The sequence below is a fragment of the Xenorhabdus sp. TS4 genome (assembly GCF_014467265.1).
GTDB lineage: Bacteria > Pseudomonadota > Gammaproteobacteria > Enterobacterales > Enterobacteriaceae > Xenorhabdus > Xenorhabdus ehlersii.
In genome coordinates this window covers 144,396-202,066 of the sequence record NZ_NKHQ01000011.1, presented here as the reverse complement: position 1 = coordinate 202,066, position 57,671 = coordinate 144,396, and the positions used below count along the sequence as shown (strand labels likewise).

52 protein-coding genes, 2 pseudogenes and 1 other annotated feature (1 of these 55 only partly in view) are annotated in these 57,671 nt (G+C 42.2%); of the genes and pseudogenes, 35 read left to right on the top strand and 19 right to left on the bottom strand.

What is annotated here, in order from left to right:
- The 5 genes from Xets_RS07615 to artM form a co-directional block, all read left to right on the top strand.
- Positions 1 to 297, top strand: partial view of a lysine exporter LysO family protein gene (locus tag Xets_RS07615; protein ID WP_187651389.1) — the 3' portion only. The gene continues 606 nt to the left of window position 1, outside the view; the window shows 297 of its 903 coding nt (coding positions 607-903); its start codon lies off the left edge, out of view; it ends in the stop codon at positions 295 to 297.
- Between the two features lie 239 nt (positions 298 to 536).
- Entirely contained in the window at positions 537 to 1,265 is a 729-nt protein-coding gene (gene artP, locus Xets_RS07610; RefSeq protein ID WP_187651388.1) for an arginine ABC transporter ATP-binding protein ArtP, read from the top strand.
- Positions 1,266 to 1,422: 157 nt separating this feature from the next.
- Positions 1,423 to 2,160 (top strand): arginine ABC transporter substrate-binding protein, encoded by a 738-nt coding sequence (gene artJ / locus Xets_RS07605; protein WP_187651387.1) that lies wholly within the window; start codon positions 1,423 to 1,425, stop codon positions 2,158 to 2,160.
- A gap of 15 nt (positions 2,161 to 2,175) precedes the next feature.
- Positions 2,176 to 2,892, top strand: a complete 717-nt coding sequence (gene artQ, locus Xets_RS07600) for an arginine ABC transporter permease ArtQ (RefSeq protein WP_187651386.1) — start codon at positions 2,176 to 2,178, stop codon at positions 2,890 to 2,892.
- A complete protein-coding gene (gene artM, locus Xets_RS07595; RefSeq protein WP_099131978.1) occupies positions 2,892 to 3,560 on the top strand; it encodes an arginine ABC transporter permease ArtM in 669 nt (222 codons plus the stop codon). The genes artQ and artM overlap by 1 nt, the downstream gene beginning before the upstream one ends.
- Before the next feature lie 86 nt (positions 3,561 to 3,646).
- On the opposite strand, the gene rlmC is transcribed toward artM, so the two are convergent.
- The 3 genes from rlmC to Xets_RS07580 form a co-directional block, all read right to left on the bottom strand.
- Complete coding sequence (rlmC, locus tag Xets_RS07590; RefSeq protein WP_099131959.1) at positions 3,647 to 4,780, bottom strand: 23S rRNA (uracil(747)-C(5))-methyltransferase RlmC; 1,134 nt, start codon at positions 4,778 to 4,780, stop codon at positions 3,647 to 3,649.
- A gap of 25 nt (positions 4,781 to 4,805) precedes the next feature.
- Positions 4,806 to 5,315 (bottom strand): YbjN domain-containing protein, encoded by a 510-nt coding sequence (locus Xets_RS07585; RefSeq protein WP_099131958.1) that lies wholly within the window; start codon positions 5,313 to 5,315, stop codon positions 4,806 to 4,808.
- 83 nt (positions 5,316 to 5,398) lie between these two features.
- Entirely contained in the window at positions 5,399 to 5,710 is a 312-nt protein-coding gene (locus Xets_RS07580) for a YbjC family protein (RefSeq protein WP_187651385.1), read from the bottom strand.
- A gap of 208 nt (positions 5,711 to 5,918) precedes the next feature.
- Between Xets_RS07580 and Xets_RS07575 the strand changes: the two genes are divergently transcribed.
- The 3 genes from Xets_RS07575 (at position 5,919) to Xets_RS07565 (ending at position 9,403) form a co-directional block, all read left to right on the top strand.
- Positions 5,919 to 6,182, top strand: coding sequence for a GrxA family glutaredoxin (locus Xets_RS07575; protein WP_047767481.1), 264 nt, complete (start codon positions 5,919 to 5,921; stop codon positions 6,180 to 6,182).
- Between the two features lie 475 nt (positions 6,183 to 6,657).
- Positions 6,658 to 7,266 (top strand): undecaprenyl-diphosphate phosphatase, encoded by a 609-nt coding sequence (gene ybjG, locus Xets_RS07570; protein ID WP_187651384.1) that lies wholly within the window; start codon positions 6,658 to 6,660, stop codon positions 7,264 to 7,266.
- Between the two features lie 829 nt (positions 7,267 to 8,095).
- Positions 8,096 to 9,403: an HAAAP family serine/threonine permease gene (locus Xets_RS07565; RefSeq protein ID WP_099131955.1), complete on the top strand. Its 1,308-nt coding sequence runs from the start codon at positions 8,096 to 8,098 to the stop codon at positions 9,401 to 9,403.
- Positions 9,404 to 9,492: 89 nt separating this feature from the next.
- Here Xets_RS07565 and Xets_RS07560 read toward each other — a convergent pair whose 3' ends face one another.
- Entirely contained in the window at positions 9,493 to 10,698 is a 1,206-nt protein-coding gene (locus Xets_RS07560) for a serine hydrolase (RefSeq protein WP_187651383.1), read from the bottom strand.
- A gap of 155 nt (positions 10,699 to 10,853) precedes the next feature.
- On the opposite strand from Xets_RS07560, the gene Xets_RS07555 reads away from it, so the two are divergent.
- Positions 10,854 to 11,474 carry a glutathione S-transferase family protein gene (locus tag Xets_RS07555; RefSeq protein WP_099131953.1) on the top strand — a complete coding sequence of 207 codons (621 nt, stop codon included), beginning with the start codon at positions 10,854 to 10,856 and terminating at the stop codon, positions 11,472 to 11,474.
- Between the two features lie 19 nt (positions 11,475 to 11,493).
- Here the strand turns inward: Xets_RS07555 and Xets_RS07550 are convergent, their stop codons facing one another.
- Positions 11,494 to 12,333 (bottom strand): SDR family oxidoreductase, encoded by an 840-nt coding sequence (locus Xets_RS07550; protein WP_167450605.1) that lies wholly within the window; start codon positions 12,331 to 12,333, stop codon positions 11,494 to 11,496.
- A 334-nt stretch (positions 12,334 to 12,667) separates the two neighbouring features.
- Positions 12,668 to 12,790 (top strand) — a sequence feature (His leader region).
- 56 nt (positions 12,791 to 12,846) lie between these two features.
- Between Xets_RS07550 and hisG the strand changes: the two genes are divergently transcribed.
- The 8 genes from hisG to hisIE are packed head-to-tail and all read left to right on the top strand — an operon-like array spanning position 12,847 to position 20,045.
- Positions 12,847 to 13,746 (top strand): ATP phosphoribosyltransferase, encoded by a 900-nt coding sequence (gene hisG, locus Xets_RS07545; RefSeq protein ID WP_099131951.1) that lies wholly within the window; start codon positions 12,847 to 12,849, stop codon positions 13,744 to 13,746.
- Between the two features lie 2 nt (positions 13,747 to 13,748).
- Positions 13,749 to 15,062: a histidinol dehydrogenase gene (gene hisD, locus Xets_RS07540; protein ID WP_167450589.1), complete on the top strand. Its 1,314-nt coding sequence runs from the start codon at positions 13,749 to 13,751 to the stop codon at positions 15,060 to 15,062.
- A gap of 41 nt (positions 15,063 to 15,103) precedes the next feature.
- A complete protein-coding gene (hisC, locus tag Xets_RS07535; RefSeq protein WP_099131949.1) occupies positions 15,104 to 16,222 on the top strand; it encodes a histidinol-phosphate transaminase in 1,119 nt (372 codons plus the stop codon).
- Positions 16,219 to 17,301, top strand: coding sequence for a bifunctional histidinol-phosphatase/imidazoleglycerol-phosphate dehydratase HisB (hisB, locus tag Xets_RS07530; protein WP_099131948.1), 1,083 nt, complete (start codon positions 16,219 to 16,221; stop codon positions 17,299 to 17,301). The genes hisC and hisB overlap by 4 nt, the downstream gene beginning before the upstream one ends.
- Positions 17,302 to 17,325: 24 nt before the next feature.
- Positions 17,326 to 17,916: an imidazole glycerol phosphate synthase subunit HisH gene (gene hisH / locus Xets_RS07525; protein WP_187651382.1), complete on the top strand. Its 591-nt coding sequence runs from the start codon at positions 17,326 to 17,328 to the stop codon at positions 17,914 to 17,916.
- A gap of 4 nt (positions 17,917 to 17,920) precedes the next feature.
- Positions 17,921 to 18,658 carry a 1-(5-phosphoribosyl)-5-[(5-phosphoribosylamino)methylideneamino]imidazole-4-carboxamide isomerase gene (gene hisA / locus Xets_RS07520; RefSeq protein WP_099131946.1) on the top strand — a complete coding sequence of 246 codons (738 nt, stop codon included), beginning with the start codon at positions 17,921 to 17,923 and terminating at the stop codon, positions 18,656 to 18,658.
- Positions 18,640 to 19,416 carry an imidazole glycerol phosphate synthase subunit HisF gene (gene hisF / locus Xets_RS07515; RefSeq protein WP_099131945.1) on the top strand — a complete coding sequence of 259 codons (777 nt, stop codon included), beginning with the start codon at positions 18,640 to 18,642 and terminating at the stop codon, positions 19,414 to 19,416. Before hisA ends, hisF begins: the two co-directional genes overlap by 19 nt.
- Positions 19,410 to 20,045, top strand: a complete 636-nt coding sequence (gene hisIE, locus Xets_RS07510; RefSeq protein WP_099131944.1) for a bifunctional phosphoribosyl-AMP cyclohydrolase/phosphoribosyl-ATP diphosphatase HisIE — start codon at positions 19,410 to 19,412, stop codon at positions 20,043 to 20,045. Before hisF ends, hisIE begins: the two co-directional genes overlap by 7 nt.
- Before the next feature lie 216 nt (positions 20,046 to 20,261).
- On the opposite strand, the gene Xets_RS07505 is transcribed toward hisIE, so the two are convergent.
- Together Xets_RS07505 and Xets_RS07500 are read right to left on the bottom strand one after the other, a co-directional pair.
- The gene (locus Xets_RS07505) at positions 20,262 to 21,347 is read right to left on the bottom strand and encodes a methyltransferase domain-containing protein (RefSeq protein ID WP_255430576.1); all 1,086 of its coding nucleotides are present in this window, start codon (positions 21,345 to 21,347) and stop codon (positions 20,262 to 20,264) included.
- An 88-nt stretch (positions 21,348 to 21,435) separates the two neighbouring features.
- Complete coding sequence (locus Xets_RS07500) at positions 21,436 to 22,440, bottom strand: permease (RefSeq protein ID WP_187651381.1); 1,005 nt, start codon at positions 22,438 to 22,440, stop codon at positions 21,436 to 21,438.
- Between the two features lie 121 nt (positions 22,441 to 22,561).
- Between Xets_RS07500 and Xets_RS07495 the strand changes: the two genes are divergently transcribed.
- A complete protein-coding gene (locus Xets_RS07495; protein ID WP_187651380.1) occupies positions 22,562 to 22,849 on the top strand; it encodes a helix-turn-helix transcriptional regulator in 288 nt (95 codons plus the stop codon).
- A 235-nt stretch (positions 22,850 to 23,084) separates the two neighbouring features.
- Here the strand turns inward: Xets_RS07495 and yiaY are convergent, their stop codons facing one another.
- Positions 23,085 to 24,236 carry an L-threonine dehydrogenase gene (gene yiaY / locus Xets_RS07490; protein WP_099131940.1) on the bottom strand — a complete coding sequence of 384 codons (1,152 nt, stop codon included), beginning with the start codon at positions 24,234 to 24,236 and terminating at the stop codon, positions 23,085 to 23,087.
- Between the two features lie 169 nt (positions 24,237 to 24,405).
- On the opposite strand from yiaY, the gene Xets_RS07485 reads away from it, so the two are divergent.
- Both Xets_RS07485 and Xets_RS07480 read left to right on the top strand, forming a co-directional pair.
- Positions 24,406 to 24,900: a YbaK/prolyl-tRNA synthetase associated domain-containing protein gene (locus Xets_RS07485; protein ID WP_255430575.1), complete on the top strand. Its 495-nt coding sequence runs from the start codon at positions 24,406 to 24,408 to the stop codon at positions 24,898 to 24,900.
- A gap of 86 nt (positions 24,901 to 24,986) precedes the next feature.
- Positions 24,987 to 25,127 carry a hypothetical protein gene (locus Xets_RS07480; protein ID WP_167450578.1) on the top strand — a complete coding sequence of 47 codons (141 nt, stop codon included), beginning with the start codon at positions 24,987 to 24,989 and terminating at the stop codon, positions 25,125 to 25,127.
- Positions 25,128 to 25,224: 97 nt separating this feature from the next.
- Here Xets_RS07480 and gndA read toward each other — a convergent pair whose 3' ends face one another.
- Positions 25,225 to 26,631, bottom strand: coding sequence for an NADP-dependent phosphogluconate dehydrogenase (gene gndA, locus Xets_RS07475; protein ID WP_187651379.1), 1,407 nt, complete (start codon positions 26,629 to 26,631; stop codon positions 25,225 to 25,227).
- Between the two features lie 290 nt (positions 26,632 to 26,921).
- On the opposite strand from gndA, the gene Xets_RS07470 reads away from it, so the two are divergent.
- Complete coding sequence (locus Xets_RS07470) at positions 26,922 to 28,502, top strand: TerC family protein (RefSeq protein WP_099131937.1); 1,581 nt, start codon at positions 26,922 to 26,924, stop codon at positions 28,500 to 28,502.
- A 255-nt stretch (positions 28,503 to 28,757) separates the two neighbouring features.
- Positions 28,758 to 32,669, top strand: a complete 3,912-nt coding sequence (locus tag Xets_RS07465) for a phage tail protein (RefSeq protein WP_167450588.1) — start codon at positions 28,758 to 28,760, stop codon at positions 32,667 to 32,669.
- Between the two features lie 89 nt (positions 32,670 to 32,758).
- Here Xets_RS07465 and asmA read toward each other — a convergent pair whose 3' ends face one another.
- From asmA to apbC, 4 genes are all read right to left on the bottom strand, one after another.
- Positions 32,759 to 34,630, bottom strand: coding sequence for an outer membrane assembly protein AsmA (asmA, locus tag Xets_RS07460; protein ID WP_187651378.1), 1,872 nt, complete (start codon positions 34,628 to 34,630; stop codon positions 32,759 to 32,761).
- 64 nt (positions 34,631 to 34,694) lie between these two features.
- Positions 34,695 to 35,276 carry a dCTP deaminase gene (dcd, locus tag Xets_RS07455; protein WP_099131934.1) on the bottom strand — a complete coding sequence of 194 codons (582 nt, stop codon included), beginning with the start codon at positions 35,274 to 35,276 and terminating at the stop codon, positions 34,695 to 34,697.
- Between the two features lie 47 nt (positions 35,277 to 35,323).
- Positions 35,324 to 35,965, bottom strand: coding sequence for a uridine kinase (udk, locus tag Xets_RS07450; RefSeq protein WP_099131933.1), 642 nt, complete (start codon positions 35,963 to 35,965; stop codon positions 35,324 to 35,326).
- Between the two features lie 357 nt (positions 35,966 to 36,322).
- Positions 36,323 to 37,435, bottom strand: a complete 1,113-nt coding sequence (gene apbC / locus Xets_RS07445) for an iron-sulfur cluster carrier protein ApbC (RefSeq protein WP_099131932.1) — start codon at positions 37,433 to 37,435, stop codon at positions 36,323 to 36,325.
- 183 nt (positions 37,436 to 37,618) lie between these two features.
- Here apbC and metG point away from each other — a divergent pair, with 183 nt between their 5' ends.
- From metG to sanA, 6 genes are all read left to right on the top strand, one after another.
- Entirely contained in the window at positions 37,619 to 39,646 is a 2,028-nt protein-coding gene (gene metG / locus Xets_RS07440; RefSeq protein ID WP_099131931.1) for a methionine--tRNA ligase, read from the top strand.
- Between the two features lie 148 nt (positions 39,647 to 39,794).
- Positions 39,795 to 40,292, top strand: a complete 498-nt coding sequence (locus tag Xets_RS07435) for a CidA/LrgA family protein (RefSeq protein WP_099131930.1) — start codon at positions 39,795 to 39,797, stop codon at positions 40,290 to 40,292.
- The gene (locus tag Xets_RS07430; RefSeq protein WP_099131929.1) at positions 40,286 to 40,981 is read left to right on the top strand and encodes a CidB/LrgB family autolysis modulator; all 696 of its coding nucleotides are present in this window, start codon (positions 40,286 to 40,288) and stop codon (positions 40,979 to 40,981) included. Before Xets_RS07435 ends, Xets_RS07430 begins: the two co-directional genes overlap by 7 nt.
- A gap of 203 nt (positions 40,982 to 41,184) precedes the next feature.
- Entirely contained in the window at positions 41,185 to 42,069 is an 885-nt protein-coding gene (gene cdd, locus Xets_RS07425) for a cytidine deaminase (RefSeq protein ID WP_099131928.1), read from the top strand.
- 162 nt (positions 42,070 to 42,231) lie between these two features.
- Positions 42,232 to 43,929 carry an NAD-dependent malic enzyme gene (locus Xets_RS07420; protein WP_099131927.1) on the top strand — a complete coding sequence of 566 codons (1,698 nt, stop codon included), beginning with the start codon at positions 42,232 to 42,234 and terminating at the stop codon, positions 43,927 to 43,929.
- A gap of 211 nt (positions 43,930 to 44,140) precedes the next feature.
- Entirely contained in the window at positions 44,141 to 44,863 is a 723-nt protein-coding gene (sanA, locus tag Xets_RS07415; protein WP_099131926.1) for an outer membrane permeability protein SanA, read from the top strand.
- Between the two features lie 104 nt (positions 44,864 to 44,967).
- On the opposite strand, the gene yeiB is transcribed toward sanA, so the two are convergent.
- The 3 genes from yeiB to Xets_RS07400 form a co-directional block, all read right to left on the bottom strand.
- The gene (yeiB, locus tag Xets_RS07410; protein ID WP_255430574.1) at positions 44,968 to 46,101 is read right to left on the bottom strand and encodes a DUF418 domain-containing protein YeiB; all 1,134 of its coding nucleotides are present in this window, start codon (positions 46,099 to 46,101) and stop codon (positions 44,968 to 44,970) included.
- Between the two features lie 39 nt (positions 46,102 to 46,140).
- Complete coding sequence (gene folE / locus Xets_RS07405) at positions 46,141 to 46,809, bottom strand: GTP cyclohydrolase I FolE (protein WP_099131924.1); 669 nt, start codon at positions 46,807 to 46,809, stop codon at positions 46,141 to 46,143.
- A gap of 178 nt (positions 46,810 to 46,987) precedes the next feature.
- On the bottom strand, positions 46,988 to 48,172 hold the full coding sequence (locus Xets_RS07400) for a YbfB/YjiJ family MFS transporter (RefSeq protein WP_099131923.1): 1,185 nt from the start codon (positions 48,170 to 48,172) through the stop codon (positions 46,988 to 46,990).
- Between the two features lie 206 nt (positions 48,173 to 48,378).
- Between Xets_RS07400 and moeA the strand changes: the two genes are divergently transcribed.
- Both moeA and moeB read left to right on the top strand, forming a co-directional pair.
- On the top strand, positions 48,379 to 49,635 hold the full coding sequence (moeA, locus tag Xets_RS07395; protein ID WP_187651377.1) for a molybdopterin molybdotransferase MoeA: 1,257 nt from the start codon (positions 48,379 to 48,381) through the stop codon (positions 49,633 to 49,635).
- Between the two features lie 32 nt (positions 49,636 to 49,667).
- On the top strand, positions 49,668 to 50,423 hold the full coding sequence (gene moeB / locus Xets_RS07390) for a molybdopterin-synthase adenylyltransferase MoeB (RefSeq protein ID WP_099131921.1): 756 nt from the start codon (positions 49,668 to 49,670) through the stop codon (positions 50,421 to 50,423).
- Between the two features lie 93 nt (positions 50,424 to 50,516).
- Here moeB and Xets_RS07385 read toward each other — a convergent pair whose 3' ends face one another.
- Positions 50,517 to 52,112 carry an ABC-F family ATPase gene (locus Xets_RS07385; protein WP_120211368.1) on the bottom strand — a complete coding sequence of 532 codons (1,596 nt, stop codon included), beginning with the start codon at positions 52,110 to 52,112 and terminating at the stop codon, positions 50,517 to 50,519.
- 265 nt (positions 52,113 to 52,377) lie between these two features.
- Here Xets_RS07385 and Xets_RS07380 point away from each other — a divergent pair.
- The 4 genes and pseudogenes from Xets_RS07380 to speD all read left to right on the top strand — a co-directional run bounded on the left by Xets_RS07380 (position 52,378) and on the right by speD (position 55,511).
- Positions 52,378 to 52,971 (top strand): annotated as a pseudogene (locus Xets_RS07380) (Gfo/Idh/MocA family protein).
- Between the two features lie 93 nt (positions 52,972 to 53,064).
- Positions 53,065 to 53,250 (top strand): winged helix-turn-helix domain-containing protein, encoded by a 186-nt coding sequence (locus tag Xets_RS28335; RefSeq protein ID WP_370588213.1) that lies wholly within the window; start codon positions 53,065 to 53,067, stop codon positions 53,248 to 53,250.
- A 32-nt stretch (positions 53,251 to 53,282) separates the two neighbouring features.
- Positions 53,283 to 53,504: a transposase gene (locus Xets_RS28330; protein ID WP_370588212.1), complete on the top strand. Its 222-nt coding sequence runs from the start codon at positions 53,283 to 53,285 to the stop codon at positions 53,502 to 53,504.
- Positions 53,505 to 53,987: 483 nt separating this feature from the next.
- On the top strand, positions 53,988 to 55,511 hold the full coding sequence (speD, locus tag Xets_RS07370; RefSeq protein WP_244589817.1) for an adenosylmethionine decarboxylase: 1,524 nt from the start codon (positions 53,988 to 53,990) through the stop codon (positions 55,509 to 55,511).
- Positions 55,512 to 55,654: 143 nt separating this feature from the next.
- On the opposite strand, the pseudogene Xets_RS07365 reads toward speD, so the two are convergent.
- Positions 55,655 to 55,885 (bottom strand): annotated as a pseudogene (locus tag Xets_RS07365) (ATP-binding cassette domain-containing protein); the annotation flags it as partial.
- A 265-nt stretch (positions 55,886 to 56,150) separates the two neighbouring features.
- On the opposite strand from Xets_RS07365, the gene Xets_RS07360 reads away from it, so the two are divergent.
- A complete protein-coding gene (locus tag Xets_RS07360) occupies positions 56,151 to 57,158 on the top strand; it encodes a Gfo/Idh/MocA family protein (protein ID WP_187651376.1) in 1,008 nt (335 codons plus the stop codon).
- A 157-nt stretch (positions 57,159 to 57,315) separates the two neighbouring features.
- Here Xets_RS07360 and Xets_RS07355 read toward each other — a convergent pair whose 3' ends face one another.
- A complete protein-coding gene (locus Xets_RS07355) occupies positions 57,316 to 57,558 on the bottom strand; it encodes a GNAT family N-acetyltransferase (RefSeq protein ID WP_187651420.1) in 243 nt (80 codons plus the stop codon).
- Positions 57,559 to 57,671: the final 113 nt, after the last annotated feature.

Sequence of the window (57,671 nt, the reverse complement as noted above, 5' to 3'; positions counted from 1 at the left end):
GGATACGGTTGGTATTCCCTCTCCGGTATTTTAATTTCCGACGCTTACGGGCCTGTGCTTGGTAGCACCGCATTTTTCAATGATTTAGCTCGTGAATTGGCATCCATCATACTTATTCCCATGCTAATAAATCGCTACCGTTCAACCGCATTGGGTTTAACAGGAGCAGCCTCAATTGACTTTACCTTACCGATCTTACAACGCTGTGGTGGTGTCAATATCGTACCGGTAGCCATCGTTCATGGTTTTATATTGAGCTTACTAACTCCTTTGTTCATCGCATTGTTTACCCAATAAATGGTTTACGCAATAAAAGCCATCCTGGTTTAGTGCGTAAACTGAATAAAAAAAATTTTCGATATAAAAATTAATCTACCCAACTAATATAAAAAGCAAAAAAAGATCTAAAAAATGCCGACAAATTGATTAGTTAACTAACCAATTCGATTAAAATAACAATTTTATGCAGATATCATTGCATAATTATGCTTATAGCATTAATATCGACCAGCCAATTAACTATTCATATTTTTCGTATGAGCATTCAATTAAAAAACATAAATTGTTTCTATGGTTCACATCAGGCTCTATTCGATATCAATTTTGAATGTACATCGGGAGAAACTGTCGTGTTGCTAGGGCCTAGTGGAGCTGGAAAGAGTTCTTTGCTGCGTGTTTTGAATTTACTGGAGCTGCCTCGTTCCGGGTTACTCAATGTGGCAACGCACCAATTTGATTTCAAACAGCAACCTAACCACAAAGAAATTCTCGCATTGCGCCAAAAAGTTGGCATGGTTTTCCAACAATACAATTTGTGGCCACACTTGACCGTGATGGATAATTTGATTGAAGCACCTTGCCGAGTATTGAAGCAATCTAAACAACAAGCACGGGAAAAAGCGGTCAAACTCCTTTCCCGACTTCGTTTGGGCGAATTCGCCAACCGTTTTCCATTGCACCTTTCCGGTGGGCAACAACAACGGGTTGCCATTGCACGTGCATTAATGATGGAACCTCAGATTCTATTGTTTGATGAACCCACTGCTGCACTCGATCCTGAAATCACTTCTCAAGTCATTGACATTATTAAAGAGCTGGCAGAAACCGGTATCACTCAGATTATAGTGACTCATGAAGTGGAATTTGCTCGCAAAACAGCAAGCCAAGTTGTATATATGGAACAAGGACACATTCTTGAAAAAGGTGATGCAACTCATTTTATGCATCCTCAGACAGAATCCTTTGCTCACTATTTATCACACTGAAATACCATACAGGATCTATAAACTCGACAGATTTCAAACTACTACATTCCTGTAAGGTAGCAGATTGAAAGATGAAGTAGATATATCGATAGTTGATTACAAAATAAACATCAAAGCAGTTATCAACCATAAAATTCATAAACAACAGGATATTGCTATGAAGAAATTATTGTTTGCAGCCCTATTGAGTGTAGTGACCTTGTCAGCAACCGCAGCAGAGAAAGCAACGCTCCGTTTTGCGACAGAAGCAACCTACCCTCCATTTGAATTTATTGATGCAAATAATCAGATTCAAGGATTCGACGTCGATTTGGCGAATGCCATATGTGCAAAGCTCAACGCAGGATGTACATTCACCAACCAGGCTTTCGATAGCCTCATTCCCAGCTTAAAATTCCGTCGTGTTGATGTTTTGATGGCGGGTATCGACATCACACCGGATCGGAAAAAACAAGTTGATTTCACCCAAACCTACTATGATAACTCTGCCATTTTCGTTGCTATCAAAGGGAAGTTTGCTCAAGTTGCCGATCTCAAAGGTAAACAAGTCGGTACCCAGAATGGTACTACACACCAGAAGTATTTGATGGAGCAACATAACGAGCTGAAAACCGTACCTTATGACAGCTACCAAAATGCAATCCTTGATTTAAAAAATGGTCGTATTGATGCGTTGTTTGGTGATACTGCTGTCGTCAATGAATGGCTAAAAAAGAATAAAGAGTTAAGCACAGTTGGCGATAAGGTAACAGACAAAAACTATTTTGGTATCGGTTTGGGTATTGCAGTTCGCAAAGGTAATACTGAGTTGCTGGATAAACTGAACAAAGCATTAACGGAAGTTAAACAAGATGGTACTTACGATACCATCTACAAAAAATGGTTTAAACAATAAACTCAATTCTTTCTAATGAATGAACTTCACACTTTAATCAATGCCGCCGGAGTCACCGTCGGCCTCGCCATTTCCTCGCTTGTTGTCGGTTTAGTTCTGGCAATGTTTTTTGCTGCGTGGGAATCCATTCGCTGGAAACCCATTGCTTTTTTAGGCTCCTGTTGGGTTACCTTGATCAGGGGATTGCCTGAAATTTTAGTTGTTCTCTTCATCTATTTTGGCAGTTCCCAACTCCTCATTACGCTGTCGGAAGGTTTTGATATCAATCTCATTGTTTGGCACTTTAGAATACAGATGGAAATTGACAACTTTGATGTCAGTCCTTTTCTGTGCGGTGTTATTGCCCTGTCTCTGCTCTATTCTGCTTATGCTTCACAAACACTGAGGGGAGCATTAAAAGCGGTTCCAATAGGGCAATGGGAAGCGGGCCAAGCGCTGGGGTTAAGCCAAAGTCATACCTTTTTTCGCTTGATTATGCCTCAAATGTGGCGCCATGCTCTACCAGGGCTTGGTAATCAATGGCTGGTTTTATTAAAAGACACTGCCCTGGTTTCGTTAATCAGCGTTAATGATCTGATGTTACAAACAAAAAGTATCGCTACCCGAACTCAGGAGCCGTTCACATGGTATATAATTGTTGCTGTGATCTATCTGATAATCACCCTGATCAGCCAATTTATTCTCAAACAGCTTGAAATACGCGCCACCCATTTTGAACGGAGTGCTTCATGATGTTTGAATATATCAAGGAAATTTTACCCGGCTTGCAAACCAGCCTCAGTTTGACTTTCTCAGCATTGCTGGCGGCATTCACACTATCCATTGTCTTGACCATGATTCTGACAATGAAACTGCCTGTACTTTCTCAATTGGTAAGAGGCTATATCACACTATTTACCGGAACCCCGCTCCTCGTTCAGTTCTTCTTAATTTACTATGGGCCGGGGCAATTTCCATCGCTCAAAGAATATCCGTGGTTCTGGCAACTTATGTCAGAGCCGTGGCTATGTGCAATGGTTACACTTACGTTGAATAGTGCAGCCTACTCAACCCTGCTATTTTACGGGGCTGTTAAAGCAATTCCTGCCGGACAATGGCAATCTTGCCAGGCCCTCGGTATGTCCAAAGTGCATTCTATGCGCATCTTGTTACCTTATGCTCTTAAGCGAGCACTCTCTTCCTATTCCAATGAAGTCGTGCTGATTTTCAAGAGCACTTCACTAGCCAGTACCATCACCTTATTAGACATCATGGGGTACAGCCAGCTTCAATTTGGGCGTAGTTATGATGCAACAATATTTATTGCCGCAGGTATTATTTACCTCTGTATAAATGGCCTTTTGACACTGCTGATGCGTATAATTGAACAGCGGGCCTTATCATTTGAACATCGCAATTAATCAGCATTCACACTTAATTATCTGATTTTACCTTTCCCACCCGTGATAACTTATCGTTATCACGGAGTAACCAAGATATAAAGTTGTTAGTTTACATTAAGAACTAACAGTGCCAATGTTTCATAATGTTCGGTATGAGGAAACATATCGAATAACTGTACTTTTTCTATTCGGTATTGTTTAAGCATAGTGATATCTTCCGCCATCGTCTGAGCATTACAGCTCGAATAGAGAACAAATTTAGGTGCCATCCGGCTAAGATATTCACATAGTTCTTTACCAATTCCTCTTCTAGGAGGGTTTACCAGTACTAACTCAGGTATTTGTGATTTATCAAGGGCAAAATGAGTAGAGTCCAATGCCTGAAAATCCACCTGCTCCAATCCCAGGCTTTTGGCAGAACTTTTAGCACAACTAATTGCTTCAGCACTGATCTCAATCCCTGTCAATCGGGTCTTTTTATCTGCACAATGCAGACCAAAACCGCCAGCACCGCAAAACAGATCCCACATATTGTTAATGTCTAATTCCCTAACCCAACGCCCTGCTGTTGCATACAGCTCTGAGGCGATATCTGGATTTGTCTGGAAAAAACTACGCGGGCGGATGTACAACGGAATGCCGTTAAAAGTTTCCTGTAACATCTTACGTTCGGTAAAAATGATTTCCTTCTCACCTTCCAGAATCGCCATATGGGTTGGCTGAATATTAGCGGAAATCACTGTTGCTTGAGGCAATTGTTCCTTCAGCCAAGGCAAAGCCTGCTCTAATTGGGCCCGTTTTGTTTCCGAACGCAAGACAAAGCGCAGCATTATTTCGCCATTAGCGCGACTTTCCGTCAGAAGAATATATTTTAATTCCCCTTTCCGACGTTCAACGTTGTACGGAACCAAACCAGCTTTGGCGATAAATGTTTTTATGACTGCAAATACCGTCTGAAAGTATTTTGGATACAGCGGACAGTCACAAAGATCTACCGTTCTGCCATCACGATGCAACATACCAAGCAATGGACGTTCAACACTGCCACTGACTACCATCTTGGCCTTATTACGGAACTCACTTGTTTTGCTGGTTACTGGTGACAACCAATGTACTACTGATCCTTTCTGTAAAAGTTGCTTTAAATGTTGTTGTTTATCAGATAATTGCTGTGAATAGGACTTATCGAGCCACTGGCAAGAGTGACAATGCCCCGCGGTATACTGCGCACATTGCATCGTAAAAAACCGTATCAAAAAAATATTAGTGCAAAGTAAATGTTGATGTTTTCGTTGAAGTTAAGGATTCTTCATCTTCAACTTCCATCTCACTTTCCATATCATTATTGACATAGAGAAGATTATTGCTGTGAATTTCAAAAATCACATTCGCAATTTGTTCTTCACCCTGCTGCATAAAATTGGAGAATTGTCTGAAAGTCATTCCAGCAGCAATGGAAAAAGCCTGGCAAACAATCAACTTAGGCAAGTTTTCATCCTGAACATCGATAAATGCCTTCACAGTAAGAGAACAAGCATTAATCTGACTCAAATTAGCAACCAATGGAATTATCGCAGTTGGCCTGACTTCGGCCAAAGCAGAAAGCAATACTACATCACCCAACAGATCGATCTTGGCATCAAACAAGCCATCAATATTCTGCATATGAGGCAAATGCAAAACTGTGCCTGAATCATTCTCAAAATAAGAGATCTTGAGCTGTTCAAGCCACGTGCACAAAATTGACAAATCGGGAATAACCATAGAATCCATCGAATTAACCTCATATGACCGAGAAGTTACACATGCTACCTAAGGGGACTTCCCAGCAAGCAGCCGCATGTACAATAATTAATCTATTTTGTTTTTTCATCATCAGTGACAATCTGATGGTTTTTATCTGCTTTCTTATGATCAATTCCCAAAAAGGAAAGATTATAGACTGCACGCCAGATAATATGGATAGCTGCAGGTATCAAGCAACCGATACCCAATAAAATCATAGCAATGTGTGCTTCTGTCGTCATTAGTAAAGGTGATAGAATTATGCTATCAGTTATTGACAAGTAAGCCAGAACCAGCAGCCCCACACCCAACATTTCCAATAAAATAATTAGTTTAGGCATATCAGCCAATGAGTGCATCTCTTTTGATGGGTTCATTTTCATTTTTTGACCTGTTCCAGCCTAAAAATAGAATTTCCATTACTTAACAGATTTCTGTTACTGGGTAAGTCTATCATACCTGAATCCCGCTTATTGGCAGGACTAATTACAACAAAAGGCAATTCCTGCTTTTTTTTGTTAATACTTACAGGCATAGTAACTCCAGATGACATTCTATGAAGTTCATGATCATTACCACTAAGGAGTTTGTATGTACACTGTCATTTTTGGCCGCCCTGGTTGTCCTTACTGCGTTCGCGCCAAAGAACTCGCTGAAAAACTAAAAAAAGTGCGCGACGACTTTGATTATCGCTATGTCGATATCTGGGCTGAAAACATCACCAAAAACGACTTATCAAAAACGGTGGGCAAACCTGTTGAGACTGTTCCCCAGATCTTCATTGACGAGAAACATATCGGTGGCTGTACAGATTTTGAAGCTTATGCTAAAGACAATCTGGAACTGTACCAATAATCGAACCCAATAATTAGTTATAAAAACAGTCGTCAAAAAAAGCCGCTATCCAGCCGGAAACCGTCCTTCTACTGGATAGCGGGTGCCTTAACCATATTGCCATTCGAAAAATTCCACCTTCTTGAAAAAATTTTGCGATTTTTTTCTCTAAGGATGAGAACTTTCACATCATAATGCAGTCTTAATTATTGCCACTGCTTTTCTTTGATGTCCCCATATTGAGGAGCCCGATAGTCATCCACTTTGGTTAAAGACTATCGGGTTTTTTGTTAGTTACGAGTGACTTGCAAGATAGCGATTATCTTTCATTATTATTGCAATCCCTATATTATTTACTCATGCAACATCAACAAACATTAAATAAAATCATGAATCAATGTAATTCGCTTTTTTATGTAAAATTATTATTGTTAACAATGAGTTGATAAAATAAAATCACCCTGTTTACGTAAATATCTCGCTTGTGAGGCTGACTTTGCTAGAACAACTTAACCACAATTTGTTTACTTTTATCAATGCAACCCCAGATTCACCACCAGCAATGATCTCGCTTGCCATCTTTATAGCGAAATATTGCGTATTTATTTATCCCATCACATTGGTCATTTACTGGCTTTGGGGGAAAGAAAGAGCCATCACATCTCAACGCATCGTTGTCAGTAAATCTTGCATTGCTTTTGCCTTTGGCATTGCGACCTCCTATATCATCGGGGTAACCGTTCCACATGCCCGGCCATTTGTCGAAGGTTTTGGCTATAATTTTCTCTACCATGCTCCTACAGAATCTTTTCCCAGCAACCACGGCACAGCCGTCTTTACTTTTGCTCTGGCATTTATATTTTGGCACCGCGTTTGGTCAGGCTTATCTCTGATGGTCATCGCCTGTGCCATTGCCTGGTCTCGTGTCTATGTGGGCGTTCACTGGCCAATCGACATGATTGGGGCATTTTTAGTCAGCCTGTTAGGATGTGCTTTTTCCCAAATATTTTGGAGCCAATACGGAGAGTATTTACAAAGCAAACTTACCCGACTCTATCAATTTTGCTGTGCATTTTTTATCAAAAAAGGGTGGGTAAAAAATTAATCAAATGTGAATATGCACTGGTCATATATCTCTATATGGCTGGTGTGACTGATATCCATAAAAAAAGCATGGTATTATTTTGTTCAAGAAATTTTTTAACATTTATTCTACTCTTCATAGTAGCTTTAAATATCAGAATAAAATCCTTCGTTATATTTAACAATATATAACTATAAAATGATTACTATTACTTCATAAACACAGAGTTAAAGAACAAATTTCACACACAACAATTGATTATCCTTAAAACGCTTATTAAAGCATAATCAATACTAAACACTTTTTCATTTAAAAAATGAATACCATATACAATGAAGGAAATTTTTTCTTATTTATCAGTATATTAATAGAAAAATATTACAAATAGAGATATATCAAGATAAGAATATTGGCATTTATAATTCAATTTCAGGTTATTCAAACATCAAACAAGAAAATATCATTAACATGTGAATATGGTTAAGCAATAAACCGGATAAATATTAGAATTTAAAATAAAAATAATGATACATTCTTTAACAAAATTTGCATTTTATTTTACTTAATATTTAATCAACATTTCCATGAATATTTTTAACAATTTTCCTTTTCTATATAAATCTTGCAATTGCGAGAGTGATCACGGTACATTTCACTGAAAATAACTATATTTCCCCTACCAAAAGTCTGGGGTTAAGTTTTTTGGATGTAGTAATAAAAACGTTTAGATAAACACCAACGCAATATCTGACAACTTATTATTCATATAAAATCCAACTCGCACATTTAATTAATGTGCGGGTTTAGTAGTTTTTAAATTTTACTTTACCGCGTTATTTCGGAGATACTTATGGACACATCTCAAGCAGGTTCGATAGCATCCTCTGCTTCCAGCAAAAGCAATCACACTACCTGGCGTAAATCAGACACAGTATGGATGCTGGGATTATATGGCACAGCGATTGGTGCCGGCGTTTTGTTTCTTCCCATCAATGCAGGTATTGGTGGTTTAATTCCACTCATTATCATGGCAATTCTTGCCCTTCCCATGACATTTTTTGCACATCGTGGAATGTGCCGTTTTGTTTTATCTGGTAAAAGCAGTGGTGATGATATCACCGGCGTGGTAGAAGAACATTTTGGTAAAGTGGCTGGCTTTCTGATCACCGTCCTCTATTTTTTTGCTATTTACCCTATTCTGCTCGTATACAGTGTTGCACTGACCAACACAGTAGAGAGCTTTCTTGTAAATCAGCTACAGATAGATGCTCCACCACGTGCATTGCTGGCATTGGTATTGCTTCTGGGTGTGATGAGCATCATCCGTTTCGGCGAGAAAGCCATCGTTAAGGCTATGAGTGTATTGGTATTCCCATTCGTCACCGTTTTGATGCTGTTGGCCTTGTACTTAATTCCTCACTGGAACACTACCATTTTCGATAGCCTGTCACAGGACAGTATCATGTCTGTCACAAGCAATAACGGCTTGCTATTTACCTTGTGGCTGGCAATCCCTGTTATGGTTTTCTCTTTTAACCATTCCCCCATCATCTCAGCATTCGCAGTTGCAAAACGTGAAGAATATGGTGAGCATGCAGAGAAAAAATGTTCACGCATTCTGGCCTATGCCCATATCATGATGGTACTGACAGTCATGTTCTTTGTTTTCAGTTGCGTACTGAGCTTGTCACCGGAAAATTTGGCAGAAGCAAAAGCACAGAACATCACTATTCTGTCCTACCTGGCTAACCACTTCCGTGTACCAACTATTGAGTATATTGCGCCATTTATCGCTTTTATTGCTATAACCAAGTCTTTCCTCGGTCACTATCTGGGCGCCCGCGAAGGCTTTAACGGCATTGTGAACAAAGCAATGATGAACACGCGCGGCAAGACTGTTCAGCACAAAACGCTGAATCGTATCACTAGCCTCTTTATGCTGGTCAGTGCCTGGCTCGTCGCGACACTTAACCCAAGCATCCTGAACATCATCGAATCATTAGGTGGGCCAATTATTGCGATGATCCTGTTTATCATGCCAATGTATGCAATCAAAAAAGTTCCAGCTATGCGCAAATATGCAGGTAAACCAAGCAATATTTTTGTCATTGTGACCGGTTCAATTGCTATTTCAGCAGCAATTTACTCAGTCATGTAATCAAAATCCATGAGCTGCTTTCTTCGTTGGTAGCATTTCAAAGAATGCCAGTCATCAAAAGATCGACTGGCGTTTTTTTCATCTAGATGTTAACCGAAGATCGAATTAAACCAACCACTGACCGTTTTTACAACGAAATCCCACATACGTCCAAAGAAACCGCTTTCTTCCACCGCTTCTTTAACAACCAGTGGACGCTGGTCAATAATCTTATCATTCAGCAGAAAGTTCACCGTACCTACCACTTGGTTATGAGCTAATGGTGCCTCAAGCGAGGTATTATCCAGAGTAAAGCTCGCTTTCAAATTCCCTACTTGCCCACGGGGAACTACCACGGAAGCATCTTTCTTCACTCCCAACGCGACTTCTGGACGAGTCCCATACCATACTTTCTCCGTCACCAAAGTATCACTGGCCTTCAACGGTGTCGCCGATTCATAAAAACGAAATCCCCATGACAAAAGTTTTTCACTGTCAGAAAAACGTACGCGATCACTAGGTGCACCCAATACTACTGAAATCAAACGCATTGGTCCTTCAGTTGCCGATGCAACAAGATTATAGCCAGCGCCGCTGGTGTGTCCGGTTTTGATACCATCCACATTCATGTTCTTATTCCACAACAGACGATTGCGATTAGGCTGGCGGATATTGTTAAAAGTGAACACTTTTTCTTTATTCAGGGCGTACTCTTCCGGCACATCACGGATCATGGCCTGACTTAAAAGCGCCATATCATAGGCAGTACTATATTGCCCTGCTGCATCCAAACCATGCACTGTCTTGAAATGAGTGTTTGTCAATTTTAGTGTTTCTGAGTACTTATTCATCAAATCAACGAAAGCGTCCTGACTGCCTGCAACATAATCTGCAAGTGCAATACTGGCGTCATTACCGGATTGGATAACAACACCGCGGTTCAGATCAATCACCTTAACCCTGTCACCCGGTTTCAAAAACATTAGCGAAGATCCCTTAAGTATTGGATTCCCTGTAGCCCAGGCATCTTTGCCAACCGTTACCATATCTTCTGTAGAAATTTTCCCTGACTTGATCGCTTGTCCTACGACATAGCTGGTCATTATCTTCGTCAAGCTGGCAGGATCTAACCGCTCATCCGCGTTATTTGAGGCCAGGATTTTTCCACTGGCATAATCTATCAACACATAGGCTTTTGCATCAATTTCAGGCGCTGCGGGCTGTTCCATTGCATATACACTGATATTCGTCAACCAAAAAACACCCAAGCCAAAAGTAAAAGATTTAATTATCGGTATCTGCTGTCTTTTTTTCATTATCGCTCACCCTTTTTCTCTACTAAAACTCTATTAATATAGGATGTTATGAAAGAAGACTCCAACCCAATAACGTAAAGATTTTTCTGTTATTCAACGGGTTTTATTGTCATATTATCAATTGTTAAAAATGTACTGATATTAAGGAGAAAATAATGTTGACAATTTGGGGCCGTAAAAATTCATCAAACGTGAAAAAAGTGCTTTGGTGTCTGGAAGAGCTAAATGTGCCATATCAACAAATGGATGTTGGTGGAAAATTTGGCAAACTCAACGATCCTGAATACCTGCGTATGAACCCCAATGCAGTTATTCCTTGTTTACAAGAAGACGATTTTATCTTATGGGAATCCAATGCAATTGTTCGTTACATTGCTGCAAAATTTGGCAAAGACAGTCTTTACCCAGCCGATCTTCAAGAAAGAGCCAGTGTTGAGAAGTGGATGGACTGGGTAGGCTGCAACCTCTTCCCTCCTATTAAACAATTTATGATTAGCTTTATCAGAACACCAGTAGATCAACGTGACCCTAAGATCATCGCCCAAGCTTTAGTCGAGATTGAAAAATTACTGAAAATTGTCAATGACACCCTAAACAATCAACAGTACCTTTCCGGTGACAAATTTGGTATGGCTGATATTGCCCTGGCACCACTGGCCTACTTATGGTTAAACGTAGAAATAGAGCGCCCGTCTCTGCCAAATTTAGAGCGTTGGTATCAATTGCTGACCGAAAGACCCGCTTTCAGAAAGATTGTTATGATAGAAATAAGCTGAGATTTTACCTGGCATTTCATTAACTCATTGGCATTCTGCCGGGATCTGGGAACTGATACTCAAACTCTAGTTCCCGACAGATGCGGCTACCATCAACGATTTTCTCTACCTTACTTTCGATTTCTGCACTTTCTGACTGTAAAAATTCTGGCGGCGTCAGATCGAGCTGGCGACTGGCTGACTGATAAAACTCTGCTCTTTTCGGGTGTATTGGTGCACACAAATTAAAAAGATGTCCACCTTCCGGTTGTTGAATAAGAAGCTTAATAGCAGAAATGGTATCGTCTTGATGTACCAAATTGACCGCACTTTCTCCTCCGCTGAGTGCCTTCTTTCCAGCGAGAAAACGCCCTGCATGACGCCCATTGCCTACCAATCCGGCCAGACGTAAGATATCGACCGATGTATTAGGTAATTGATGCAGCCAGTTTTCCAACTCAACCAGGGCCTTGGCTGACTCAGTTTCGGGGCACACGGACTCATCTTCATTGAGATAACCAACAGATGAACCATAAACTGAAGTAGAACTGGTGAAAATAATCCGTGGAACCGAATACGAAAGTGCAGTATCAACAACCAGTTGTACTGCTTTTACATATTCCTTCCCACCACCAGCAACACCACTAACAGGCAATGTCAAAATCAGCACATCAACAGACATCAGTTGATTAAGATCATCTGCATCGCAAACAATCTGAGGCTCCAAATTTAGTTGGTAACAATCTAGTCCACACATACAAGCCGCTTCAACACCATCTGGTGTTGTTTTACTACCAACGACCTGCATTCCCTCGCTTTGTAGTGCTTGTGCCAATGGCATTCCTAACCAACCTAATCCAATAATGGAAACTTTTCTCACCATCCCCTCCTAAAAGCGATACTATTTTGATTCTTAGGCCATTATGTGACCACAGCTAACATTACTCACCTATTTGTCTAATAGCAACTAAACACATTTAATATTAAAAACAACATGTTAATACAAAAAAACATCTTCTTTAAAAAAAAGTTTGCTTTTTATACACAAGATCGTATAGGTTAAACAACAAGCAACCGATCCTTAATCATAAACATAGCGTTACATACAGCCATTATTTATTTAGTACAGCACATTTCTTATATAAAACCTTTTATAGAAAACTACTTTGTAGAAAAAATAGAGAACTCGTATATATGAACCGTATTCAATTTAACCACCACCACCATCATCCTGACTAGTCTTTCAGGCTGCTGTGTGCTGGAAGACATTTAACCCGTCTTCCGGTGGAATGAATACGATAAAAAACCCTCGGAAGATCTTCCGAGGGTTTTTTTATGTCTGATTTCTGCGAATTAATTACTGACTAAATCTTGAGATAGGACAAAACATAACATGCTAGATAAAACACGCTTACGTATAGCCATTCAAAAATCAGGCCGTTTGAGTGATGACTCCAGAACTTTACTGGCGAGTTGCGGCATCAAAATTAACTTACAGCAACAACGCCTGATCGCATTCGCTGAAAATATGCCTATCGACATTCTGCGTGTCCGCGATGATGATATTCCGGGTCTGGTGATGGATGGAGTTGTCGATCTGGGCATTATTGGGGAAAACGTACTTGAAGAAGAGCTACTCACTCGCCAGGCACAAGGAGAAGAGCCTCGCTATCTGACATTGCGCCGCCTCGATTTTGGCGACTGTCGGCTTTCCCTGGCAATGCCTTTTGATTGCAATTATACCAACGTGGAATGCCTGCAAGATGCCCGTATCGCAACCTCTTACCCGCACTTATTGAAACGTTATTTAGACCAAAAAGGCATTCTCTTCAAATCTTGTCTTCTCAATGGTTCAGTCGAAGTTGCCCCCCGTGCAGGGCTTGCAGACGCTATCTGCGATTTAGTTTCCACCGGTGCCACGTTGGAAGCCAATGGCTTGCGGGAAGTAGAAGTTATTTATCGCTCAAAAGCCTGTTTGATCCAGCGTGATGGAGAGATGCCAGAAGCCAAACAACAGCTTATTGACAAATTGATGCTCCGCATCCAAGGCGTCATTCAGGCACGCGAATCCAAATACATCATGCTTCATGCTCCTAGCGACAAATTGGAAGAGATTATATCCCTGCTACCAGGCGCAGAACGCCCCACTATCTTACCACTGGCAGGAGCACAAAATCGTGTAGCCATGCATATGGTCAGTAGTGAAACCCTTTTCTGGGAAACGATGGAGAAACTTAAGGCATTAGGTGCCAGTTCTATTTTGGTTCTGCCAATTGAAAAAATGATGGAGTAACCTTGATGAACACTAATTTTAAAACCATCATTCGCTGGCAATCATGTACGCCAGAACAACAAAAAATATTGCTGACCCGTCCGGCTATTGCCGCATCAGACGATATTGCCGTCACAGTGAAACAGATTCTGGCAACAGTAAAAACACGGGGCGACCAGGCATTACAAGAGTTCAGCCAACGCTTCGACAAAACAACTGTTGAAACCATCCAAATCTCAGCCAATGAAGTGGATACAGCCACCGCTCGCCTGACTCCAAAAATCAAGCAGGCGATGCAACAGGCTATGAACAATATCCGTCAATTCCATGAGGCACAAAAACCAGCAGAAGTTGACGTCGAAACACTACCAGGAGTTCGCTGCCAACAAGTTACGCGCCCAATAGATTCTGTTGGACTCTATATTCCCGGTGGCTCAGCTCCCCTGCCGTCAACGGTATTAATGTTAGGTACACCAGCCAACATTGCAGGCTGCCGTAAAGTTATCTTGTGTTCTCCTCCCCCTATTGCCGATGAAATACTCTATGCTGCGCAACTGTGTGGGATCAGCGAAATATTTCAAATCGGTGGTGCCCAGGCGATTGCCGCAATGGCATTCGGAACTGAATCCATTCCTAAAGTAGACAAAATTTTTGGTCCCGGAAATGCGTGGGTAACAGAAGCCAAACGTCAGGTCAGCCAACAGATTGACGGAGCTGCGATCGACATGCCCGCAGGCCCATCCGAAGTTCTTGTTATTGCTGACAGCGGAGCCAATCCTGTATTTACGGCAGCAGACCTGCTTTCACAAGCAGAACACGGCCCTGATTCCCAAGTGATACTGCTAACCCCTGATGAAAATTTAGCTAAAAAGGTTATCCATGAAATTGAAACCCAACTTATAGCCTTGCCACGTCAGCAGATCGCAATCCAGGCTTTGCAAGCCAGCCGGATAATCATTGCTAAAGATCTCGACCAGTGCGTGACAATCAGCAACCAATATGGTCCAGAACATTTGATCATTCAAACTCGTCAGCCTGAGCAATTACTTGAGCAGATTACTAGCGCCGGTTCTATTTTTCTTGGTGATTGGTCACCTGAATCCGCCGGAGATTACGCTTCCGGCACCAATCACGTTCTGCCTACCTACGGCTATACTTCAACCTATTCCAGCCTCGGTCTGGCTGATTTCCTGAAAAGAATGACCGTCCAGCGGCTCACTCCACAAGGATTACAAAAACTCGCCCCCACTATCGAAACACTGGCACAGGCAGAACAACTTATTGCGCACAAAAATGCTGTTACGTTACGTATGACAGCCTTGAATAACGCAGACTGAGAACCACGGGGTCTGATAACCATAAAAATTAAGGAACAATCATGAGTACGGTTTTTGATATCAATTCATTGGCAAGAGAAAACGTTCGCAAATTAGTCCCTTATATGTCTGCCCGCCGTCTGGGTGGTCGTGGTAATATTTGGTTAAATGCGAATGAATACCCCATCGCACCCAATTTCCAACTTACCGAACATACGCTCAACCGCTACCCTGAATGCCAACCAACAACAGTCATTCAACGTTATGCCAATTATGCTGGCCTGCAACCGGAGCAAGTTCTTGTCAGCCGTGGAGCAGATGAATCAATCGAACTGCTCATTCGAGTTTTTTGCGAGCCAGGGCGCGATGCTGTACTGTTTTGCCCTCCAACCTATGGCATGTACAGCGTTAGTGCCGAAACCTTCGGTGTAGAGCAGAAAAAAATCCCTGCCAGCGCCGACTGGCAACCTGATATTGCCGCTATCAAAAGTAATCTGGATCGCGTCAAGCTGATCTATATCTGTAGTCCCAACAATCCAACAGGCAACCTGATTGATCCTGAGATATTACGCCAGATCCTTGAATTAGCCCGTAACCGTGCCATCGTTGCTATTGACGAAGCCTACATCGAATTTTGCCCACAACACACAACTACCCATGCTACCACCCGTTGGCTGCAAGACTATCCCCACTTAGTTATTTTGCGAACTCTCTCGAAAGCTTTTGCTTTGGCTGGATTACGTTGTGGATTTACGCTGGCCTCTGCCGATATCATCGCACTGATGTTAAAAGTGATTGCGCCTTATCCACTGGCGACGCCTGTTGCTGATATCGCTGCACAAGCACTCACTGAAGCAGGTATTGAAATAATGAGAAATCGGGTGGCAGAGATCGCCAACAATAGGGCTTATCTCCAGCAAACTCTCAGTAACTTAGCGTTGGTTGAAAACGTGTTTCCAAGCGAAACCAACTATATTTTGGTGAAATTTACTAATGCAGAGCTTGTATTCAAAACGCTATGGGAACAAGGGATCATCTTACGCGACCAGCGTAAACAACCAGGATTAGCGAATTGCCTGCGCATTACCATCGGCAACCGGAATGAATGTGAACAGTTAGTTTGTGCCATTAGTGCGCTTGCCAACCAACCTCAACAAATCAAGGAAACTGAAAATCCATGAGCCAGAAAATGCTTTTTATTGACCGCGATGGAACATTGATCACCGAGCCACCCAGTGATTATCAAGTTGATCGCCTTGATAAATTGGCCTTTGAAATCGGTGTGATCCCTGCCTTACTAGCCCTGCAAAAAGCCGATTATAAGTTAGTGATGATCACTAATCAGGACGGGTTAGGTACGGTCAGTTTTCCACAAGCAGATTTTGAGCCACCCCATGCCTTGATGATGCAAATTTTTACCTCACAAGGTATCCATTTTGAAGAGGTGCTAATTTGCCCACACAAACCAGAAGATAATTGCCACTGCCGTAAACCCAAACTTGGGTTAGTACAAAAATATCTGGCAGACAATGTTATCGATACTACCAACAGTTATGTCATCGGTGATCGGGAAACCGATCTGCAATTAGCCCAAAACATGGGGATCAAGGGCATTCGCTACCAACCCGAATCACTAGGATGGTCGGCCATTTGTGAACAATTGATCGGCAAAAAATTGACCCATAAAAATCGCCATGCTCATGTTGAAAGAAAAACCAAAGAAACCGCTATCAATATTGAAATTTGGCTGGATCGTGAAGGAGAAAGTCGCATCAATACAGGCGTCGGTTTTTTCGATCACATGCTAGATCAAATCGCAACTCACGGCGGCTTCCGCATGAATATCCAAGTCAAAGGTGATCTCCATATTGACGATCATCATACGGTTGAAGATACCGGTCTCGCACTGGGAGAAGCTTTAAAGCAAGCATTGGGGAATAAACGCGGCATTGCCAGATTTGGCTTTATGCTACCAATGGATGAGTGCCTTGCTCGCTGTGCCCTGGATATTTCCGGTCGTCCACATCTTGAATATAAAGCTGAATTTAAACACCAGCGGGTTGGAGATTTGAGTACAGAAATGATCGAACATTTTTTCCGTTCCCTCTCTTACACCATGGGATGCACTTTGCACCTAAAAACCAAAGGCAAGAACGATCACCATCGGGCAGAAAGCCTGTTTAAAGTCTTTGGTCGAACTTTGCGACAAGCCATTCGCGTAGAAGGCAATATTTTGCCGAGTTCCAAAGGTGTTTTATAGGAAAGGCGATAAAAGGAAGCCACGATGAACGTTGTTATTCTCGATACAGGCTGCGCTAACCTCGCTTCTGTTACCTATGCCATCCGTCGCTTAGGTTATGAGCCAACGGTGAGTTTAGACGCGGATATTGTTCAAGCAGCCGATAAACTCTTTCTACCGGGAGTGGGTACGGCGACTGCCGCGATGACACAACTTGAACAACGGCAATTAATTCCCTTGATTAATTCTCTTACCCAACCCGTATTAGGTATCTGTCTCGGTATGCAATTACTAGCCCGTGTCAGTGAAGAAGGAGATAACATCCCTCTATTGCAGCTCATTGACGCGCCTGTCAAAAAAATGATGACCGCAGATCTGCCATTGCCACATATGGGCTGGAATCAAGTGCACGCGCAGACAGGTAATCCACTGTTTCGCCATATTGCAGATAACTCCCGTTTCTATTTTGTTCACAGTTATGCCCTGCCTGTCGGTGAATATACAATTGCCCAAACTGAATATGGCAATACATTTAGTAGTGCCATTGCAAAAGACAATTTCTTCGGAGTGCAATTCCATCCTGAACGTTCAGGGGCAGCAGGTGCACAGCTACTCAAAAACTTTTTGGAGATGTAATCACATGATCATACCTGCATTAGATTTAATCGATGGCAATGTGGTGCGTTTACATCAGGGAGATTATGACCAACGTCGGGATTATGGCAACTCTCCACTCTCTCGCTTACAGCAATATGAACAGGAAGGTGCTAAGTTACTGCATTTAGTGGATCTGACTGGTGCAAAAGATCCTGCCAAACGCCAAATTGTCCTCTTAAAAGCGCTATTGGCAGGCGTTACTGTGCCCGTTCAAGTTGGCGGTGGAATTCGTTCAGAGGCAGATATAAAAACACTGCTTGAAGCAGGTGCAAGCCGAGTTGTCATTGGTTCCACTGCCATTACACGGCCCGAATTAGTCAAACAATGGTTGCAAAACCACGGGGCAGAGGCAATTGTGCTGGCACTGGACGTCCGCATCAATGCAGATGGGATAAAACAAGTCGCCATTAGCGGTTGGCAAGAAAACAGCAACACTACCCTTGAATATGTTATTGAACAATATCTCCCTGTTGGACTAAAACATGTTTTATGTACCGATATTTCCCGTGATGGCACATTAAACGGATCTAATATTGTGCTCTATCAAGAAATCAGCCAGCAATATCCGCAAATCCAATTTCAAGCTTCTGGTGGTATTGGTAGTCTCACCGATATCTCTCTCCTGCCTGCTTCTGGTGTGGCAGGTGTCATTGTCGGGCGCGCATTACTGGAAAGAAAATTTACCCTGACGGAGGCTATTCAATGTTGGCAAAACGCATAATTCCCTGTCTGGATGTCCGTGATGGACAAGTCGTCAAAGGCGTACAATTCCGTAACCATGAAATTATCGGTGATATTGTTCCTCTCGCACAGCGTTATGCTCAGGAGGGGGCTGACGAATTAGTATTTTACGATATTACTGCTTCCTCCGATGGCCGTGTGGTAGATAAAAGCTGGGTGGCAAAAGTCGCTGAAGTTATCGACATCCCTTTCTGCGTAGCCGGTGGTATTAAAACCGTCGAAGAAGCGGGACAAATTTTAGCATTCGGTGCAGATAAAATTTCCATTAACTCCCCAGCTCTGGCTGATCCAGGTTTAATTAACCGTCTGGCTGATCGCTACGGTGTGCAATGTGTCGTAGTGGGTATTGATACATGGTTTGATGAGAATACGAACAGTTATCAAGTTTACCAATTTACAGGGGATGAAAAACGCACAGCCGTAACACACTGGCAAACATTGGATTGGATCAAAGAAGTCCAACTACGCGGTGCGGGTGAAATCGTCCTGAATATGATGAACCAGGATGGTGTCCGTAATGGTTATGATATTACCCAACTGAAATTAGTGCGTGATGTCTGTTCTGTACCATTAATTGCGTCTGGAGGCGCTGGAGCACCGGAACATTTCCTCGATGCTTTTCAATTGGCAAAGGTTGATGGTGCTTTGGCTGCCTCGGTTTTTCACAAGCAGATCATTAATATCAGTGAACTTAAACAATATCTTGCTACACAGGGTATCGAGGTTAGAACATGCTGACAGCACGACAATTAACAACCCAAGAAATTGAGAAACTGAATTGGAAAAAAGTGGATAATCTGATGCCCATCATCGTCCAACATGCCACCTCAGGAACCGTGTTAATGATGGGTTACATGAATCAGGAGGCACTGAATGTTACGCTTAATTCTGGCAAAGTAACCTTTTTTTCCCGCACTAAACAGCGATTATGGACAAAAGGCGAAAGCTCCGGCCACTTTCTGAATCTGGTCGATATTTATCCCGACTGTGACAACGACACCCTGCTAGCCTTAGTCGAGCCTATTGGCCCCACTTGTCATAAAGGCAGTGAAAGCTGTTTTGCTCCTGCGCAAACTGAATGGGGTTTTCTCTATGAATTGGAACAATTATTGGCAAGCCGAAAAAATGCCTCGCCAGACAGTTCCTATACGGCTCGTTTATATGCCAGCGGCACAAAACGCATCGCCCAAAAAGTGGGCGAAGAAGGCATCGAGACCGCATTAGCAGCGACAGTCAATGATCGAGAAGAGTTGACTAACGAAGCCGCAGATTTGCTCTATCATCTGCTGGTTTTACTCCAGGATCAAAAGCTCGATCTCAGTAGCATCATCCGCCAATTGCGGCAGCGGCACTCAGCCAAGGAATAATTTTCGGTACAGGAATAATGGCCTAGAAAAATAACAGCCACTTCGCCAAGCTATATGTGCGAAGTGGCTTCTCACTGCCCTATTAGATAACCTGTTATATCTGAGATAGGATGTCACAACAATAATAATGTGGCTATTCAAATTCTACTACTCAAAACACCTAAGCAAATTGTAAATCCATTGTCAGTGATAATTAGAGAATTCTATTTACTCTGTTTAGCAGCAACAACCACCTGGTGCGCTTATGGGAACCTCAACTGAGACAGCAGAATTGCTTGAAGCTGTTCCACAGTTAAAAATTCCATAATGTATATGGCCTTCACCAATCACATTAAATAAGTTATGGTATCGACTTTTACAAATGATATCTGCCATATTCCGGCATACTGGCACCGCTTTCCCTGTTTCAAATACATGTTCTTGATCAAACATAAAGCGAATAGGGGAATCAGGGAGATTACCTCTGTATATAGCGACTTGACCATAATCTTCGCAACTATCTTCTAGATCAATCTTAAATAACCTAAGAGTCATTGAATATAGTCTTGCACCACCCAGCTTTTCTTCAATGGATTTGTTGCTAATAGTCTTTAGATTGCTTGCAACAATTCGTATATCCCGAAAACCTGCATCACGCGCTATTCGCACAAAGTCGCCATAATACAATACATCACCAATACATTCTCCAATCAGCAATGGATCATTTTTCAACTCTTGGGAGAGTCTGCGATCAGAGAAAATATCAGCAAAATAAATTTCTCCACCAGGTTTGAGCAACCGGACCATGCCCTGAAGCACATCAGATTTTGCAGCAGCTAAGTTAATGACACAATTGGAGACTATGACATCAACATTATTCTGCGGTAAATTGAGTAGATCCAAGGATTCAATATTACCGTGTATAAAATGTACATTACTTTCGCTATAACCATAGGCTTCTCGGTGATATTCGATGTAACTCTTGGCAAATTCAATTTGCTTAAGAGTCGTATCTACACCGATAACTTTCCCTTCTGGCCCTACCAGCTTAGATAAAATGAAGCAATCTCTCCCGCTACCGCAACCTAAATCCAACACGGTTGATCCAGCCAGTAAAGGAGGAAAAGGAGTACCACAGCCATAAAAACGCTGCTGCACATCTGGGTGGATTGCCTTTAATATAGCTTTGATCTCGTCAGAAGGTGGTTCATCTACAGTACAAACATTAGTTACCAGGTCTTCCTTGCTCGAAAGCGTTGTACCGTAGTAATTTTGTACATTTTCAACTCGCTGAGACAACTGTTGTTCTTTAGTTTTCATCATTCTATTCCTATAATCTCAAATAAAACCCAACCTTAGTCCTGACATAATTCTAATAACGATCGACCTAATACGTTTATTTGATGAACATTCAGAAAAATAGTAAAGCCGCGTAACCTGCTATCATTGCCATCGCAAGGATAACAGCGACAAAGGCCGCCAAAAGCTTAAATGTGAACAAGGAGCGTAATAAAATTAGCTCGGTCAGGCTGGCGCCAGCACCACCGATAATTAACGCCAGAATCGCTCCGACACTGACCCCTTTCGTCATCAAAGCTGCTGAAAGCGGTATCAAAGCTTCGGCACGAAGATATAGTGGTATCCCAATGACAGCAGCAACTGGGATAGCAAAAGGATTATCTGAGCCAGCATATTTTTCAAGCAGACTAGTAGGAACATAGCCATAAATCACACTACCTATTGCTATGCCGATGAATAAATAAGGTAATACATTCTTAAAATCTGCCCAAGCTTCCTGCCACAGACCGCTATACTTACTTTTTGGACGAACCGCTTTAGTGGTTTGGTTATCGCAGCAACCTGTAGATTGCGTGATCATCTGGGTAGCAGAACAACAGGGAGCTGCCATTGCTTCACAACTGTTTGATACCGCTGGCTTAACGTCACAACTACTCTTAGAAACTCCGCAACTAGATGTCTCTTCGTGGCGTACATAACGTTCAAATCCCAATATTTGTAGCAACCATCCGGCACCCAATGACACCAGAAAGGCAGAGAGTACGTAAATAGCTGTTAGCATCAGACCAAAAGTAGCAACAAATAATACAACGATGATGGGATTCAATAGTGGGGAAGAAAATAAAAATACCATCATTGGACCAAAACCAGCTTTGGCACGAATTAACCCTTTCAACATAGGAATAGTCGAACAACTACAGAAAGGAGTGATAGATCCGAGGACAGCAGCCAGAAAATATCCCCTTTTCCGGTTAGCACTCAGTAACGCTTCCACCTTGGATGGAGGTATATGCCGCTGGAGAATACCAACCAACAAACTGATACCAATAAACAAGGCTGATAACTCTATGGCGAGGAAGACAAACATGTTTAGGGTTTCTTGTAATTGAGAAGACATACCAGATCCTTAATATATCTATATTTCTAGTAGTATGGAAATATTAAGGATGATAGATTGCCATTGCAATTTCTGTCAAGTATATTTCTAGAAACATAGAATTTTGGATTTAGAGACGCGTATGAAACACGAAGAAGTCGCAGAAAGTCTGGCGGAACTGGGGAATTGTCACCGATTAGCTGTATTCCGGTTTTTAGTTAAGGCTGGCCATAAAGGAGCCTCGGTAGGGGAAATTCAGAAAGCTTTAGATATTCCCCCTTCAACACTGTCACATCATCTCAACCGTATGGTGAAGGTCGGACTAATTCGTCAAGAGAAACACAGCCGTACTATCGTATGTATACCTGATTATCAGCACTTGGGAAATCTGATCAACTTCTTACAAGAAGAATGTTGCGTAGGGATTTAACTCGAACACTTCACCGAACAATCATATGGATTATGTAAAGCATAATGGTGATAGTAGAAGATAATATTTTCATCCGGTATATGAAATAAAGCCACAGTAGACCTGAAAGGAAGAACATGGCATTTCGTTAAGACATATTTCAACCCACTGACAAATCCCGTAGAAAATAATGAGGCTTGTCAGTGGATCGTGATGTGACTAGAACATTCAGTGATTAAAACCACGACTCAGTGAATCACATTGCTGCCTTAAAGATAACAACGATTTCTTCATGTGATGCCTGAATGGGATTGGTGAAACCACAGGCATCTTTCAACGCATTAGTTGCTAATATTGGCAAATCTTCCTCTTTTACATTCAATTCAGACAAACCTGATGGAATATTCACATCTTTTGCCAATTCACTGATTGCATGGATACAAGCTTCAGCACCTTGCGTATCATTTAAAGCTCCAACCTCAACGCCCATAGCCGCCGCAATATCTCTCAAACGAGCAGCAGAAACTTTTGCATTGAATCTCTGTACATGTGGCAATAAAACCGCATTGCAGACACCGTGTGGCAAATCATAAAATCCACCTAACTGGTGTGCCATGGCATGGACATATCCCAAAGAGGCATTATTGAATGCCATGCCAGCCAAGAATTGGGCATAAGCCATATTCTCACGCGCTTCCATATCATTACCATCTTCAACCGCACGGCGCAAATAATTGCTAATCATTGTCACCGCTTTCAAGGCGCAAGCATCAGTAATGGGGTTTGCCGCCGTAGAGACATAAGCCTCAATCGCATGAGTCAATGCATCCATTCCTGTTGCAGCGGTCAATCCTTTTGGCATCCCTGCCATCAGGACAGAATCATTGACTGACAAAATAGGCGTTACATTTTTATCCACAATGGCCATTTTGATATGACGTTCAACATCCGTAATAATACAGAAACGCGTCATTTCAGAAGCTGTTCCCGCAGTAGTATTGATGGCAATCAGAGGTAGCTGTGGTTTAGCCGAACGATCAACCCCTTCATAATCACGAATATCTCCGCCATTAGCTGCCACCAGCGCAATACCTTTGGCACAGTCATGCGGTGAACCACCACCTAAAGAGATCACACAATCACAGTTATGCTGGCGCAGGATCTCCAAACCTTCCCCAACATTAATCGTAGTTGGATTTGGATTTGTTCCATCATAAATTGCACTTTTTATCCCAACATCTGCCAGCAAAGCCTGAACTTTTCCAACAACACCAATCTCGTTTAACACGCGGTCAGTGACAATCAAAGCCTGTCTGTAGCCATAATTTTTCATTAATTCTACAGCTTCAGTCATGCATCCCATACCGATTTTATTCACTGGTGGGATAAAGAAAGTTGATGCTGCCATTTGAAACTCCTTAGATTTTACTGAAGTATTCCAAATCTTAGTGTAAAAAACTGGAATTACAATGTGACACTTATCTACCCCAGTAATGTTGACCAGAATCAATAATTGCTGATGCAAGACGGAAAAAATAGGTATCAATTTTTACTTTGAGTTTATACAGGAGAATATTTTGCTAAAAAACGACATCTTTGAACGCCTCACTACCCTATTAGACAACAACAATGCCCGCTATCAAGTCATGGAACACGCTACTGGCGGCCGTTCAGAAGAAGTGGCAAAAATACGGGGAACCCAGCTAGGGCAAGGTGCTAAAGGCCTGGTTTGCCATGTGAAAGGAAATGGTTACCGACAGTATGTCCTTGCTGTCTTACCTGCTGACCAACAAGCTGATCTTGCTATTCTTGCCAAACAAATAGGAGGGAGCCGAGCATCTTTAGCAAGCCCAAAAGAGGTTTCTGAATTGACCCGTTGTGTTTTTGGTGCCATCCCACCATTTAGTTTTCATCCAGATCTGAAATTGGTTGCCGATCCGCTTTTATTTGAACGCTATGAGGAATTGGCATTTAATGCAGGTAGTCTGGAGCGTTCAATTATTTTGAATGCAGCAGATTACCGTCGCATCGCTATGCCAGAATTAATTACCTTTCGGAAAATAATCGATTAAAGATAGCCTTAAGAAAATGCCCAATAAATTAAAAACAACTTAAATTTTGCTATAATTTAACCAGGCAAAAGATGGGTGATTATTATATGAATAATATTTTTGTTCTGGTAATACTCAGCCTCGCTATCCTCAGCCTCGCTGTATTTCTTTATCTCCACGATGCAGAGATAGCACACTGGTTGGAGAGATTTGCCCAACGATTACTTAAGTGGCAACCTCCAAATTGATACTTTACTTTTACTTCACGTCATTTCACAAAAAAGGTGCTGAAAACTCAGCACCTTACTTTGGGAATATTTTATATCTTATAAAGATATTTAATGATTAGTCCAACCATTCAGTGTGGAAAACACCTTCTTTATCAGTACGCTTGTAAGTGTGCGCACCAAAGTAATCACGCTGTGCCTGAATCAGGTTAGCCGGCAATACAGCAGAACGATAGCTGTCGTAATAAGAGATAGCAGCAGAGAATGTTGGTGTTGGGATACCATTCTGCACACCGTAAGAAATAACATCACGCAGAGCTTGCTGATATTCATCTGCGATTTGTTTGAAGTAAGGCGCTAAAAGCAGGTTAGCGATAGCTGAGTTTTCATTGTATGCATCGGTGATTTTTTGCAGAAATTGCGCACGAATAATACAACCAGCACGGAAGATCTTAGCAATTTCGCCATAGTTCAGATCCCAGTTGTACTCATCCGATGCCGCTTTCAACTGCTGAAAGCCTTGCGCATAAGAAACAATCTTACCCAAATACAGAGCACGGCGGACTTTCTCGATAAATTCAGCCTTATCTCCATTGAATGGCTGAACTTTTGGGCCTGACAGAACTTTGGATGCAGCTACGCGCTGATCTTTCAGGGAAGAAATATAGCGTGCAAAGACAGATTCTGTGATGAGTGTTACTGGAATACCCAGATCCAACGAGCTTTGGCTAGTCCACTTACCGGTGCCTTTGTTGGCCGCTTCATCCAGAATCACGTCAACCAGATATTTCCCGTCTTCATCTTGCTTACGAAAAATGTCGGCAGTAATTTCGATCAAGTAGCTGCTTAGTTCACCTTGGTTCCAATCACTGAACACGTCAGCCAACGCCTGATTGCTCAGGTTCAATGCGCTTTTCAACAGAGAATAAGCTTCTGCAATTAGCTGCATATCACCATATTCAATGCCATTATGAACCATCTTCACATAATGACCTGCACCATCTGCCCCGATGTAAGTCACACAAGGCTCGCCATCAACCTGAGCAGCGATCTCTTTCAGAATTGGAGCCACCAACTCATAAGCCTCTTTTTGACCACCCGGCATAATTGAAGGGCCTTTCAATGCGCCTTCTTCACCACCAGAAACCCCCGTACCGATAAAATTAATGCCCTGAGCGGACAACTCACGGTTACGGCGAATAGTATCCTGAAAATAGGTGTTGCCACCATCGATCAGAATGTCACCCTTATCCAAATGTGGCATCAGTGATGCAATGGTTTTATCCGTAGCTTCACCCGCCTTAACCATCAACAGAATACGACGTGGCTTTTCCAGCGAATCGACAAACTCTTCAATGGAATAACTTGGAACTAATTTTTTCCCTGGATTTTCAGCAATAACTTCATCTGTTTTATCGCTGGAGCGGTTAAAAATAGATACAGAGTAACCACGGCTTTCAATATTCAACGCCAGGTTGCGCCCCATTACCGCCATACCGACAACACCGATCTGCTGTTTGGACATGAATAACTCCCGTCTAATAATGACTGCCGCCCACCCAAGATGCTATACGCAATACCAAATGTAATACATACCGTATGCAACAAAACAGGGCGGGCAATTTGTTAATGAAGTTACATGTTAACTCAGGAAAGGCCATTGACGGTAGTTATTGATGCAATCGATATCGGCGTAACGTTTTTTTGCTGAAAAAATTTCCAACTGAGACAAATCAACTATTGATATTTCGCATTTCAATACGCATTATTTAATAGTCGGCAAATGCCGTCCCACTAAAAGGTAAAACAAATTATATGGAATGGATCGCTGATCCGACGATATGGGCAGGTCTGGCCACACTTATCGTTTTAGAAATTGTTCTCGGAATAGACAACTTAATATTCATTGCCATTCTGGCAGATAAACTACCTGAAAAAGAGAGAGATAAAGCTCGCCTGACAGGGCTTTCCTGCGCCCTTCTTATGAGGATATTGTTGCTATTCAGCTTATCCTGGCTCATTTCCCTGACTAATCCCTTGGTTACTTTATGGGAACACCCTTTCAGTGCCCGTGATTTAATTATGTTGATAGGGGGGATCTTCTTGCTGTTCAAAGCGACAATGGAATTGAATGAACGGTTAGAAGGAAAAACCTTGCATACTAACCAACAACGCAAAGGAGCTAGCTTCTGGGCAGTTGTTGTGCAAATTATCGTCTTAGATGCGGTATTTTCTCTGGATTCTGTTATCACCGCCGTAGGAATGGTCAACCACATTGGTATCATGATTGCGGCTGTAACTATTGCTATGATCCTGATGATATGGGCCAGCAAACCGCTGACAAAATTTGTCAATGCACATCCCACAATCGTGATCCTGTGTCTCAGCTTCTTACTAATGATTGGCTTTAGCCTGGTTGCAGAAGGCTTTGGCTATCATATTCCGAAAGGCTATCTCTATGCTGCCATCGGCTTCTCCATCATGATTGAAGCACTGAACCAGTTCGCTCAGTTCAATCGCCGCAAGTTTTTGAGCGCTTCCCGCTCCCTGCGCGAAAGAACCGCAGAAGCTGTTCTTCACATTTTAAATGGCAAACGCGAAAACGCTGCGTTGGATAACCATACTTCTGACCTGATTGCAGATCATACAGATAGCAAAGAAATCTTTGAGCCCCAGGAACGCCAGATGATTGCCCGCGTTCTCAGCATGGCACAACGTACCGTCAGTAGCATCATGACTTCACGCCATGATGTGATTTATCTTGATGTCCATTCCCCTACGGAAAAATTGACTACCTTACTGGAACAAAAGCCACATACGCGAATTGTAGTTACAGATGAACAGAGTGGTGACGAACCACTTGGCGTGGTACATGTGATTGATATCCTTAATCAACAACTGACTCACAATACTTTCGATTTAAGGAAGTTAGTCCAGCAACCGTTGATTTTCCCGGAATCGCTCTCCTTGCTACAGGCACTGGAACAGTTCCGTAAAGCGCAAACTCATTTTGCCTTTGTTGTCGATGAGTTCGGGTCTGTCGAAGGGGTGGTTACGGTAACCGATGTGATGGAAACCATTACAGGTAACCTTCCTGTAGGCAGCGGAGAGATCGATGCTCGCCATGATATTCAGGTCATGGAAGAGGGATATTGGATCGCCAATGGATTTATGCCACTGGAAGATTTGGTGCTTTATGTGCCGCTGCCATTGGATGAAAAACGGGAATACCAGACACTAGCAGGCTTGTTGATGGAACATCTGCAACACATTCCGCGACAGGGCGAGCAATTGAAGATTAGTGACTATCTGTTTGAAGCGCTGGAAATCACCAGCCACCGCATCAATAAAGTGAAAATTACCCCACTGACCATTGAAGAAATGGCAGAAATATAACCCACGATATTAAAACGATATCGCCTACTGAGAAAAAACCGGCATAAGTCCGGTTTTTTTTATTCCTATAAGTTTTATCAGTTTCATTTAATTTTTAAAGTATTTGTTCATGATTACCCTAAGTACAATAAACCCGTTCCATGGTAGTTAGCGGAGATGTCATACCGCCTTCATATGGCCCAAGAGCTCTACAAAATATCTCTTGCGGCTAGGTTAGCAATACACCTATTTATTGTTGATAAAGTGAGGGTTTATATGAGTACAGAATATTTTGCATTATTGACACAGGCTGGCACAGAAAAACTGGAAAAAGCAGCCTCATCAGGTATCAAACTTGAGATTACCCATATGGCTGTAGGTGATGGTGGTGGCAGTTCACCTACACCCAATGTCAACCAATCCGGATTGATTAATGAAAAACATCGCGCTGAACTTGATGCCTTACTCATCAATCCCCAAACACCCGCCCAAGTTATCGCCGAACAAATACTTCCTGAAGGTGAAGGTAATTGGTGGGTTCGTGAAATTGGCCTATTCGATAAAGATGGCACACTAATTGCGGTAGGAAATTGTGCCGAACTCTACAAACCAGAATCTCAGGAACAAGCTATCCGTATGGCTCTGACGGTTAACAACAGTGGCCTGACAGGATGGATAAAAGAACTGCTTTCCGGTTTCGCATCTCGCAGTTATGTGAGAGAAAAAATTAAAGAACACGCCGAAAGCCGTGACCACCCAAGTGCTACCTTAGGAAAAAGAGGATTTGTTGCGTTAAGTAATGAAGTCGGCAGTGATAGCGAAGTTCATGCTGCAACACCCAAGGCAGTAAAAATAGCATATGAATTAGCCAATCAAGCCAATGAGTCGGTTAATTCGATACTCTCGACAAATAAATATGTACCATCAACGCGCAAAGTTAATGGTAAGGAACTGTCCAAAGATATTGAACTGACAGCAACGGATGTCGGCGCCTATGACAAAATTCAAACAGACTCCCTTGTCGATAGGGTCAGCCAAACAGCCAATAAAGCACTTGATCAGGTAAGCACTAAGGTTCCATTATCCCGTAAAATCAACGGAAAAGAGCTGATAAGCGATATCGGAATTACCGCACATGATGTGAATGCCTACACCAGGCAGGAAGTCGATGGGCTTATCGCAAACGTTGATAAATCGGCTAACACTGCTAATGAGAATGCCAACGAAGCCCTTAAACAGTTGGATAAGAAAGTCCCATTAAGTCGCAAGATCAACAACAAAGAGTTGCTAATAGACATCCAATTAACAGCAAATGATGTCGGCACTTACGATAAGAAAGAAATTGACGATCGCATCAACACAGTTCAGCAAGCAACTGACACCGCCAATAACAACGCCAACACTGCCATTCAAGAGCTTAGCAAGAAAGTTCCAGAATCCCGCAAAATCAATAATAAAGAGTTAACAACCGATATTGAATTGGGTGCGGCTGATGTCGGTACTTACAATAAAGTAGAAATCGATGATCGTATCGGTAATGTTGAGAAGCTAGCGGAAACTGCCAATAACAACGCCAATACGGCTATTCAAGATGCTAAGAACAAAGTCCCGGAATCCCGCAAAATCAATGGCAAAGAGCTATTATCTGACATTGAATTACGCGCAGTTGATGTTGGTGCCTATGGTAAAGAAGAAACTGATGCCATCATCAAAGATGTCAAAGTACAGATCGACAATGTTAATAATTTAGCTGAAAACGCCAATAATAATGCCAATACCGCAACCCAAGACGCTAAGAGTAAAGTCCCGTTAACCCGTAAAGTCAATGGCAAAGAGCTGTCAGCAGATATTCAACTGACTGCGGCGGATATTGATACCTACAACAAAGCCGAGATTGATGACCGTGTCAGCAAGGTTGACAAACTGGCAGAAACTGCCAATCAGCAGGCGAATGACGCCCTTCAACGTGTTAATAACAGCGTCCCATCAACTCGCAAAGTTAATGGCAAAGAGCTGTTAACTGACATTGAGCTGTCTGCAGCGGATGTCGATACTTACAATAAAGCGGAAATCGATGACCGCGTCGGTAAAGTTGATAAGCTGGCAGAATCTGCCTATAACAATGCCAATACCGCGATTAAAGATGCTAATAGCAAAGTCCCGTTAACCCGTAAGGTTAATGGCAAAGAGTTGTCAACCGATGTTCAACTGACTGCGGCGGATATTGATACCTATAACAAAGCCGAGATTGATGACCGTGTCAGCAAGGTTGACAAACTGGCAGAAACTGCCAACCAGCAGGCAAATGCTGCTCTTAACAGTGCCGATAACAAAGTACCACTCTCCCGCAAAGTCAATGGCAAAGAGCTGTCAGCGGATGTTCAACTGACCGCAGCGGATATTGATACCTATAACAAAGCAGAGATTGATGACCGTGTCGGCAAGGTTGACAAACTGGCAGAAACTGCCAATAACAACGCCAATATCGCAATTCAAGCTGCCAAGGATAAAGTCCCATCAACCCGTAAAGTCAATGGCAAGGAACTGATAACGGATATTGAACTGACAGCATCCGATATTCATGCTTACAATAAGAAGGAAACGGATGACCTTATCAACGGCGTTAAAGCACAAGTCGACAATGTTCAACAACTGGCTAATACTGCCAATAATAACGCTAGTCTCGCCATTCAAGAGCTTGACAAAAAAGTCCCAGAATCCCGTAAAATCAATGGCAAAGAGCTATCAGCAGATATTCAATTAACTGCGGCAGATGTTGATGCCTATAACAAAGGCGAAACTGACGCCCAGATCAAGGATGTTAAGTCCCTGGCAGATACTGCCAATCAGCATGCAAATGACGCCCTTAAAGGTGTTAGTAACAGCGTCCCATCAACTCTCAAAGTTAATGGCAAAGAGCTGTTAACTGATATTGAGCTGACTGCGGCTGATGTTGGTACTTATAACAAAGTAGAAATCGATGATCGTATAGGTAAGGTCGATAAGCTGGCAGAATCTGCCTATAACAAAGCCGAGACAGCGAGTAAAGATGCCAATAACAAAGTGCCATCAACTCGTAAAGTGAATGGCAAAGAACTGTTAACTGATATTGAGCTACATGCCGTTGATGTTGGTACTTACAATAAAGCGGAACTCGATGATAGTATCGGCAAAGTTGAAAAACTGGCTGATGCCGCCAACCAGACAGCGAACTCTGCTGTTCAACTTGCTGACAGCAAAGTGCCATTAACCCGTAAGATCAACGGCAAAGAACTGTCAACAGATATTGAACTCACCGCAGCCAATGTCGATACCTATAACAAGGCGGAGATTAACATCCTTATCGATGAAGTTAAGGAGACAGCCAATAATGCCCATAACACTGCGGAGCACAAAGTCCCATTGACTCGCACTGTGAATGGCAAGGCTCTGTTATCCGATATTGATCTGACGGCCTCTGATGTGAATGCCTATACTAAAGTAGAGGTAGAAAGTCGCCTTGAAGATATTAAAGGTCTGGCAAATAAAGCGAATAACAATGCAGATAGCCGAGTCCCACTCACACGCACCGTCAATGGTAAAGCCCTGTTATCCGATATTAAACTTACCGCTTCTGATGTAGGCGCTTATAGCAAAGTAGAGGTTGATACTCGCATCAGCAAAGTTGAAACATTAGCGAGTGATGCCAATACCAATGCGATAGCAGCAAAAGCTAACGCGGATAGCCGACTGGCGAAAAGCAAAAACGGGGCGGATATTCCTGATAAACAAGCCTTTGTAAGAAATTTAGGCTTGGGTAATCTGATTGGATTAGGTATTGAGTCACGTCGAATCATAGACGAGCACACCATTATCAAGCTGGGTGAGATATTCGTGATAAATGGGGTTGCGGTAGGTAGTGAACCCATTGGGGATTCTCATGCAGCCGAGATCGGCGGAGTGACTTACTATACCCACTTCTACAAAATCAAACTGCCCACTACTTTGCCAAATGGCATCATCTCATGTCAGGCAAGTGTTGTCGGAGATAATTTTGATAATCAACGCCCCAGTTATCTGGCTGATGTCAAAACACAACGCGGCAATGCAAACGGGGATGGTTTGTCGAAAGACACCTTAACAATATCTATCACGACGCCTCAATTAGGTTGGGTTCCAAACTTCTATTATCAGGTTATAGGGTATTGATAGAAACAGTAAGTTCAACACTAATCCATCACTTTAAAATGGAATAGTTTCGTTATAACCCTCAGTAAAATAGGTGATCGCCGAAGCGATCACTTATTTTTATCCAGTAGATCTTCCAACGCTTTAATGTTTTCCTTACTGCTATTATTTTCAAGCCAATCTTTGATCGATTTTTTGGCCTTCTGCTGTAATTCATCACGTAACATGGGTTCTACATTCAACGCATATTGCAGGTTGTTCCAGTCACCATAAACCCGCAGTGGGATTTTTAACTGCGCCAAACGACGTACTAATTCGTTCTGCTTACCCCATCCATTGGTTAATTGCACCCATAATGAAACATCGGTGTTTTGCTTCAGTAAATTGGCTTTCCCCTGCCCTCTAATATTGAACATGCCTGAAGTTGCCGCAAGTTCACTGATTTTAATCTCACCGCGCTCCAGTTGTGCTTTTACCGACATGCTTTTAGCTTCAGTGAAATCATCTGTATTTGTAGGTTGGCTGACTTGATTTGTTGCTCGTGCAAAAGATTGTTGAATAAGCTGAGGAATATTCAATCCTTCCAACCGCGCGTTTTTTAAATCGATATTCAAATCACCTTGCCAATAATGAGAAATAGCATACTCGTCATAACCTTCTCCCCAAAGATCACCATCAACATTAAGCTGACCGTTGAATATCGATGGCAATGCCAATGCAGTTAACAAAGGTTGTATCTCAATCCCTTGCAAGAGCGGCTTTGTGTGCAGTTTCGCAGGAACAACTGTGGCATCAATTGAAGTCGGTAGCGCAAAATGTCCACCAAACACATTGCCACTTAATTTTGTGATTTCCGTAAGGCCACTGTTATTACTCGCTTGCAGGCCAAAATGATTAACATCCATGCCCTGATAAATGAATTTATCTGCCATAAATGAGATATCAGCATCAAACCCTTGCAAAAAGGTAAGGTCATAATTAGATAATACCGAAACCGACGTTGCAATCACCGGTTTTAAGGAATTATTTTCAACCCGATAATCATGCTTTGCCTGAGGCGTCTTTTTCGGTAAAGCATCCCACCCCAACAGGTTATCTAAATTGAACTTTGACGAACTCAGATTGATGGAATATCGCGGCTTATCTTGCAAAACGGCAGTAATATTCCCTTTCAGCTCATTCCCGTCATTCATCGTCAATACCATTTTTTGCAACACAATTGATTCAGGTGCAGCCTGATATTTCACTATGGCACTGCCCGTTCCTTGGATACCCGCAGACGGTAACCCAATACCCTGGAATTGGTATTCAAAAGAATTAATGTCGACCGATAGCTGCTGTGGATAATCAGAGATATCTACCAACGAATTGAGTTCAAATGACAGCTCTTGTTGATTTTTATTGATTTCACTGCGGAGGCTAAGGCTAACGTGATCTTGATCACTTCGCTCCAACAACAAATTGAGATCACGGACATTTAATTGAGAATGCTCGTTGGTTTGCCAGATCAGTAAGCTATCCACTAACCTGATTCTGGCAATATCCAGTTTCCAAGCCTGGCTTCCCGTGACGACTGGATAATGAATATCACTTTCCGGCGCAATTGGGGCTTCTGGCTGCTTTTTCGGCTGGCTATCCGGTGTGAACTGCAAAACAGCCCCTTTCAACATCACTTCTTTGACTGAGAGTTGATGAGACAGCAGTGGCAGCAACTCCACATCCAGACGCATATTTTCGGCCACAATGGTCGGTACCTTGGCATTCTCAGCAGTCAGAGAGATCTCACCGGTCAGAATGCTTAACTTGGGCCAAACATGCCAGCGCAAGTCATCCCGCAACACGAGCTGGTAGCCACTCTTCTTTTGTACTTGTTTGACTATGTAGCCACGAAAATCATTGGGATTAACCAGCATAACCAATGCCGTCAGGCCGGCCACAATGACTACCAACAAAATAATGAGTGTCGTCAACAACCTTTTCATGACTTCCCCAGTCTCATGTTCACAAGAAGACTATTTTTCACCAGAAGGCTTTTACCAGAAAAGATTAATCCTCACTGATTCGGCTACCTACGGCTCCCTGCTGATTTTTATATTTAGCATCCTGACGTCGGTTATAAGGTCGCTCAGCAGAGCCAGAAAGCGGTTCAAAACTCAATGCACCTATTACCATACCAGGACGCAAGGCTAAAGGCAGTTTGCCTGAATTGTAGAATTCCAGGACAATTTGCCCCTGCCAACCTGGATCAATGCGATGCGCAGTAACATGAACCATCAAACCAAGGCGTGCCAAAGATGAGCGACCATCCAACCAACCGACTAAATTATCCGGAAGTGTGACAGATTCCAGTGTTACTGCCAAAGCCAATTCGCCAGGATGGAGGAAAAATGCTTCTCCATCTGACAAAATAATTTCATCGCTCATGACACGGTCAAGTGCCGCATTGACTTCCGCCTTAGGGCCACTCAAATCAATATAGGCGGCAGTATGACCACGAAAAACACGAAACTGATTCCCAAGGCGCACATCAGCAGTTGCCCCATTAATACGTTCAACAGGGGGACGAGGGGTAATTACCAGCTTACCTTCATCTAGCCATTTAATAATGTCACGGTCACAGAGTCGCATTATTTCCTCTCAAATACGATGATACTTATGAATACCTGAACAACAGATTATTCGCAAAATTGGCCAATCTTGGCTTTTAAAATATCAATGGCCACGCGGTTTTTACCACCACGAGGGACAATAATATCGGCATATTGTTTCGATGGCTCGATAAATTGCAGGAACATTGGGCGCACGGTTTTCTTGTACTGCTCCATCACGGAATCCAATGAACGTCCGCGTTCATTCACATCACGTTTGATGCGGCGCATCAAACAAATATCCAGTGGCGTATCGACAAAAATGGAGAAATCCAGTTCTTGGCGTAGACGCTTATCTGTTAATAGTAGAATACCTTCGAGGATAATAACTCTTTTCGGTTCAAAATGAATGGATTCAGGTTTGCGGGTGTGCTCAACGTAGTCATATTGTGGCAATTCAATGGATTTTCCAGCTTTCAATGCCTGAAGATGTTCGAATAGTAAATTGTGATCCATTGAATTTGGGTGATCATAATTAACTTTATAACGTTCTTCTATCGGGGTGTTAGTTTGGTCTTTATAATAGCAATCTTCTGGAATAACGCCGATATTGTGATCACCAACCTGAGCCCGTAATTCTCGATAAAGTGTGCTGGCAATAAGGCTTTTGCCTGAGGCGGAGGCACCTGAAATACCTACGATTGTACACTTATGTGCTTCATCAGCCATACTAAAAATAACCTGGTTAAAAAAGAAAAAATAAAGTAGAAATATGGTATTTGCTAACACCATGTTTGGCGGATTATAGGGAGTTAATGACTTCTATTCCAGAGTAAACAAGATAAGTCTCGTTTTTTTCGATACGCTTCGCATAAAAATCCCGCAATTTTATGCCTCTGAGGGAAAATATTCTGCAAATAATTTTCACAAAAATATGCAACCGGATCTCGGATGATGAGGAGCCACATTGCGGTAGAAAATAGAGAAAACATTGAGCACTGAGCACTGATCAATGACTCCGTATCAATTGAGCCATTGACCAACATTTTCTACGCAACCGCTGTTACATACGGTTAAACTCATTAATCAAACTGCACGAAAAGAAATTTCAGTTGGGATTTTTTCGCCCTGCCAATACATCTTCGCAGAAATATTGGCAGCAATTTCACGATAAATATCTGCAAATTCACTGTCAGGCTGGCTAATTACTGTTGGTTCACCACGATCAAGATCTTCACGCAGTGAAATATGCAGCGGGATCTGCCCCAGTAATTGGCAATGATATTTTTCTGCCAGTTTTGCCGCCCCACCCGTGCCGAAAATTGGCTCATGATGACCGCAATTACCGCAAATATGGGTACTCATGTTCTCAATAATCCCCAACACTGGCACATTGACTTTCTGGAACATGACGATGCCTTTCATCGCATCGATCAGGGCAATATCCTGCGGTGTTGTGACAACCAACGCCCCCGTCACCGGAATATTCTGGGACAGTGTTAGTTGAATATCGCCTGTTCCTGGCGGCATATCAATCACCAGATAATCCAGATCCGGCCACAGCGTATCTTGCAGCATCTGCATCAAGGCCTTACTTGCCATCGGTCCACGCCATACCATCGCGTTATCATCGGTAACAAGGTAGCCAATAGAGTTGGTAGCCATGCTGTGAACCATAATTGGCGCCATATGCTGTCCATCAGGGGAAGTCGGGCGCTCTTTGGCTGTACCAAGCATATTGGGGATAGACGGGCCATAAATATCCGCATCCAAAATTCCCACTTTTGCGCCTTCCTGTGCCAGCGCCAGCGCCAGATTCACCGCTGTGCTGGATTTCCCTACGCCCCCTTTCCCTGAACTGACTGCCACGATATTGCGCACGCCATTAACACCAGGCAGATTATTGGATCGGCACAATGTGCTGATATTGTGGGTTAATCGCCATTCAACAGATTTTGCTCCCGTCGCAGATTGCAAGGGTTGGGTGGTTTCTTTCTTTAATATTTCGAAGGCGCGTTTCCAGACAAACGGCATGGTCAATTCAATATGCAATATCCCATCCAGCATAGTGCAATGATGCAATGCTTTCAGGGCAATCAAATCTTGTTCTAAAGTCAGATGTTTGAATGTCGTTAATATCTTTACAACATGTTCTTTCAGCAGGTCAGGATTGGTCTGCTCGGGGGATTGTAAGTTCATCCCGGCTCCTTTTGATTTATCTTTTTCAACCTAAAACTGTTTTGGCCATCATAACAGAAGCTAACCACTTCGGATAAAGGCAACGAGTAAAAGTGATGAAGATCTTGCGTTACCCTAGCGGCAACGCTCCTTATCAGGTAACATCAAAAACCCTTTTCACTTTATGGAAGTCAGATCCTAACTATGTCTCAAGTCGCGAACAAATTATTGGTGACCTGTGCGTTACCTTATGCTAACGGTCCAATTCATCTCGGTCATATTCTGGAACACATTCAGGCTGATATTTGGGTTCGTTATCATCGAATGCGCGGCAAAGAGGTTCACTTTGTCTGTGCCGATGATGCCCACGGTACACCAATTATGCTGAAAGCCCAGCAGAGTGGTATCTCTCCAGAAGAGATGATTGCCAAGGTGAGCCTAGAGCATCAGCAGGATTTTGCCGGTTTTGCCATTAGCTATGATAATTACCACTCTACGCACAGCGAAGAGAACAGAGCGCTTGCCTCCAAAATTTATCTGGAACTGAAAAAGAACGGTTACATTAAAAATCGGACGATTTCTCAATTATATGATCCAGAAAAAAATATGTTCCTGCCAGACCGTTTCGTCAAAGGCTCCTGCCCGAAATGTAAGGCAGAAGATCAGTATGGCGATAACTGTGAAGTCTGCGGAACCACCTATTCTCCAACGGAATTGCTTAATCCTCGTTCCGTTGTCTCTGGGGCAACGCCAGAAATGCGTGATACAGAGCATTTCTTCTTCGATCTGCCTGCTTTCAGCGATATGCTGCAAAAATGGACACGTTCTGGCACTTTGCAGGAACAAGTGGCAAATAAAATGCAGGAGTGGTTCGAAGCTGGGCTGCAACAATGGGATATTACCCGTGATGCACCTTATTTTGGCTTTGAGATCCCTGATCAGCCAGGTAAATATTTCTATGTCTGGCTGGATGCTCCCATTGGCTATATGGGCTCGTTCAAGAATCTGTGTGATAAACGTAATGACCTGAATTTCGATGAATTCTGGGAGAAAGATTCCAAAGCCGATCTCTACCATTTTATTGGCAAAGATATCGTTTATTTCCACAGTTTGTTCTGGCCTGCCATGCTGGAAGGTTGTAATTACCGTAAGCCAACCAACCTGTTCGTCCATGGCTACATCACGGTTAACGGCACTAAGATGTCTAAATCTCGTGGCACCTTCATCAAGGCTAGTACTTATCTGAAACACCTTGATGCAGACTGCCTACGCTATTACTACGCGGCAAAACTCTCTTCCCGCATTGATGATATTGATCTGAATCTGGAAGATTTTGTTCAGCGTGTAAACAGCGATATCGTTAATAAAGTGGTTAACCTTGCTTCACGCAATGCAGGCTTTATCAACAAGCGCTTTGGGGGCAAACTGGCAGACCAACTCGCTGATCCTGCGCTATACCAGAAATTTGTCGAAGCTGCACAGGGTATCGCAGAAGACTTTACCAACCGTGAATTCGGCAAGGCAATCCGTGAAATTATGGCACTGGCTGATCTGGCTAACCGCTATGTTGATGAGCAAGCACCGTGGGTTGTGGCGAAACAAGAAGGCCGTGACGCTGATCTGCAAGCAATCTGCTCAATGGGAATTAACCTGTTCCGCGTGCTGATGACTTACCTGAAACCTGTTCTTCCAGGTTTGTCCACACGAGCAGAAGCCTTCCTGAATACTGAACTGACCTGGGACAGTATCCAGCAGCCTCTGTTAAACCATGACGTTTCACCATTCAAGGCGCTGTTCAACCGCATCGAAATGGCTAAAATTGAAGCAATGGTTGCTGATTCGAAAGAGAGCATCGAACCACAAAAAACCGTAACAGGCCCACTGGCAGATGATCCAATTCAGGACACCATTGCATTTGATGACTTTGCCAAGGTTGACTTGCGCATTGCCCTAATCAAACAGGCTGATTTTGTCGAAGGTTCAGATAAGTTACTGAAACTAACACTTGATCTCGGTGGTGAGACTCGCCAAGTCTTCTCTGGTATTCGTTCAGCCTATCCTGATCCTAAGACACTGGAAAATCGTCTGACTGTGATGGTTGCCAACCTTGCTCCACGCAAAATGCGCTTCGGTATTTCAGAAGGCATGGTGATGGCGGCTGGCCCTGGTGGAAAAGATATTTTCTTGCTAAGCCCAGATAGTGGCGCCCAGCCAGGTATGCTGGTTAAATGATAGTTGCATATCTTTGATAGATATCATTAATTATCAATTAGATAATAAAGCGGGTTCCAAAAAAGACCCGCTTTTTAATGTGATGTGTGGCACATTCACAATGTTAGTCGTATGATAAAACCCTCGTTGTATTGAGGAATTATTGATTATGTCTTTCCAAAATGTGCTGATAATAGGTTGGCAATATCTGCGCGCATTTGCGCTGCTCTATTTGTGCCTGATCGCGGGGAATATTATTTCGGCACTGCTTCCTTTCTCTCTCCCCGGCAGTATTATTGGCTTACTTCTCCTGTTTGGTTTACTCGCATCCCAAATTATTCCCTCACATTGGGTAAAACCAGGCTGTAGCTTATTGATGAAAAACATGACACTGCTCTTTTTGCCCATCGGGGTGGGGATCATGGATTATTACCCACAGCTTAGCCAACAAATGCTCCCCATCCTCCTGTCTTGTATCGTTAGCACAGTGATTGTTATGGTCGTCGTTGCTTACAGCTCCCACTATATTCATCGTGAACGTATCATTATTGGGACTCAACAAATGGATACTAACCAAACAAGTACTAAGCAGCAACCACCCACCTCAACACCAACAAGTCCATCGCAACAGTTATCACAAGAACCGAAAGAGAAAAAAAAATGTTAAGCCATATTTGGTGGTCACTACCGTTAACCCTGATTGTATTTTACTGCGCTAAAAAACTGTCAGTACGACTCAAACTGCCTATATTTAATCCGTTATTGATCTCAATGGCCGTTATCATTCCCTTGCTGCTGCTGACTCATACCCCTTACAAACACTATTTTGCCGGTAGCCGGATACTGAATGATTTGCTGCAACCTGCCGTTGTTGCTCTGGCTTTTCCTCTGTATGAACAGCTACATCAAATCCGGGCTCAATGGAAATCCATTATTGGCATCTGTTTTGTGGGCAGCGTTGTCGCAATGGTTACAGGAACTGCCATCGCATTATGGGCAGGTGCTACACCTGAAATTGTGGCCTCTATTCTCCCCAAATCCGTGACGACCCCAATCGCTATGGCTGTAGCCGATTCCATTGGTGGTATTCCTGCCATTAGCGCAGCGTGTGTCATTTTGGTAGGTATTTTAGGAGCTATCTTTGGTCACAATCTGTTTAACGTTCTAAAAATAAAAACCCAGGCGGCACGGGGATTGGCAATGGGTACAGCATCCCATGCGGTGGGAACGGCTCGCTGTGCGGAAATAGATCATGTTGAAGGTGCATACAGCTCACTGGCTTTAATGACCTGCGGCATTATTACCTCGCTGATTGCACCTTTTCTATTTCCAGTATTGCTGCATCTATTTGGTTAACCATTTTATGAATGACTATGACCTCAGTCGTTACAAAATTGCAATAAAAAAGCAAACAAGCCAATTAAAACAGCAAAAATTTGACATGGTTGACTAAAATAATATTGTTATTACACCGATTTCATTAATTATATAGCCTATATCACATTGCAAACCTGAACAGACGTCCTAGAATGACCTTCAATTAATTTGGAGATCATTCTATGCAAGCTCGTTTTCACGCTATTTGGTCAGAAATTACACCTGAACTACAAAAAGCCCTATTACCTTATATTGGCTACGACGATTTTCCAGCCATGCTGACAGCAGAGCAAGTGGAGTCAATCAAACAGCTCAGCGGATTTGATGATCAAACACTGGCATTGGCCTTATTGCCACTTGCTGCCGCCTATTCCCTTGCCCCTATTTCCCATTTTTATGTTGGTGCAATTGCACGGGGAGAAAGTGGTAATCTCTATTTCGGTGCCAATATGGAATTCGCTGGCATACCATTGCAGCAAACCGTTCATGCAGAACAATCAGCCATCACTCATGCTTGGCTGCGTGGTGAGAAAAAGCTGGTTGCTATCACTGTCAACTATTCACCTTGTGGCCATTGCCGACAATTTATGAATGAACTGAATAGTGGAACACAATTGGAGGTTTATCTCCCCAATCGTCCACCATTAACTCTGGCTGACTACCTGCCAGAAGCTTTTGGCCCACACGATTTAGCCGATACACCATTGCTGCTGGATGAGGTTAATCACGGCTATCAGTTAGCTACCAGTGACGAATTGGTGCAAGCAGCATTGGATGCAGCAAATTACAGCCATGCACCTTATAGCCAATCCCATGCAGGAATTGCCCTGCAAGATGAACAAGGGAAAATTTATACCGGCCGTTATGCAGAAAATGCTGCATTCAACCCAAGCTTACCCCCATTACAGGCCGCACTGATTTTCATGAATATGGCAGGCAGCAATTGCCAATCCATTAAACGAGCAGTATTGGTAGAAGGTGAAAATAGCCATTTATCACAATGGAATGCTACAGAATGCACATTAACTGCGCTCGGTTGTACAAAAGTAGAACGGTATACATTTTGATATGTACATCATCCAATAACATTTTATTAGCTAATTCTGTATGTTATCTCTCATTTTTGCTCATGATAATCATATCTAAGTAACATTTACTGTACTTATTGTTTTTATCTTCTTAGGATCGGTAGCCGATTTTGTTATTGATAAGTTCAAAGAGTAAGCATCATGGAACTGGAACACGAAAGTAAACGTCCTCTCTATATTCCCTACGCTGGCCCTATCTTGTTGGAATTTCCTCTGCTGAATAAAGGCAGTGCCTTTACAGAAGAAGAACGCAGTAATTTCAACTTACATGGCTTATTGCCACAGGCCGTTGAAACAATAGAAGAGCAGGCAGAACGCGCCTACCGTCAATATGTCGATTTCAAAAACGATATCGATAGACACATTTATTTAAGGAATATTCAAGACACCAACGAAACGCTGTTCTATCGCCTCCTTGATGCCCATTTAAGCGAAATGATGCCTATTATCTACACGCCAACTGTTGGTGCTGCGTGTGAACACTTTTCTGACATTTACCGTCGTGCTCGTGGCCTGTTTATCTCCTACCCAAATCGGGCTTACATTGATGATATGCTGCAAAATGCCACTAAGCAGAATGTAAAAGTTATCGTTGTTACCGATGGTGAGCGTATCCTTGGTCTGGGTGATCAGGGAATCGGAGGCATGGGTATTCCTATCGGTAAACTGTCACTGTATACCTCCTGTGGCGGGATCAGCCCTGCTTATACCCTGCCTGTGGTTCTGGATGTGGGAACAAATAACCCACAGCGCCTCAATGATCCACTGTATATGGGCTGGCGTCATCCACGTATTACTGGCAAAGAGTATGATGAATTTGTGGATGAATTTATTCAGGCCGTGAAACGTCGCTGGCCTAACGTACTTCTGCAATTTGAAGATTTTGCCCAAAACAACGCCATGCCACTGTTGAACCGCTATCGCGATGAGCTTTGCTGCTTCAATGATGATATCCAGGGCACCGCAGCCGTTGCCTTGGGTAGCCTGATTGCCGCCAGCCGTGCCGCAGGCCGCCAACTAAAAGATCAAACCGTGGCATTCCTTGGTGCCGGCTCTGCGGGCTGTGGTATTGCCGAGCAGATCATTGCTCAAATGAAATCTGAAGGACTGAGTGATGAACAGGCTCGTGCTCGCGTGTTTATGGTTGACCGCTTTGGCCTCCTTACCGACAAGCTGCCAAACTTGCTGGATTTCCAAAGTGCATTGGTACAGAAAAGCTCTACCTTACAATCGTGGAATGCTACCAGCGATTCTCTCTCATTGATGGACGTGGTTCGCAACGCCAAACCAACGGTCCTAATTGGTGTTTCTGGTCAATCTGGTCTGTTCACCGAAGAGATCATTCGTGAAATGCACAAACATTGTGAACGTCCAGTCGTGATGCCTCTTTCCAACCCAACATCACGTGTGGAAGCTCGTCCAGAAGACATCATCAACTGGACGGAAGGCAAGGCATTGGTCGCGACAGGAAGCCCATTTGCACCAGTAAAATATGACGGTCAGGAATATCCCATCGCACAATGTAACAACTCCTATATCTTCCCAGGGATCGGTTTAGGCGTTATCGCTGCCGGCGCTAAACGTGTTACCGATGATATGTTGATGGCTGCCAGCCGCGCATTAGCGGATTGTTCACCGCTGGCACAAACAGGCTCTGGACCATTGTTGCCACTGATTGATGATATCCAGGATGTTTCCCGCAAAATAGCCAAAGAAGTGGCAAAAAAAGCCCAAATTCAAGGTGTAGCGATCGTTACATCGGAAGATGCATTGGATGAGGCGATTGAACGCAATTTCTGGAAACCAGAATATCGCGTCTATAAACGTACTTCATTCTGATAATATTGGTAATAAGCCTGCCAGTCATATTGGCAGGCTTGAAAAATAATCAAATAATCATCCAGCCAGATAAATCATAAATAATTGCTTTATATTTTTTAAATTGAATCCGTTTAATTCCGATATGCTCCCCCAAAACTTGCTTCAATATTTCAAGTCAAGTAGCCTTTAGGGCATTGGCTCATCAGCGCATATAAGGCAAACAAAAATCATGTGGAAGCGCTTGATTACTGGTCTCATTTTTATTATTGCTGTCCTTATACTGGCAGCCGTTATGCTTGACCGTTGGGTTAGCTGGAAAACTGCTCCTTACATTTTTGATGATGTCAGGCAATTGCCTGAGCGAGAAGTCGGTATGGTACTCGGCACATCCAAATATTATAAAACTGGTACATATAACCAATATTATTTCTATCGGATCCAAGGAGCGGTTAATGCTTACAACAGCGGTAAAGTCAAATACCTGCTATTGAGTGGGGATAACGCCCAGCATAGTTATAATGAGCCAATTACTATGCGGAAGGATTTGATCAAGGCAGGAATTCCGGCCAGTAACATTGTGATGGACTTTGCCGGTTTCAGAACATTGGACTCGGTTGTCAGAACCCGCAAGGTATTTGATACCAACGATTTTACTATCATCACTCAGCGCTTTCATTGCGAACGAGCCCTGTTTATCGCTATGCATTTTGGTATAGCAGCACAATGTTATGTGGTTCCCTCCCCCAAGAATATGATGACGATCCGTCTCAGGGAAGTATTGGCTCGTCTCGGCGCCTTGACTGATCTCTATATTTTAAAACGTGAACCTCGCTTTTTAGGCCCATTAATGCCGATCCCTGCCCAACATACTGTACCAACAGGAATTCAAGGTTACCCTGCGGTATCACCAGAGGAGTTACAAGAATTAGAAAGGAAGCCGCAAAGGAAATAAGAATGGATAAAAGTTGCAGTTTACCGACAAAACTAAACTGCAACCTGAAACCTATTAACCTCTAAAAATCTGTCAGAGGTGAAATGGTTGGCGCAAAGCTTTTCCTAAACCTTACCTGCCAACTTTACTGTTAAACTGCGCCAGAGCTTTTCCATCGGGCCCTGAGAATAACGCTTCAACCACCAGCAAGCAAACCAAATATTCAATGCCCAGATAAAGGGAATAAATGCCATTAACTCCAAACGGCTAAACTGCCCAAATAACTCAAAGCGATAAAAAAGTGTGGTACAAACCAGTGTTTGCAACAAATAGCTACTCAGTGCCATTTTCCCAACCTGCCGGAGCCAAAACGTGATTTTCCAATGTGAAATAGCAGACCAAAACCCATAAATCAGTGCGATATAAGCCAATGCCAGCAGCGGTGTTGCCAATTCAGTGATGGTATAACGGACAGTCCAGGATGCAAAATAACTGTAGGGATATAAATATTGTATCGACAAGGCAATACCCTGAATCGTCATACCAACGGGGATCAGGCATAATGCTAATCGGCGGTAATGTTTACGACTGAATTCCCCTTTTAACCAACCATTACGCAGCAACATAGCACCACAAAGCATGACACCCATTATTTGCCAGCCATATTGCACAATCACCACAATCATCGCACCGCTTATCTGACGAATACGATATTCTATGGCCAATAATCCACCATACGTTTTCCAGTAGTTTTCATAAGAAATATCTTCCGGTGTAGGCTGCCAGAATGAATTATTTTCTCCTAAGGGAAAGAGTCCCAGAAGGTAAAACATCATTACGCCAAATAAATAGAAAGTCACCGCTGTACCAAACAATTTTTGACGATTATCGATAAAACGCCATGCTAATAAGCCAACAACGCCATATGACAACAAAATGTCGCCATCCCATAGCAAAACACCATGCAATAAACCAATAACAGCCAAAACCAGTAACCTGGGGATATTCCAATCACGCCCCCGCTGCCGAAGCAATTCGAGTGATGCTCCGAACAACAGCGTCAAGATGAACAAAAATTTTCCCTGAGTAAAGGTATTCAATACAGACCATGTCATCACGTCAGAGAACGAAACTGAATCTTTATAAAACAGATTCATATAGGCTGCATATGGCAAGGCAAAACTGGAAATGTTCAGCAGCAATATTCCCAAAATGGCAAAACCGCGCACACTATCAAGTATCTCAATTCTCTGACACATTACCCCATTACAACTGTGTTTCATGGTAATAGAAATTCATCATGATAAGTGCAAATGGCGCACAGCACGCAGGAACTCCTGTCGTGTATTCTGGCTGGTTTTAAATAACCCTCCCAGCGAAGTCGTCGTTGTGGTACTGGTCGCATCGCGAATACCACGCGCTTTCACGCAATAATGGACAGCATCGATGGAAACAGCGACGTTATTTGTACCAAGCAGGATTTGTAGTGCAATCAGGATCTGCTGTGTTAAACGCTCCTGCACTTGTGGGCGCTGCGCAAAAAACTGGACAATGCGGTTAATCTTTGACAAACCAATGACTTTGTCCTTAGGAATATAAGCAACCGTGGCTTTGCCATCAATAGTGACAAAATGGTGTTCACAAGTGCTGGTCATCGTAATATCACGCACTGTCACCATTTCATCTACTTTCATTTTATTTTCTATCAGCGTAATTTTCGGGAAATTGTTATAGTCCAACCCTGAGAATATCTCATCCACATACATTTTCGCGATACGACCCGGCGTATCTGCCAAACTGTCATCACTCAAATCGAGATTTAACAGCTTCATAATTTCTGTCATATGTTCCTCAATGCGTGCTTTACGCACCTCTGGCGCCAAAGTTGGTCCACGCAATGGGGTTTCAAGACCACGGTCAACCAGTGCCGAATGCACCAGTGCAGCTTCTGTACTTAGGGATGACATCAGTTTCTCCAAGGTAAATATTTCCGTTACTTGACGGGAAATCGGGACACTTATTTTACGCAGATATCGGCGAATGTAATACCACACTAATCTATTCTATCTTGTTCTACGCATATATCGTCTGCGCGAATACACGAATAGGCGCATAACTATACCTGTACATCCTCAATGCACCAAATCAGGATGGTTCACGATGAGTATTAGTGCGATAAAATACCAGCAACCCGGCAATGAGCAACCCAATAAATGCAATATACAAAGCAGGTTCCAATTTGCCTGTCAGCCATGTCGAAATAGCTGATAACATTGGCCCTACCAATTGCCCTAGCGCATAACCGGTGGTCAGCAATCCCGCCATATATCGGGCATGATTGGGCGCCAATTCACGACCATACTGCAAAGCAAGCTGTACTACACACATAAATCCACCGCCTACCAGCAATGCCCCAATCATCAAACCACCAATGCCCGGTAACATTTCGGCAATCAAAATACCCAGAGCCTGAAGCCATAACGTAACCGCCAGGCGGATTTGAGATGTTGATACATTACGCAGCAAAATTCCCAGCATGATACCAATGACCGAAGCACCACCAAATATTGGCCAGACAAATTGGGCAAACAAGCTATCAGGGAAACGCTCTGTCGCCATTTGGGAAAGAAACGTCGCAGGTAAAATATAGCCAAACCCAGCCAGACTATAACACCACACCAATCGCTTGATTTCCGGTGTCATGTTCAGTGTTTGGATCGCCGTCTGCGGACGGTGCAATTCACCGCTGCGAGGCAGATAGCGACTGACATAAATACTGAATAACAGCGCCAGAATGCCATATAACATCCACGCATTGGCGGCACTCATCTGCCAGGATTGAACCCCAATTGCTACCATGCCACTGATAAAGATCCCCACCCCCGTCCCTGAGAAAACGGCTGCACTCAATCCTGGATGATTCAATTTTGTCAACTCATCATTCGCCCATGCGGCTACCAATACCAACGTCCAGCCACTTGCCCAGCCAATAAAAAAGCGGGCAATACTGTGCAATATGGGTCCATCCAACAATGCGGAAAGCAAGGTGATAATGACCGCTCCCCACAAACCGCTCCACAAACGGTATTCCACAAAACGTTGCGCCCGCATGGCATCATAAGAACCCGCCAGATAGCCGAGGTAATTGAATGCTGCGACTATTCCCGCACTCGTTAATGTCAGTTGGGACTCAGCGATCATCAATGGAACTTGTGGGGTAAAAGTGAAGCGTCCTATTCCCATTGCAACAACCAAAGCGAGAAAACCGCTTAATGCAATCTGAAAAGCCTGATAGTTACGACTACCAGATGTAACAGTTTTATTTTTCATAGTGATTAAATAGTAATGAAGTTAATTGATTTGGTAGGCATTATTCAGTTATAACAAATCATAAATATAATATATATCTTTTCTTAACAACCTCTCTTTGGCAGTCACCATTGCCTGTCATTCCCCATCAATGCAATCTTTGCCATAATGCATTCAATACAAGAATAAACACTTGTCCGCAATTTGCGGCGTATAGGGAGTTTCTTATGGATCATTGTCATACCTCAGATTTAATCTCACTTGATCAGGCACTAGAAAAATTACTGGCACACACCGTTCCCCTCACTGCTACTCCTCTGATCACGACAGAAACCATTAACCTGACTGAATCTGCGGGCAGAATTACCGCCACTGATATCATTTCCCCGATCAACGTACCCTCGTTTGATAACTCAGCAATGGATGGTTATGCCATTCGCCTTGCAGATCTTAACGAAAACCAAACCTTGCCAATGGCAGGCAAGGCGTTGGCGGGTATGCCGTTTCAGCAGGAATGGCCGACTGGCAGTTGCATCCGCATTATGACCGGTGCTCCCATTCCTTCTGGTGCTGATGCTATTGTTATGCAAGAACAAACGGAGGTTACCGAAACAGGAATTTGCTTCACCCATCCGGTAAAATCAGGGCAGAATATTCGCACCATTGGGGAAGATATCAGCCAAAATGCGTTGGTATTACCAAAAGGGATCAAACTCTCCACAGCACAATTACCACTGATTGCTTCACTAGGCATTACAACGGTTGATGTTGTCCGCAAACTGAAAATTGCCATTTTTTCTACCGGTGACGAGTTACAACCCATCGGTGAACCCTTACAAGCAGGCCAAATTTACGATACCAACCGATTTGCCATTCGCCTGATGTTGGAAAAACTGGATTGTGAAATCATCGATCTTGGCGTAATCCGCGATGATCCCGATGCATTGCGCCAGACCTTTATTGAAGCAGATAAAAAAGCTGATTTAGTAATCAGCAGCGGTGGCGTTTCCGTTGGTGAAGCTGATTACACCAAACAAATCTTAGAAGAAGCAGGAAAAATCAGTTTTTGGAAACTCGCCATTAAACCGGGTAAGCCTTTCGCCTTTGGTAAATTGGAAAATGCCTGGTTCTGCGGCTTACCCGGCAATCCGGTGTCTGCCGTGCTCACCTTCTACCAATTAGTACAACCGTTGATTGCCCACCTATCGGGTTTTACTGCATGGCAACCGCCTATGCGTCTCACCGCCAAGACGACAACACCCTTGAAAAAATCCCCCGGCAGACTGGATTTCCAACGCGGTATTGCTTCACTGAATGAACATGGTGAATTAGAGGTACAAACTACGGGGCATCAAGGCTCGCATATCTTTAGTTCATATGATCTTGGCAACTGTTTTATTGTGTTGGAACGGGAACGTGGACATGTTGTTGCTGGTGAAACCGTGCAAATCGAGCTTTTCAACTATTTACTGAAAAATCAATAACTGAAAATCCAATAATAAGAAGATACCGAAAAATGGTAGTCGAACTTACCGATGAAGAGACCCTGCGTTATAACCGACAAATTGTCTTACGTGGTTTCGATTTCGACGGGCAGGAAGCATTAAAATCTGCCAAGGTGTTAATAGTGGGTGCTGGAGGGCTTGGTTGTGCCGCTTCCCAATATCTTGCAGTGGCGGGTATTGGGACAATTACCCTGCTGGATTTTGATACGGTTTCCCTTTCTAATCTGCAACGACAAATCCTCCACCGCGATGAGCGCATTGGTATGGCAAAAGTACATTCCGCGGCGCTGACCCTGCGGGAGCTCAACCCACACATCACCATCAACCCCATTGAAGGGCTATTGGATGATCCGGCGTTAGATGAGCTAATCAGCCAACACGAAATTGTGCTCGACTGTACAGATAATGTTGCCATTCGTGAACAACTCAATCACCTGTGTTATAGGCGTAAAATAACGTTGGTATCGGGTGCTGCGATCCGCATGGAAGGCCAACTTTCTGTCTTTACTTACCAACCGAAAGAGCCTTGTTATCGTTGCCTAAGCCGCTTGTTTGGTGAAAACAGCCTGACTTGTGCTGAAGCAGGTGTCATGGCGCCATTAGTAGGAACGATCGGCTCCTTGCAGGCAATAGAAACCATTAAACTATTAACCCAATACGGGCAAACCTGTTGTGGCAAAGTATTACTTTTCGATGCAATGACAATGCAATTTCGCCAAATAATGTTGCTGAAAGATCCCTTGTGTGAGATTTGCCAATCACAGTAACTATGTCTGGCAATAACTATGCCCATTGGAAGTTTTATAAAGAAACATCCAGCCAAATTTGGCTGGATGTTTCTCTTCCAATATAAATCCGGCTTACCCGACAATACCCTGACTTCTCAGATACTCATCATAAGTACCTTTAAAATCAATAACCTTATCGGATTTAATCTCCAAAATACGGCTAGCCAGTGAACTAACAAAGGCACGGTCATGGGAGACGAAAATCAGCGTTCCCTGATAGAGTTCCAGCGCAAGGTTCAAAGATTCGATAGACTCCATATCCAAGTGGTTAGTTGGTTCATCCATAACCAAAATGTTAGGCTTATGCATCATCAGTTTGCCAAACAGCATCCGACCTTTCTCACCACCAGACAGCACACCGACTTTCTTCTTGATATCATCCTGCCCAAACAATAAGCGGCCGAGAATACTGCGTACTGCCTGCTCATCATCGCCTTCATGCTTCCATTGGCTCATCCACTCAAATACGGTCATATCACAGTTAAAATCACTGGCGTGATCCTGTGCGTAATAGCCAATCGTGCTGTTTTCGGACCATTTAATTGTGCCGCTATTTGGTGTTTCTTCACCCACCAGGGTCTTCAAGAGTGTCGTTTTACCAATACCGTTTTCACCGATTACCGCCATCTTTTCACCGACTTCCATCAGCAAATTCAGATCCTTGAACAGTGGTCCGTTATCGTAACCTTTGGTCAAATCCTCTAATTCCAGTGCATTACGGAACAGTTTTTTCTCTTGCTCAAAGCGGATATAAGGATTCTGACGGCTGGAAGCTTTCACTTCTTCCAACTGGATCTTATCAATCTGACGGGCACGGGAAGTTGCCTGTTTAGATTTGGAAGCATTAGCACTGAAACGGCTAACGAATGACTGCAATTCAGCAATCTGTGCCTTTTTCTTGGCATTATCAGCCAGCAAACGTTCACGAGCTTGCGTTGCGGCAATCATATACTCATCATAATTGCCAGGGAACAAACGCAGTTCACCATAGTCCAAATCGGCCATATGGGTACATACCGTATTCAGAAAATGACGGTCATGGGAAATGATGATCATAGTGCTGTTACGTTCGTTGAGCACTTCCTCCAACCAACGGATAGTATCGATATCCAGGTTGTTGGTTGGTTCATCGAGCAGCAAGACATCAGGATCGGAAAACAAAGCTTGTGCCAACAATACACGCAATTTCCAGCCCGGAGCTACTGCACTCATCAAGCCATAATGCTGCTCAACAGGAATTCCGACACCCAGCAACAATTCGCCAGCACGCGCTTCTGCACTGTAACCATCCATCTCACCATAAGCGACTTCCAGATCCGCGACACGATAGCCATCTTCTTCGCTCATTTCTGTCATCGCATAAATGCGGTCACGCTCCTGTTTGACTTCCCACAGCTCCTTATGCCCCATGATGACGGTATCCAACACGGTATATTCTTCGAAAGCAAACTGATCCTGACGCAACTTACCCAGACGCTCATTAGGATCAAGGCTGACATTACCGGAAGTTGGGGTTAAATCTCTGCCCAAGATTTTCATGAAAGTAGATTTACCTGCCCCATTCGCCCCAATCAGACCATAACGGTTACCGTTGCCGAATTTGACAGAAATATTTTCAAACAGTGGCTTACTGCCAAACTGCATAGTGATGTTGTTTGTACTTAACACAACTGTTGCTCTTATAAGTGAATAAAAAGGGAGATGATAAAACCGATAGCCGCGCATTATGCCACAACAGAAGAAAAGTATCGCCTGAATGCGTTACTCACTTTTAAAATCAGGGTAATACCTTAAATAACGTACTGAATATTAATCACTTTTATATAAAAGAAACTAATCTGTTGAACAGAGAAATATAGAATAGAAAACGATACTGTTATAAACTTTCCTCTATATTTTACAAATCAACAAATTGATATATCGGAAAAACGCAATGCAAAAAGTAAGATGGGGTATTATAGGTTGTGGTAATGTAACAGAAGTAAAAAGTGGTCCTGCTTTTTATAAGTTAGAGAATTCAGAATTAGTCGCTGTCATGCGCCGCAATGCAGATTTAGCCAAAGATTTTGCCAAGCGGCACAATATCCGAAAATGGTATTCAGATGCCGAATCTTTGATTAATGATCCGGAAGTTGATGCCGTTTATATTGCTACCCCACCTTCTACCCATAAGAAAGATACTATTTTGGCAGCATAAACTGGCAAAAGTGTTTATGTCGAAAAACCAATGGCATTAACATTTGAAGAATGCAACGAAATGATTGCCATCTGCCGATTTCAAAAAGTTCCCCTGTTCGTCGCTTATTATCGCAGAGCATTACCAAGATTTATTAAAATAAAAGCATTAATTGATTCTGGAGCAATTGGTACACCAAGAATTGTCAATTGCATGCAATTCAGGGAAATGGCGTCTATTTATCAAGATCCTGATAATTTGCCCTGGTTTGTTAAACCAGAAATATCTGGTGGTGACTTATTTGTTGATCAGGGCACGAGCACACTATTTTTACTGTTTTTTAAAGATTAATAATTTTCAATATTTTATTTTTATAGTTTTATATCGGGTAATAATTGAACTAAATCACAGTTCTTGTGAGTCGCGTATCTGACGGCAAATTTGATGCACACGACCGCACAAATTGTTGCTTGGGTCTGGGCACGCTGGCAGGTCACTTTCTCTGTGGCCGGGATGACAAAATGGCTCCACCGTCAGGGATTCAACTACAAGAAACCGGTGGGAACACCTCATAAATTCGATATGGATAAACAGCAACAATTTATTGAGAGTTACACCGCGCTAAAATAGTTCAATTTTTTGCTGAGGTCCTGAATATCAAGTTGCATTATCTGCCTCCTTACAGCCCTAACCTCAACCCGATTGAGCGATTATGGAAGTACGCGAATGAGCAGGTACGAAACAATGTCTATTTCCCGGATACCAAAACGTTCCGTGAAACCCTTCATCATTTTTTTCATGTCACCTTACCCGAAAAAGTACAGGAATTAGCTACCCGGCTGACCGATAATTTCCAGACTTTAATTCCTGCATCTTCAAGTTAATTGCGTATAAAGGAGCGGCTATGTCATTTCAACTCACCATAAAAGTCGAGCATCGCGTTATTTTCCATATTGTAATAACCATTCTTTATTTTTTATAAAACTCAATTAATTATCCCGCATTAATTAAAATAATAAATTGGTTTTTACCAAACTATATAGAAGATCAAAAAGCACTTATATATGAACACCAATAAAATAAAAATAAGTTAATATAACTTAAGTTGCTATTTCAATATGTTATAAATAACTAAAACCACACGTTATACTCCTCTAGTTTATTATTTATTTAGAAATAGAAACTAGTTGAAAATTATAAGCCACTATATAATGTTGAATTTTATAAATTACTCGTCGGATTTGTAGCATTTATGGGGAGAGATAAATGGCAGGATTCAGAAAGAGCGACGGTAACAGATTCAAGTATAATTTAGATATCTGAATGAACAATTCTGGACATTAATTACGCTATCAGATTATAAGAATATGCAAAAAGAGATTACGATGAATACACTAGGCATTATAAAAAACAACATGAAGTTGTCACACCCGGTTGAAGTATTAGAGACCTTACTAATACGCTTATATTTATATGACCGTACATCAAACAAAGACCTTTCATTAAAAAGCAATTTACCTATTCCTATCATCTCGGCATTTAAAAAAGAATTAATAAAGTATAATTTTGCTGAAAATAAAGGGGTTTTTAAATTAAACTCAACAGGTATAAAATACGTTCAAAATGAACTGAAATATAAATCAATTGATATCAATAAATATAATTTACTTTCTTCAAATGAAAAACGAGAAGAGTTTGCAAATGAACTATCCGTTTTACTGGAGCCCATATATAACAACAGACCACAAGTCAATGTCTTATTAGATCAAGCTCATGCAACATTAGAGACATCAATAAGCAGGGTAATGTTATTACTTAATAACCCACGAGTATTTAAACAAAACATTCTATTCTTAGGCGATGATGATTTAACTTCTTTAGCCTTAATGATGGCATTTAAAAAACTCGGACATTATTCTTCAAAAAATATTTTTGTCAAAGATATAGATCAAGATCTATTAACATTTATCCAAGATATAGCGAATCAAAATGATTTTTTTATTAATACCGAGTATTTAGATCTAAAACGCGCTAACGTTTACACCAAAGATTTTGACATTATTTGGACAGATCCTCCTTATACATTGAGTGGATTAAAATTATTTTTATCACGTGCAATTAGTTTAGCTAAAAATGATAACAGTGAGATTTTACTTTCATTTGGTCAAAAAAAACCAATGGAAAACCAAGAGGTACAGCGGTTACTCAACAACCAAAATCTCCTTATCAAGAATATTTATCCGCAATTCAATAAATATCATGGCGGAAGTATTATAAGTAATGTCAGTGATTTATATGTTCTTTCTGTGACTCCACACACATATCCAATCATTTCAGGGAAAAGTGACTACTCAGATAAAATATACACAGGAGAATTAAATCCTCGTATAAAATTTTATCAATGTAAATCATGCAATAACATGATAACCATTGGGCACGGAAAAAACATATTAACGATAGAACAGTTAATCGAGACAACGTGTGATAAGTGTCACGGCAATAAATTTCAATATCGTGGTCAAGAGAAAGTCAATTCATCAACTAATGTAAGTCAACTTGGGACTCACATTATTGTAGATATGAAAGATTGTGATGCAGAAATATTGAAATCGGTATCAGCCATTGAAAAAATCATGCTTGATGTTGCCCAAAAATTTGGGTTAAACATTGTTACTCATAATTTTCATCAATTCAAACCATGGGGTGTCAGTGGAGCACTAATATTGGCTGAGTCACATTTTACTATTCACACATGGCCAGAGTATCATTATGCAGCACTTGATTTATTTGCCTGTAATGAATTTAAACATCAAGATGCGTTTATAACGGAGTTACAAATGCAGCTTAATGCCCAAGAATATGAGTATAAAATACTACAGAGAGGGTTTTAATTTTAAAATAAGTAAAATCCCTTATTAACACCTTACCCACGAAATAACTGATTGTTAATTAGCCAGGAGTGAAAGGCAATCAGTTACAGAATAATAAACGTACTGAATTTTGTTACATTACGTACATATACCTAACCTTGTGCTTTGAAAGCAAACTGATCCTGACGCAACTTACCCAAACGCTCATTAGGATCAAGGCTGACATTACCAGAAGTTGGGGTTAAATCTCTGCCCAAGATTTTCATGAAAGTAGATTTACCTGCCCCATTCGCCCCAATCAGACCATAACGGTTACCGTTGCCGAATTTGACAGAAATATTTTCAAACAGTGGCTTACTGCCAAACTGCATAGTGATGTTGTTTGTACTTAACACAACTGTTGCTCTTATAAGTGAATAAAAAGGGAGATGATAAAACCGATAGCCGCGCATTATGCCACAACAGAAGAAAAGTATCGCCTGAATGCGTTACTCACTTTTAAAATCAGGGTAATACCTTAAATAACGTACTGAATATTAATCACTTTTATATAAAAGAAACTAATCTGTTGAACAGAGAAATATAGAATAGAAAACGGTACTGTTATAAACTTTCCTCTATATTTTACAAATCAACAAATTGATATATCGGAAAAACGCAATGCAAAAAGTAAGATGGGGTATTATAGGTTGTGGTAATGTAACAGAAGTAAAAAGTGGTCCTGCTTTTTATAAGTTAGAGAATTCAGAATTAGTCGCTGTCATGCGCCGCAATGCAGATTTAGCCAAAGATTTTGCCAAGCGGCACAATATCCGAAAATGGTATTCAGATGCCGAATCTTTGATTAATGATCCGGAAGTTGATGCCGTTTATATTGCTACCCCACCTTCTACCCATAAGAAATATACTATTTTGGCAGCACAAGCTGGCAAAAGTGTTTATGTCGAAAAACCAATGGCATTAACATTTGAAGAATGCAACGAAATGATTGCCATCTGCCGATTTCAAAAAGTTCCCCTGTTCGTCGCTTATTATCGCAGAGCATTACCAAGATTTATTAAAATAAAAGCATTAATTGATTCTGGAGCAATTGGTACACCAAGAATTGTCAATTGCATGCAATTCAGGGAAATGGCGTCTATTTATCAAGATCCTGATAATTTGCCCTGGTTTGTTAAACCAGAAATATCTGGTGGTGGCTTATTTGTTGATTTAGCTTGTCATACACTTGATATATTGGATTTTCTGCTGGGTAAAATTACTTCAATTAAAGGACATGCCCATTCACAAGCAAAAGCCTATCCCGCCGAAGACTGTGTTTCCATGTCATTTATGTTCGAGAATCATATTCAAGGAGTTGGAATTTGGAATTTTGTCGCCAGTTTTCGCGAGGATAAAGTCGAAATTATCGGTACAAAAGGAAAAATAGTTTTTGCAACATTTGGTGATTCCCCCATTTCATACTATGACGAAAATAACCAGCTACACCAATATCATTTCGAAAATCCAAAACATATTCAAATGCCATTCATTCAGACGGTTATTAATAACATACAGGGCAATGGCAGTTGCTCATCCACGGGTGAATCTGCCGCCCGCACCAGTTGGGTTATTGATGAAGTATTAAAAGAGTATCGGGCTGCTTCAAACACTATTTCCCACAAGTAGTCACTAGCTAGATACAATATTGTAAAAAACCTAAAAATAACAAATCTTGTATAAATTTTTAAACTACCTTAATTTATGTTGTGGATCAGATTAATACGTTAACGACTACAATAACCATCAAAGTATAGCTTTGATGGTTTTAATATATCATTCCTGATCACAAGGTAAGTGCCATCGTTCTGCTGGCTTCTTGATACCCTTCCCTTATATAAAAGCGTATCGCATCAACATTCTGGGATAATACGCTCAGTTCAAGGTGTGAATAATGGTTTTCTTGCGCCCACTTTTTCATACCAGCCAATAATTTCTGGCCAATTCCAAGATTTCTGGCATCCTGACGCACCATTAAGTCAAAAACATAACCATAACGCGATGCTCGACTTTTATGGTGAGTTGAAATGACATAGCCGCTCCTTTATAACTTTAAGTTGACAAACAAAGAGAAATAAAGGAACAAAAGGCTATGTCACAACAAGATTTTATCATTTGGGTGTTTTGTTGGGTAGAGGATAA

Coding starts and splice junctions, on each gene's coding strand:
- artP (WP_187651388.1), top strand. CDS start 537: ATGAGCATTCAATTAAAAAACATAAATTGTTTCTATGGTTCACATCAG.
- artJ (WP_187651387.1), top strand. CDS start 1,423: ATGAAGAAATTATTGTTTGCAGCCCTATTGAGTGTAGTGACCTTGTCA.
- artQ (WP_187651386.1), top strand. CDS start 2,176: ATGAATGAACTTCACACTTTAATCAATGCCGCCGGAGTCACCGTCGGC.
- artM (WP_099131978.1), top strand. CDS start 2,892: ATGTTTGAATATATCAAGGAAATTTTACCCGGCTTGCAAACCAGCCTC.
- rlmC (WP_099131959.1), bottom strand. CDS start 4,780: ATGCAATGTGCGCAGTATACCGCGGGGCATTGTCACTCTTGCCAGTGG.
- Xets_RS07585 (WP_099131958.1), bottom strand. CDS start 5,315: ATGGATTCTATGGTTATTCCCGATTTGTCAATTTTGTGCACGTGGCTT.
- Xets_RS07580 (WP_187651385.1), bottom strand. CDS start 5,710: ATGAAAATGAACCCATCAAAAGAGATGCACTCATTGGCTGATATGCCT.
- Xets_RS07575 (WP_047767481.1), top strand. CDS start 5,919: ATGTACACTGTCATTTTTGGCCGCCCTGGTTGTCCTTACTGCGTTCGC.
- Xets_RS07565 (WP_099131955.1), top strand. CDS start 8,096: ATGGACACATCTCAAGCAGGTTCGATAGCATCCTCTGCTTCCAGCAAA.
- Xets_RS07560 (WP_187651383.1), bottom strand. CDS start 10,698: ATGAAAAAAAGACAGCAGATACCGATAATTAAATCTTTTACTTTTGGC.
- Xets_RS07555 (WP_099131953.1), top strand. CDS start 10,854: ATGTTGACAATTTGGGGCCGTAAAAATTCATCAAACGTGAAAAAAGTG.
- hisG (WP_099131951.1), top strand. CDS start 12,847: ATGCTAGATAAAACACGCTTACGTATAGCCATTCAAAAATCAGGCCGT.
- hisC (WP_099131949.1), top strand. CDS start 15,104: ATGAGTACGGTTTTTGATATCAATTCATTGGCAAGAGAAAACGTTCGC.
- hisB (WP_099131948.1), top strand. CDS start 16,219: ATGAGCCAGAAAATGCTTTTTATTGACCGCGATGGAACATTGATCACC.
- hisH (WP_187651382.1), top strand. CDS start 17,326: ATGAACGTTGTTATTCTCGATACAGGCTGCGCTAACCTCGCTTCTGTT.
- hisA (WP_099131946.1), top strand. CDS start 17,921: ATGATCATACCTGCATTAGATTTAATCGATGGCAATGTGGTGCGTTTA.
- hisF (WP_099131945.1), top strand. CDS start 18,640: ATGTTGGCAAAACGCATAATTCCCTGTCTGGATGTCCGTGATGGACAA.
- hisIE (WP_099131944.1), top strand. CDS start 19,410: ATGCTGACAGCACGACAATTAACAACCCAAGAAATTGAGAAACTGAAT.
- Xets_RS07505 (WP_255430576.1), bottom strand. CDS start 21,347: ATGATGAAAACTAAAGAACAACAGTTGTCTCAGCGAGTTGAAAATGTA.
- Xets_RS07500 (WP_187651381.1), bottom strand. CDS start 22,440: ATGTCTTCTCAATTACAAGAAACCCTAAACATGTTTGTCTTCCTCGCC.
- Xets_RS07495 (WP_187651380.1), top strand. CDS start 22,562: ATGAAACACGAAGAAGTCGCAGAAAGTCTGGCGGAACTGGGGAATTGT.
- yiaY (WP_099131940.1), bottom strand. CDS start 24,236: ATGGCAGCATCAACTTTCTTTATCCCACCAGTGAATAAAATCGGTATG.
- Xets_RS07480 (WP_167450578.1), top strand. CDS start 24,987: ATGAATAATATTTTTGTTCTGGTAATACTCAGCCTCGCTATCCTCAGC.
- gndA (WP_187651379.1), bottom strand. CDS start 26,631: ATGTCCAAACAGCAGATCGGTGTTGTCGGTATGGCGGTAATGGGGCGC.
- Xets_RS07470 (WP_099131937.1), top strand. CDS start 26,922: ATGGAATGGATCGCTGATCCGACGATATGGGCAGGTCTGGCCACACTT.
- Xets_RS07465 (WP_167450588.1), top strand. CDS start 28,758: ATGAGTACAGAATATTTTGCATTATTGACACAGGCTGGCACAGAAAAA.
- asmA (WP_187651378.1), bottom strand. CDS start 34,630: ATGAAAAGGTTGTTGACGACACTCATTATTTTGTTGGTAGTCATTGTG.
- dcd (WP_099131934.1), bottom strand. CDS start 35,276: ATGCGACTCTGTGACCGTGACATTATTAAATGGCTAGATGAAGGTAAG.
- udk (WP_099131933.1), bottom strand. CDS start 35,965: ATGGCTGATGAAGCACATAAGTGTACAATCGTAGGTATTTCAGGTGCC.
- apbC (WP_099131932.1), bottom strand. CDS start 37,435: ATGAACTTACAATCCCCCGAGCAGACCAATCCTGACCTGCTGAAAGAA.
- metG (WP_099131931.1), top strand. CDS start 37,619: ATGTCTCAAGTCGCGAACAAATTATTGGTGACCTGTGCGTTACCTTAT.
- Xets_RS07435 (WP_099131930.1), top strand. CDS start 39,795: ATGTCTTTCCAAAATGTGCTGATAATAGGTTGGCAATATCTGCGCGCA.
- Xets_RS07430 (WP_099131929.1), top strand. CDS start 40,286: ATGTTAAGCCATATTTGGTGGTCACTACCGTTAACCCTGATTGTATTT.
- cdd (WP_099131928.1), top strand. CDS start 41,185: ATGCAAGCTCGTTTTCACGCTATTTGGTCAGAAATTACACCTGAACTA.
- Xets_RS07420 (WP_099131927.1), top strand. CDS start 42,232: ATGGAACTGGAACACGAAAGTAAACGTCCTCTCTATATTCCCTACGCT.
- sanA (WP_099131926.1), top strand. CDS start 44,141: ATGTGGAAGCGCTTGATTACTGGTCTCATTTTTATTATTGCTGTCCTT.
- yeiB (WP_255430574.1), bottom strand. CDS start 46,101: ATGTGTCAGAGAATTGAGATACTTGATAGTGTGCGCGGTTTTGCCATT.
- folE (WP_099131924.1), bottom strand. CDS start 46,809: ATGTCATCCCTAAGTACAGAAGCTGCACTGGTGCATTCGGCACTGGTT.
- Xets_RS07400 (WP_099131923.1), bottom strand. CDS start 48,172: ATGAAAAATAAAACTGTTACATCTGGTAGTCGTAACTATCAGGCTTTT.
- moeA (WP_187651377.1), top strand. CDS start 48,379: ATGGATCATTGTCATACCTCAGATTTAATCTCACTTGATCAGGCACTA.
- moeB (WP_099131921.1), top strand. CDS start 49,668: ATGGTAGTCGAACTTACCGATGAAGAGACCCTGCGTTATAACCGACAA.
- Xets_RS28335 (WP_370588213.1), top strand. CDS start 53,065: ATGCACACGACCGCACAAATTGTTGCTTGGGTCTGGGCACGCTGGCAG.
- speD (WP_244589817.1), top strand. CDS start 53,988: ATGCAAAAAGAGATTACGATGAATACACTAGGCATTATAAAAAACAAC.
- Xets_RS07360 (WP_187651376.1), top strand. CDS start 56,151: ATGCAAAAAGTAAGATGGGGTATTATAGGTTGTGGTAATGTAACAGAA.